Source organism: Blastococcus sp. SYSU D00868 (assembly GCF_054050575.1).
Genome location: NZ_JBJGZO010000025.1, coordinates 1 through 56,232 on the forward strand (window position 1 = coordinate 1; position 56,232 = coordinate 56,232).

Annotated in this window: 53 protein-coding genes; 28 read left to right on the plus strand and 25 right to left on the minus strand. The window is 77.4% G+C overall.

Going from position 1 to position 56,232, the window contains the following annotated elements:
• Nucleotides 1-687, minus strand: a 687-nt coding sequence (locus tag ACI79F_RS18310; protein ID WP_456578929.1) for a TIGR03619 family F420-dependent LLM class oxidoreductase, incomplete at its 3' end; no start/stop codon positions are given.
• A gap of 34 nt (nt 688-721) precedes the next feature.
• Here ACI79F_RS18310 and ACI79F_RS18315 point away from each other — a divergent pair.
• Nucleotides 722-1,762: a zinc-binding dehydrogenase gene (locus tag ACI79F_RS18315; protein ID WP_456547600.1), complete on the plus strand. Its 1,041-nt coding sequence runs from the start codon at nt 722-724 to the stop codon at nt 1,760-1,762.
• Nucleotides 1,763-1,765: 3 nt separating this feature from the next.
• On the opposite strand, the gene ACI79F_RS18320 is transcribed toward ACI79F_RS18315, so the two are convergent.
• The gene (locus tag ACI79F_RS18320; RefSeq protein ID WP_456547601.1) at nt 1,766-2,518 is read right to left on the minus strand and encodes an enoyl-CoA hydratase-related protein; all 753 of its coding nucleotides are present in this window, start codon (nt 2,516-2,518) and stop codon (nt 1,766-1,768) included.
• A gap of 114 nt (nt 2,519-2,632) precedes the next feature.
• On the opposite strand from ACI79F_RS18320, the gene ACI79F_RS18325 reads away from it, so the two are divergent.
• Genes ACI79F_RS18325 through ACI79F_RS18335 form a run of 3 tightly spaced genes read left to right on the plus strand, consistent with a single transcriptional unit; the run spans nt 2,633 to nt 6,390 of the window.
• Nucleotides 2,633-3,844 (plus strand): hypothetical protein, encoded by a 1,212-nt coding sequence (locus tag ACI79F_RS18325; protein WP_456547602.1) that lies wholly within the window; start codon nt 2,633-2,635, stop codon nt 3,842-3,844.
• A 32-nt stretch (nt 3,845-3,876) separates the two neighbouring features.
• Nucleotides 3,877-5,136, plus strand: a complete 1,260-nt coding sequence (locus ACI79F_RS18330) for a hypothetical protein (RefSeq protein ID WP_456547603.1) — start codon at nt 3,877-3,879, stop codon at nt 5,134-5,136.
• A 54-nt stretch (nt 5,137-5,190) separates the two neighbouring features.
• Nucleotides 5,191-6,390, plus strand: coding sequence for a hypothetical protein (locus tag ACI79F_RS18335; RefSeq protein ID WP_456547604.1), 1,200 nt, complete (start codon nt 5,191-5,193; stop codon nt 6,388-6,390).
• A gap of 6 nt (nt 6,391-6,396) precedes the next feature.
• Here ACI79F_RS18335 and ACI79F_RS18340 read toward each other — a convergent pair whose 3' ends face one another.
• The 3 genes from ACI79F_RS18340 to ACI79F_RS18350 form a co-directional block, all read right to left on the minus strand.
• Nucleotides 6,397-7,284: an SGNH/GDSL hydrolase family protein gene (locus ACI79F_RS18340; protein WP_456547605.1), complete on the minus strand. Its 888-nt coding sequence runs from the start codon at nt 7,282-7,284 to the stop codon at nt 6,397-6,399.
• Between the two features lie 107 nt (nt 7,285-7,391).
• A complete protein-coding gene (locus ACI79F_RS18345) occupies nt 7,392-7,976 on the minus strand; it encodes a TIGR03086 family metal-binding protein (protein WP_456547606.1) in 585 nt (194 codons plus the stop codon).
• A 29-nt stretch (nt 7,977-8,005) separates the two neighbouring features.
• Complete coding sequence (locus tag ACI79F_RS18350) at nt 8,006-8,227, minus strand: hypothetical protein (protein WP_456547607.1); 222 nt, start codon at nt 8,225-8,227, stop codon at nt 8,006-8,008.
• 369 nt (nt 8,228-8,596) lie between these two features.
• On the opposite strand from ACI79F_RS18350, the gene ACI79F_RS18355 reads away from it, so the two are divergent.
• From ACI79F_RS18355 to ACI79F_RS18365, 3 genes are all read left to right on the plus strand, one after another.
• A complete protein-coding gene (locus tag ACI79F_RS18355) occupies nt 8,597-9,529 on the plus strand; it encodes a hypothetical protein (protein ID WP_456547608.1) in 933 nt (310 codons plus the stop codon).
• Nucleotides 9,530-9,535: 6 nt separating this feature from the next.
• On the plus strand, nt 9,536-10,747 hold the full coding sequence (locus ACI79F_RS18360) for a hypothetical protein (protein ID WP_456547609.1): 1,212 nt from the start codon (nt 9,536-9,538) through the stop codon (nt 10,745-10,747).
• A 69-nt stretch (nt 10,748-10,816) separates the two neighbouring features.
• Nucleotides 10,817-11,581, plus strand: a complete 765-nt coding sequence (locus ACI79F_RS18365) for a DUF6308 family protein (RefSeq protein WP_456547610.1) — start codon at nt 10,817-10,819, stop codon at nt 11,579-11,581.
• A 3-nt stretch (nt 11,582-11,584) separates the two neighbouring features.
• Here the strand turns inward: ACI79F_RS18365 and ACI79F_RS18370 are convergent, their stop codons facing one another.
• Nucleotides 11,585-13,138, minus strand: a complete 1,554-nt coding sequence (locus tag ACI79F_RS18370; protein ID WP_456547611.1) for a class I adenylate-forming enzyme family protein — start codon at nt 13,136-13,138, stop codon at nt 11,585-11,587.
• A gap of 174 nt (nt 13,139-13,312) precedes the next feature.
• On the opposite strand from ACI79F_RS18370, the gene ACI79F_RS18375 reads away from it, so the two are divergent.
• From ACI79F_RS18375 to ACI79F_RS18385, 3 genes are all read left to right on the plus strand, one after another.
• Nucleotides 13,313-13,738, plus strand: a complete 426-nt coding sequence (locus ACI79F_RS18375; protein ID WP_456547612.1) for a DUF1810 domain-containing protein — start codon at nt 13,313-13,315, stop codon at nt 13,736-13,738.
• A gap of 51 nt (nt 13,739-13,789) precedes the next feature.
• Entirely contained in the window at nt 13,790-14,830 is a 1,041-nt protein-coding gene (locus tag ACI79F_RS18380) for a glutathione S-transferase family protein (RefSeq protein ID WP_456547613.1), read from the plus strand.
• A gap of 113 nt (nt 14,831-14,943) precedes the next feature.
• Entirely contained in the window at nt 14,944-15,384 is a 441-nt protein-coding gene (locus tag ACI79F_RS18385) for a hypothetical protein (RefSeq protein WP_456547614.1), read from the plus strand.
• A gap of 13 nt (nt 15,385-15,397) precedes the next feature.
• Here the strand turns inward: ACI79F_RS18385 and ACI79F_RS18390 are convergent, their stop codons facing one another.
• The 3 genes from ACI79F_RS18390 to ACI79F_RS18400 form a co-directional block, all read right to left on the minus strand.
• Nucleotides 15,398-15,655, minus strand: a complete 258-nt coding sequence (locus ACI79F_RS18390; RefSeq protein WP_456547615.1) for a hypothetical protein — start codon at nt 15,653-15,655, stop codon at nt 15,398-15,400.
• Between the two features lie 727 nt (nt 15,656-16,382).
• Nucleotides 16,383-18,980, minus strand: coding sequence for a hypothetical protein (locus tag ACI79F_RS18395; RefSeq protein ID WP_456578930.1), 2,598 nt, complete (start codon nt 18,978-18,980; stop codon nt 16,383-16,385).
• Nucleotides 18,981-19,052: 72 nt separating this feature from the next.
• A complete protein-coding gene (locus ACI79F_RS18400; protein WP_456547240.1) occupies nt 19,053-19,787 on the minus strand; it encodes an alanyl-tRNA editing protein in 735 nt (244 codons plus the stop codon).
• Nucleotides 19,788-19,805: 18 nt separating this feature from the next.
• Here ACI79F_RS18400 and ACI79F_RS18405 point away from each other — a divergent pair, with 18 nt between their 5' ends.
• Together ACI79F_RS18405 and ACI79F_RS18410 are read left to right on the plus strand one after the other, a co-directional pair.
• On the plus strand, nt 19,806-20,468 hold the full coding sequence (locus ACI79F_RS18405; RefSeq protein WP_456547241.1) for a nucleoside/nucleotide kinase family protein: 663 nt from the start codon (nt 19,806-19,808) through the stop codon (nt 20,466-20,468).
• 113 nt (nt 20,469-20,581) lie between these two features.
• Nucleotides 20,582-21,208, plus strand: coding sequence for an antibiotic biosynthesis monooxygenase (locus ACI79F_RS18410; protein WP_456547242.1), 627 nt, complete (start codon nt 20,582-20,584; stop codon nt 21,206-21,208).
• 60 nt (nt 21,209-21,268) lie between these two features.
• On the opposite strand, the gene ACI79F_RS18415 is transcribed toward ACI79F_RS18410, so the two are convergent.
• The 4 genes from ACI79F_RS18415 to ACI79F_RS18430 form a co-directional block, all read right to left on the minus strand.
• Nucleotides 21,269-22,345, minus strand: coding sequence for an acyl-CoA dehydrogenase family protein (locus tag ACI79F_RS18415; RefSeq protein WP_456547243.1), 1,077 nt, complete (start codon nt 22,343-22,345; stop codon nt 21,269-21,271).
• Complete coding sequence (locus ACI79F_RS18420; RefSeq protein ID WP_456547244.1) at nt 22,345-23,508, minus strand: acyl-CoA dehydrogenase family protein; 1,164 nt, start codon at nt 23,506-23,508, stop codon at nt 22,345-22,347. The genes ACI79F_RS18415 and ACI79F_RS18420 overlap by 1 nt, the downstream gene beginning before the upstream one ends.
• A gap of 85 nt (nt 23,509-23,593) precedes the next feature.
• The gene (locus tag ACI79F_RS18425; RefSeq protein WP_456547245.1) at nt 23,594-25,879 is read right to left on the minus strand and encodes a SpoIIE family protein phosphatase; all 2,286 of its coding nucleotides are present in this window, start codon (nt 25,877-25,879) and stop codon (nt 23,594-23,596) included.
• Entirely contained in the window at nt 25,876-26,688 is an 813-nt protein-coding gene (locus ACI79F_RS18430; protein ID WP_456547246.1) for an alpha/beta fold hydrolase, read from the minus strand. The genes ACI79F_RS18425 and ACI79F_RS18430 overlap by 4 nt, the downstream gene beginning before the upstream one ends.
• A 154-nt stretch (nt 26,689-26,842) precedes the next feature.
• Here ACI79F_RS18430 and ACI79F_RS18435 point away from each other — a divergent pair, with 154 nt between their 5' ends.
• The 3 genes from ACI79F_RS18435 (at nt 26,843) to ACI79F_RS18445 (ending at nt 30,957) form a co-directional block, all read left to right on the plus strand.
• On the plus strand, nt 26,843-27,592 hold the full coding sequence (locus ACI79F_RS18435) for a hemerythrin domain-containing protein (RefSeq protein WP_456547247.1): 750 nt from the start codon (nt 26,843-26,845) through the stop codon (nt 27,590-27,592).
• 355 nt (nt 27,593-27,947) lie between these two features.
• Entirely contained in the window at nt 27,948-28,580 is a 633-nt protein-coding gene (locus ACI79F_RS18440; protein WP_456547248.1) for an alpha/beta fold hydrolase, read from the plus strand.
• Nucleotides 28,581-28,653: 73 nt separating this feature from the next.
• Complete coding sequence (locus ACI79F_RS18445; protein WP_456547249.1) at nt 28,654-30,957, plus strand: HelD family protein; 2,304 nt, start codon at nt 28,654-28,656, stop codon at nt 30,955-30,957.
• Between the two features lie 115 nt (nt 30,958-31,072).
• Here ACI79F_RS18445 and ACI79F_RS18450 read toward each other — a convergent pair whose 3' ends face one another.
• Together ACI79F_RS18450 and ACI79F_RS18455 are read right to left on the minus strand one after the other, a co-directional pair.
• On the minus strand, nt 31,073-31,783 hold the full coding sequence (locus ACI79F_RS18450) for a hypothetical protein (protein ID WP_456547250.1): 711 nt from the start codon (nt 31,781-31,783) through the stop codon (nt 31,073-31,075).
• 201 nt (nt 31,784-31,984) lie between these two features.
• Complete coding sequence (locus ACI79F_RS18455) at nt 31,985-32,716, minus strand: hypothetical protein (protein ID WP_456547251.1); 732 nt, start codon at nt 32,714-32,716, stop codon at nt 31,985-31,987.
• 196 nt (nt 32,717-32,912) lie between these two features.
• Here ACI79F_RS18455 and ACI79F_RS18460 point away from each other — a divergent pair, with 196 nt between their 5' ends.
• Nucleotides 32,913-34,976, plus strand: coding sequence for a sensor histidine kinase (locus ACI79F_RS18460; protein WP_456547252.1), 2,064 nt, complete (start codon nt 32,913-32,915; stop codon nt 34,974-34,976).
• On the plus strand, nt 34,973-35,635 hold the full coding sequence (locus ACI79F_RS18465; protein ID WP_456547253.1) for a response regulator: 663 nt from the start codon (nt 34,973-34,975) through the stop codon (nt 35,633-35,635). The genes ACI79F_RS18460 and ACI79F_RS18465 overlap by 4 nt, the downstream gene beginning before the upstream one ends.
• A 12-nt stretch (nt 35,636-35,647) precedes the next feature.
• Here ACI79F_RS18465 and ACI79F_RS18470 read toward each other — a convergent pair whose 3' ends face one another.
• On the minus strand, nt 35,648-35,908 hold the full coding sequence (locus ACI79F_RS18470) for a hypothetical protein (RefSeq protein WP_456547254.1): 261 nt from the start codon (nt 35,906-35,908) through the stop codon (nt 35,648-35,650).
• Nucleotides 35,909-36,079: 171 nt separating this feature from the next.
• Here ACI79F_RS18470 and ACI79F_RS18475 point away from each other — a divergent pair, with 171 nt between their 5' ends.
• Entirely contained in the window at nt 36,080-37,273 is a 1,194-nt protein-coding gene (locus ACI79F_RS18475; protein WP_456547255.1) for a hypothetical protein, read from the plus strand.
• Between the two features lie 4 nt (nt 37,274-37,277).
• On the opposite strand, the gene ACI79F_RS18480 is transcribed toward ACI79F_RS18475, so the two are convergent.
• Entirely contained in the window at nt 37,278-38,507 is a 1,230-nt protein-coding gene (locus ACI79F_RS18480) for a cytochrome P450 (protein ID WP_456547256.1), read from the minus strand.
• Nucleotides 38,508-38,689: 182 nt separating this feature from the next.
• Between ACI79F_RS18480 and ACI79F_RS18485 the strand changes: the two genes are divergently transcribed.
• Complete coding sequence (locus ACI79F_RS18485; protein ID WP_456547257.1) at nt 38,690-39,019, plus strand: hypothetical protein; 330 nt, start codon at nt 38,690-38,692, stop codon at nt 39,017-39,019.
• A 331-nt stretch (nt 39,020-39,350) separates the two neighbouring features.
• On the opposite strand, the gene ACI79F_RS18490 is transcribed toward ACI79F_RS18485, so the two are convergent.
• Nucleotides 39,351-40,169 carry a bestrophin-like domain gene (locus ACI79F_RS18490; RefSeq protein ID WP_456547258.1) on the minus strand — a complete coding sequence of 273 codons (819 nt, stop codon included), beginning with the start codon at nt 40,167-40,169 and terminating at the stop codon, nt 39,351-39,353.
• 160 nt (nt 40,170-40,329) lie between these two features.
• Here ACI79F_RS18490 and ACI79F_RS18495 point away from each other — a divergent pair, with 160 nt between their 5' ends.
• Nucleotides 40,330-40,488 carry a hypothetical protein gene (locus ACI79F_RS18495; RefSeq protein WP_456547259.1) on the plus strand — a complete coding sequence of 53 codons (159 nt, stop codon included), beginning with the start codon at nt 40,330-40,332 and terminating at the stop codon, nt 40,486-40,488.
• A 196-nt stretch (nt 40,489-40,684) separates the two neighbouring features.
• Nucleotides 40,685-41,266: a hypothetical protein gene (locus tag ACI79F_RS18500; RefSeq protein WP_456547260.1), complete on the plus strand. Its 582-nt coding sequence runs from the start codon at nt 40,685-40,687 to the stop codon at nt 41,264-41,266.
• 54 nt (nt 41,267-41,320) lie between these two features.
• Here ACI79F_RS18500 and ACI79F_RS18505 read toward each other — a convergent pair whose 3' ends face one another.
• A complete protein-coding gene (locus ACI79F_RS18505) occupies nt 41,321-42,931 on the minus strand; it encodes an SIR2 family protein (protein ID WP_456547261.1) in 1,611 nt (536 codons plus the stop codon).
• 94 nt (nt 42,932-43,025) lie between these two features.
• Between ACI79F_RS18505 and ACI79F_RS18510 the strand changes: the two genes are divergently transcribed.
• Complete coding sequence (locus tag ACI79F_RS18510) at nt 43,026-44,246, plus strand: hypothetical protein (RefSeq protein WP_456547262.1); 1,221 nt, start codon at nt 43,026-43,028, stop codon at nt 44,244-44,246.
• 1 nt (nt 44,247) lies between these two features.
• A complete protein-coding gene (locus ACI79F_RS18515; protein ID WP_456547263.1) occupies nt 44,248-45,357 on the plus strand; it encodes a hypothetical protein in 1,110 nt (369 codons plus the stop codon).
• Nucleotides 45,358-45,416: 59 nt separating this feature from the next.
• On the opposite strand, the gene ACI79F_RS18520 is transcribed toward ACI79F_RS18515, so the two are convergent.
• The gene (locus ACI79F_RS18520; protein WP_456547264.1) at nt 45,417-46,058 is read right to left on the minus strand and encodes a hypothetical protein; all 642 of its coding nucleotides are present in this window, start codon (nt 46,056-46,058) and stop codon (nt 45,417-45,419) included.
• Nucleotides 46,059-46,211: 153 nt separating this feature from the next.
• Between ACI79F_RS18520 and ACI79F_RS18525 the strand changes: the two genes are divergently transcribed.
• Nucleotides 46,212-47,051, plus strand: a complete 840-nt coding sequence (locus tag ACI79F_RS18525; protein WP_456547265.1) for a DUF1206 domain-containing protein — start codon at nt 46,212-46,214, stop codon at nt 47,049-47,051.
• Nucleotides 47,052-47,106: 55 nt separating this feature from the next.
• Nucleotides 47,107-47,973 (plus strand): DUF1206 domain-containing protein, encoded by an 867-nt coding sequence (locus ACI79F_RS18530; RefSeq protein WP_456547266.1) that lies wholly within the window; start codon nt 47,107-47,109, stop codon nt 47,971-47,973.
• On the opposite strand, the gene fabG is transcribed toward ACI79F_RS18530, so the two are convergent.
• The 3 genes from fabG to ACI79F_RS18545 form a co-directional block, all read right to left on the minus strand.
• Nucleotides 47,970-48,731 (minus strand): 3-oxoacyl-ACP reductase FabG, encoded by a 762-nt coding sequence (gene fabG, locus ACI79F_RS18535; protein WP_456547267.1) that lies wholly within the window; start codon nt 48,729-48,731, stop codon nt 47,970-47,972. The genes ACI79F_RS18530 and fabG overlap by 4 nt on opposite strands.
• A 30-nt stretch (nt 48,732-48,761) precedes the next feature.
• The gene (locus ACI79F_RS18540) at nt 48,762-49,973 is read right to left on the minus strand and encodes an acetyl-CoA C-acetyltransferase (protein ID WP_456547268.1); all 1,212 of its coding nucleotides are present in this window, start codon (nt 49,971-49,973) and stop codon (nt 48,762-48,764) included.
• 90 nt (nt 49,974-50,063) lie between these two features.
• Nucleotides 50,064-50,432, minus strand: coding sequence for an STAS domain-containing protein (locus ACI79F_RS18545; protein WP_456547269.1), 369 nt, complete (start codon nt 50,430-50,432; stop codon nt 50,064-50,066).
• Nucleotides 50,433-50,640: 208 nt separating this feature from the next.
• On the opposite strand from ACI79F_RS18545, the gene ACI79F_RS18550 reads away from it, so the two are divergent.
• Both ACI79F_RS18550 and ACI79F_RS18555 read left to right on the plus strand, forming a co-directional pair.
• Nucleotides 50,641-50,943 carry a hypothetical protein gene (locus ACI79F_RS18550; RefSeq protein WP_456547270.1) on the plus strand — a complete coding sequence of 101 codons (303 nt, stop codon included), beginning with the start codon at nt 50,641-50,643 and terminating at the stop codon, nt 50,941-50,943.
• Nucleotides 50,944-51,139: 196 nt separating this feature from the next.
• Complete coding sequence (locus tag ACI79F_RS18555) at nt 51,140-51,508, plus strand: hypothetical protein (protein ID WP_456547271.1); 369 nt, start codon at nt 51,140-51,142, stop codon at nt 51,506-51,508.
• A 69-nt stretch (nt 51,509-51,577) separates the two neighbouring features.
• Here the strand turns inward: ACI79F_RS18555 and ACI79F_RS18560 are convergent, their stop codons facing one another.
• Nucleotides 51,578-54,577 carry a sacsin N-terminal ATP-binding-like domain-containing protein gene (locus tag ACI79F_RS18560; RefSeq protein WP_456547272.1) on the minus strand — a complete coding sequence of 1,000 codons (3,000 nt, stop codon included), beginning with the start codon at nt 54,575-54,577 and terminating at the stop codon, nt 51,578-51,580.
• A gap of 58 nt (nt 54,578-54,635) precedes the next feature.
• Between ACI79F_RS18560 and ppk2 the strand changes: the two genes are divergently transcribed.
• On the plus strand, nt 54,636-55,574 hold the full coding sequence (gene ppk2, locus ACI79F_RS18565) for a polyphosphate kinase 2 (RefSeq protein WP_456547273.1): 939 nt from the start codon (nt 54,636-54,638) through the stop codon (nt 55,572-55,574).
• A gap of 27 nt (nt 55,575-55,601) precedes the next feature.
• On the opposite strand, the gene ACI79F_RS18570 is transcribed toward ppk2, so the two are convergent.
• On the minus strand, nt 55,602-56,213 hold the full coding sequence (locus tag ACI79F_RS18570) for a GNAT family N-acetyltransferase (protein WP_456547274.1): 612 nt from the start codon (nt 56,211-56,213) through the stop codon (nt 55,602-55,604).
• Between the last annotated feature and the right edge of the window lie 19 nt (nt 56,214-56,232).

Genomic DNA, 56,232 nt, shown 5'->3' on the forward strand with positions numbered 1-56,232 from the left:
GAGCGTGGTCTTGTGCCTGCCCACCCCCCCCGCCCCCCCCCAGCCCCCCCCCCCCCCGCCCCCCCCCCCCCCCCCCCCCCCCCCCCCCGCCCCCCCCCGCGACGCCAGCGACCGCCCGCCGAACCACAGCGGCGGGTGCGGCCGCTGCACCGGCCGTGGCTCGAACACCACGTCGGAGAACCGCACCCACTCGCCGTCGAAGGACGGCTGCTCCGCCGTCCACAACTCCTTGAGCACCGCCACGTACTCGTCCATCACCGCGCCGCGCCGCTCGAACGGCACCCCGAGCGCCGCGAACTCCCCCGGCGCCATGCCGACGCCGAACGTCAGCGTCACCCGCCCGCCGGAGAGGACGTCGAGCGTCGCCACGGCCTTCGCCAGGGCGACCGGGTGGTGGTAGGGCAGCACGATGACGGCGGAGTTCACCCGGATCCGCGTCGTGGCGCCGGCCAGGAACGCCATCGCGGTGAACGCGTGCGGCCAGTGGGCGCCCATGTTCGCCGTCAGGGGCGTGGGGACGACGAGGTGCTCGCTGACCGAGACGGCGTCGAAGCCGAGGTCGTCGGCGGTGCGGGCGATCCGCTGGAAGTCCGCGGAGGTCAGCTGCGCCTGCCAGGCGTCGCCGCCGGGCGGGTACCGGCCGGGCGGGTAGCGGTCCAGCCCGGGCAGCCCGGTCGAGAACCTCACTGCGGCGACCTCCCGGTGTGGTCTGCTCCGCGCCGTGCTGACGACCAGCCTCGACGCCGCCCGCACCGTAGCGGTGCGCGAGGTGCCCGACCCGGCCGTGCAGCGGCCCACCGACGCCGTCGTCCGGGTGACCGCGACCTGCATCTGCGGCTCGGACCTGCACTCCTACCGCGGCGCCGGCGCCGGCCTGCCGCTGCTCATGGGGCACGAGTTCCTCGGCGTCGTGGAGGAGGTCGGCTCCGCGGTCGCCACGGTGGCCCCCGGCGACCTGGTGGTGCCGCACTTCGCGGTGGTCGACGGCACCTGCGGCAGCTGCCGCCGCGGCGTGCCGGGGTCGTGCGCACGGCTGTCCTTCTACGGGCTGCCGGACGCCGAGGGGCTGCCCACGGTCGGCGGCCAGTCCGAGCGGGTGCGGGTGCCGCTGGCCGACGGCACCCTCGTGCGGGCCGCCGACCGCCCCGACGACGTCGCCGACGCCGACCTGCTCGCGCTCTCCGACGTGATGGGCACCGGCCACCACGCCGCGGTCAGCTCCGGCGTCGGGCCCGGGTCCACGGTGGTCGTCGTCGGCGACGGCGCGGTGGGGCTGTCTGCGGTCCTCGCCGCCCGCCGGCTGGGCGCCGAGCGGGTGGTGGCGATGTCCCGGCACGCCGACCGCGCGGCGCTGGCCCGCGAGCTCGGCGCCACCGACGTCGTCGCCGAGCGGGGCCGGGACGGGGTCGCCGCCGTCCGGGAGCTGCTCGGCCGGGACGGCGCCGACGCGGTCTGCGAGTGCGTGGGCGGCCAGGACGCCGTCGACACCGCCGTCGCCGTCGCCCGCCCCGGCGGCGCGGTCGGCTTCGTCGGCGCGCCGCAGGCGGTCCTGCCGTTCCGCCGCCTGTTCATGAGGAACGTGCGGGCCGGCGGCGGGGTCGCGCCGGTGCGCGCCTACCTGCCCGAGCTGCTCGACGCCGTGCTGACCGGCGGCCTGCGGCCCGGCCGGGTGTTCGACCGGGAGCTGCCGCTGGCGCAGGCCGCCGAGGGCTACCGGGCGATGGACGCCCGGGAGGCGGTCAAGGTGCTGCTGCGGCCCTGACCGCTACTTCTGCGCCTGGCGGCGCATCGACCACATCTGCGCCGGCCGCTCGAACTGGGTGGCGACCTCCCAGGAGACCGCCGTCGCCGTCTCCTTGCGGAAGTTGCCCACGGTCACCCGGGCCAGCTCCGGGTCGGCGGCGACGCGGGCGGCCAGCTCGCGGGCGCGGGACTCGACGGCGTCGGCGTCCACGGCCTCCCAGGCCAGGCCGAGCTCGACGGCCTTGGCGCCGTTGATCTCCTCGCCGAACAGCACCATCGCCGCGGCGGCCTCGCGGCCGATCAGCCGGGACAGGATGACGAAGTGCCCGCCGCCGGGGTGCATGCCGCGCTTGAGGAAGCCGGCCAGCAGCCGCGCGTCGGAGGCGACCACCCGCAGATCGGTGGCCAGCAGCATGTTCATGCCGGCGCCGACCGCCGAGCCGCGGACGGCCGCGATCGTCGGCACCTTGACCTGGCCCAGCCGGTAGAAGGAGTCGTAGATCGACGACATGCCGTCGTAGAGGTCGGGGCGGGCCGGGTCCTCCCCGGCTGCGGTCAGGGTGGCGACGTCGCCGCCGGCGCAGAACGACCTGCCGACCGCGGTGACGACCAGCGCGCCGACCTCGGGCCGGGCGTCGACCTCGTCGAACACCCCGATCAGCTCCCGGGCCATCGCCGGGGTCAGGGCGTTGCGCCGGTCGGGGGCGTTGAGCGTGACCACGGCGACGCCGCCGTCCACCTCGAGCAGGACCTCACCGGAGCCGGACTCGGACACGCGCGCACCTCTTCTGCCTCGGGAACCCTTCGCAGGCATCAGACCACGCCCCCCGGGACACGGGCCAAGCCGGGCACCAGCGCGGCACAAGCCGGCCGCCCGACGCTGCCTGCCGTGAAGCGATCCGCCCCCGTCCGCGCCCTGGTCCCCGCCCTGCTCGCCGCCGCCCTCGCCGGCTGCACCAGCGCAGTCGCCGGAACCGCCGAGCCCGACCTCGGCACGGCGTTCACCCAGCGCGCCGGCGAGGTGTCGCTGACCGACGCCATCGGCGACGAGCGCCACTACCTCAACCACCTGGTCGCCCTCGACGACGGCACCTACCTCGCGCTCATGGCCGGCACCAGCGAGGACGACGCGTTCCTCGTCCGGCTGGCACCGGGCCAGGACGGTCTCGAGGTGGACGGCACGGTCCCGCTCCCGCCGATGGACAGGGAGACCGGCCTGCACGTCGCCGCCGACGGGACCGTCGCGGTCTTCGGCACCGTCGACGCCGAGACCGGGGAGGACCTCGTCTTCGCCACCGTCGCCCCGGACGCGGACTCGGCCGAGGTGGTCGACCTGGAGCACGGGTACGGCGACTTCCCGCCCACCGTGGGCGGCACCGCCCTCAGCCGGGACGGCGCGGTCCTCTTCGTCTCGTTCGGCCACGACGGCGACGTCCCGGGCCGGGTCGTCGCCTTCGACACGGGCACCGGCGAGGTCGTGGACGACGTCGACGTCGACCCGGGCAGCGGCCCCGGCGAGCACTACGCCGGGCACCTCGCCCTCCGCCTCGACGGCGGCGTGGCCGTGCTGGTGAGCGCCTACGACGAGCGGGCCGCGAGCGGGGGCGACGACGACACCCCGCGCGCCGTCCTCGTGGAGTACGACGCCGACCTCGAGCCGGTCGGCGAGCCGGTGACCCTGCTCCCCGACGCCGTGGAGAGCATCAGCCGGGAGCTGTTCGTCCTGCCCGGCGGCGGCTACGCCGCGGTCGCCGTCGACGGGGTCTACCAGTCCTCGGAGATCCGGCTGGTCGTCGTCCGCGACGGTGCGGTCGAGCAGGTCCACGAGCTCGACGAGGTGGTCGACCTGGACGTCGTCCCCGACGACGTCGACCTCGGCCCCGGCGGCCACCACCTGTACGTGCCGTGGAGCGGGAGCGGCGGGACCCAGGGCGTCACCACGATCGACCTGACCACCGGCGAGGCCGTCGCCGAGGTCGCGCTGTGCGACGGCCCGGGCTTCGCCGCGACCGTGGCCGTCGGCGCCGACGGGACCGAGCTGGTCGCCGGCGGCGGCTGCGGCGAGGGCGACCCCGAGGAGCTCGCCGTCCTGCTCCGCTGACCCCTTCCCCGCGCACGCCCCCCGGAGGAGCCATGTCCCGCCGCACCGTCCGCGCCGTCCCCGTCGCCGCGCTCGTGGCCGCCGTGCTGTTCACCGCCGGCTGCTCGACGGCCGACACCTTCCGGGAGCCGCCGATCGTCGACTCCCCCGGCGTCGGCGGGCTGCCCGAGAGCTTCGAGCCGGCCGGCCCGCCGGCCGACGCGTCGGGCTCCGACCAGTACGTGGGCGACGTGGACGCCGGCGCGCTGGCCGGGCCGGACGGCGACGTGTACGCGATCGCGGCCGCCCCCGGCGGCTCGGTGGTCGTCCTGGCCGGCACGCGGCTGGACCCCGCCCGGCCCGCCGTCCTGGCCGAGCTGGTGCCCGGTCCCGCCGGCCCCGCCGTCCGCCGCGTGGTCGCGATCCGGCCGGTCGACCCGCTCGCCGACCTGCACGTGGCGCCGGACGGGACGGTGCTCGTCCTCGGCGAGCCGGCGGACGGCGGCGGCACCCTCCTCGTCCGGCTGGCCCCCGGCGCGACGCAGGCGGAGACCGCCCCCGTCGACACGGGTGCCCGGACGCCGTACGGACCGGCTCCGGTCGAGGGCTCGGCGCTCACCCCCGACGGCGCGACGCTGGTCCTCACCGTGCTCGACCTCGCCGGCGGCGCCCCCGAGGCCCGGCTGGTCACCGTCGACGCCGCCACCGGCGCAGCCACCGGCAGCCGGGTGATCGACGTGGGCACGCCGGAGCACGTGGTGGCCACCGAGGTCGCGGTCCGGCCCGACGGCGGCATCGCGGTGCTCCTGCTCGCCGCGCTGCACGGCGACGGCGCCGTCGACGACCCGGTGCTCGCCGGGTTCGGCCCCGACCTGCGGCCCACCGGGGACCTCGAGCACCTGGCCCAGCACGCCGACGCCGCGCGCGGCACGAGCCTGCAGCTGCTGCCCGACGGCGGCGCCGCGGTCGTCGTCGACGTGGTCGGCCTCGGGTACCCGCTGGTGTGGCTGGTCGTCGTCCGGGACGGCGACGCCGAGGTCACCAACCTCGAGCCCCTCGGCGCGCACCGCCCCGCGGCGGCCGTCGCGGTGGCGGCCGACGGGCGCACCGCCGCGGTCCCCTACTCCGGCGACGACGGCCGGGCCGGACTGGCCACCGTGGACCTCGGCACCGGCGCCGTCCGCGCCGACCTGACCACGTGCGCCACCGAGGGGACCAGCCCCCAGGCGGTGGCCGTGCCGGCCGGGGTCGCGGTCGTCGTGCAGTGCCGCGAGGACACCGGCGTCCGCGCCGCCGTCGCGCTGGTCGCCTGAGCGCGCAAGCGGCGCACCAGCTGCCCGCAAGCCCGCCGCCGCAGGGTCCTCCCCGTGACCAGGACCCCCATGCCCGCGCCGCTGTTCGTCGCGGCCGCCGCTCTCGCCCTCGCCGCCGGCTGCAGCACCTCCGTCGACGGCACCCCCTCGTCGTCCGGCCCCGGGACGGCGAGCGCGCCCGCCCCGGCCGCCGCGCCGGACGAGCTGCTCGGCCGGGTGGACCTGCAGGCGCTGTTCCCCGGCGTGGCCGTGCGCGAGTTCGAGGTGGCCGCGCGGCCGGACGGCAGCTACCTGGCGCTCGTCCTGCCCGACGACAGCGAGGTCGGCGGCGGCTGGCTGGTCGAGCTGCGGCCGGGCGGCGACGGGCTGGCGGCCGGGCAGGTGACCGACCTGCCGCGGTTCGACGCCGTTCCCGGCCTGCACGTCGCGCCCGACGGCACCGCCGTCCTGGTGGACCCGCTGGCCGAGGACCCGTCGGTGATCGGCGTCGCCGCGCTGCCGGTGGGCGCCACGGAGGTCGAGCTGCGGCAGGTGGACAGCGGCTTCGACGTCCCGGCCGACACGGTCGCCTCCGCGCTGTCCCCCGACGGCGGCACCGTCTACCTGGCGGCCACCTGGCGGGAGCCGGGGTACCGGCAGGAGCTGCTCGCCGTGGACGTCGACGCGGGCGCCGTCACCGCGGCGGAGCCGGTCGACGTCGCGGACCCCACCGCCGTGCCCACCACCCGCGTCGAGGCCACCGCCGACGGCGTCGTGCTGCTGACCACCGACCGCAGCGACGGCGAGGCCACCGCCACCGTCGCCTGGTACGGCACCGACCTGCGCCCGGACGGCGACCCCGTCCCGCTGGCCGAGGAGGGCGGGCAGTCCGACGGCTACGCGCTGGCGGTCACGCCGGACGGCGCGGCGGTGGTGAGCGTGTTCGAGCCGGAGGCCGAGACGTCCCGGCTGCTCGTGGTCGACGCCGACGGGATCCGCACCTCGATCGACCTCGACGAGGCGCGCGAGGCGCCCTACGACGTCACCGTGGACGCGAGCGGCCGGCGGGCGTACCTGCCGGTGAACGACCGGGACGTCCGCACCCAGCTGGTCACCGTCGACCTCACCACCGGCGAGCGGACCGGGACCGTGCTGTGCGAGCTGGCGACGCTGAGCCGGGTCGCCGGCGCCGCCGACGGGAGCACTGCCGTCGTCACCGGCCTGTGCCCCGACGACGGGGACGACGCCGGCAGGTCGGCCTACCTGATCGGCTGACCCGGCTCAGGAGCCGAGGACCTGCTCGACGGCGTCGGCCAGCAGCCGCTGCCCCTCCGGGGTCGGGTGGACGTCGCCCGGGTACACCAGGCCGGCGTCGACCGCGCTGCCGCCGGCGGCCTCGGCGACCGGGCGGAAGGCCTCGAACCCGCTGGCCACCTCGGCGTCGTGCGCCGCGGCGGCCGCGGCGAGGGCCTCGTTGACCCGGGTGATGCCGAACGTCGTCAGCGCGTCGCCGTAGTCGAGCGTGTAGTAGCCCACGACGACGATCCGCCCGTCGTAGCCGCCCTCGTCCCGCAGGGCCGCGAGGATCGAGTCGACGTTGCCCCGGACCTGCTCGGCGAGCGCGGCCACGCCCTCGGCGGTGCCGCACGCGCCGGTCGACCGGCAGATGAAGGCGTCGTTGGCGCCGATCTGCAAGGTGACCAGCTCGACGCCGTCGTCCTCCTGCAGCGCCTGCACCGCGAAGTCGAGCTGCGGCCCCTCGTAGTCGGTGTGCAGCGGGTAGGCGTCGCGGAAGCCCGGCTCCTGCCCGCGGACGTTGGTGCAGCCGTTGCTCTGCGCCGCGACGTCGCCGAAGCTCGCCGTCGTCTCGCCCGGGCAGGTGGCGTCGACCAGCTCCAGGTCCCGGTCCTCGGCGACCAGCTGCGGATAGCCGACGAAGGCGTCCTCGTCCGCGTAGCCGCCCGGGGCGTTGCCGACGTAGCCGAAGGGCACCGAGTCCCCGAGCGCCAGGTAGCCGCCGCCCTCCTCCGGCTCGGCGCTGCTCTCCGCCGCCCCGCCGGAGGGGGCGTCGTCCGGGGCGTCGTCCGGGGCGTCGTCGCCGGAGCCGCAGGCGGCGACCGCCGTCGCGGTGAGGACGGCGAGCAGGGTGCAGCGGAGCCGCGTGCGCATGGGTCTCCTCGTCGAGACGCCGCCGCGGGCGGGGACCCCCGTGGCCGACCGGATGTCAGGCGGCCACCGTAGGGCGCGCCCCTGGGTCGTGCAGCGTGCGACGCGACTCAGCCCGCGGGCGGGCACCAGGCCGGGTCGCGGCCGGTGCGGCCCAGCAGGCGGTCGAACTCCGGCGCGTCGTCGGGCACCGGCACCGGCGGCCCGAACAGGCCCTCCGGCGCCGGGCCGTCGGCGGTGACCGAGGAGACGAAGCCGAAGGCGGCCTCGGCCGCGCCGGGGTCGGGCCGGTAGTCCTGGCCGGTGGCGACCGCGAGGTCCCAGCCGTGCACCAGCACCTCGTCGACCGCCACGGCCGCCATCGCCGGCGCCGGCATCGTCACCCCGCCGGCCTCGGCGTCGCCCTCCCAGGCGGCCGGGTCGCGCCAGGCGGCGGCCAGCGCGTCGAGCCGCTGCGGGATGCGGGTGCGCCAGTCGGGGGTCAGCGCCGCGGCGTCCGCGCTCGCCGTCCCGCCCGGCTGCTTCTCCGCGCCCAGCCGGAAGGCCAGGGTGAGGCCGTCGAGGTGGTCGAGGAGGGCGGCCACCGACGTCCCGGCGCACGGGGTGGGGCCGGCCAGCTGGTCGTCCCGGACGGCGGTCACCACCCGGGCCGTCTCGGCGGCCGCCGCGGCGAGGGCCCGCTGCATGCTCTCCATGCGGGTCCGACCGCCCCGGCCGGCGGAACTCATCGCCGGTCGATCATCCCCGGCACGGGCGGGGCCGCCGGCCGGCCGCGGCCCCGCACGCGGCGCACGACCAGCAGGACGGCGACGGTGTCGAGCAGCGCGCCGGCGACGACCAGCGCCCAGCCGACCGCCGTCGGCCCGGTGACGAGCAGCACCACGCCCGCGGCCAGCACGGCCATCGCGACGGCGGCCAGCAGGAACTCCCGGGGGGCGGCACCCATGGCCCCGGATCCTGGCACGCAAGGCGGTTGCGAGTGGCGCCCAAGCGCGGCGGGCGAGCCTGGCGGGGTCCCATCCCTCCCCCTCCGGAGCTCCGCGATGACCGCCCGACCCCCGCTGCCCCTCCTGCTCGGTGCCGCCGGCCTGCTGCTGGTCGCCGGCTGCTCGACCGGCGTGGCCGGGGCCGCGACGCCGCAACGGCCGCCGGCGGTGAGCGCCGGTCCCCTCACCGAGGAGCTGGGCGGCGAGCTCGACCTGGGCGGGGCCGTCGGCGACCCGGAGGCCCGGCTCTACGACCTCGCCGCGCACCCCGACGGCTCCACCGTCGCCCTGCTCGGCGTCCCGACGGGTACGGGTCCACCGGCTGGCTGGTGCGCCTGGTGCCGGGCCCGGACGGCCCGCGGGCGGACGCGGTCACCGAGGTGCCGGGCTTCGTCGAGTACTCGCAGGTGCTCGCCGCCGACGACGGCACGGTCGTCGTGGTCGGCGTCGCTCCCGGCACGGAGGGCTACGGGCTGGTCGTCGCCGCGGTGCAGGACGGGGAGGTCACCGAGCACACGGTCGACACCGGCGTCGACGGCACGCCGGACACCACGGCCGCGGCCGTCACGCCCGACGGCGGGACGGTGTACGTCGCCGGGTACTGGCGCGAGGACGGCGAGGGCAGTCGGCTGCTCGCCGTCGACGTGGCCAGCGGCGAGGTGCGGGAGAGCGCGCCGCTGGGGCTGGAGACGCCGGGCGAGGCGGTCCTCTACGACCTCGCGACGGGCCCCGACGGCGACCTGCTCGCGCTGGCGGCGCTCGACCGGGACGCCGACGGCGAGGAGTCCGGCGCCGTCCTGGTCCGCTACGGCGCCGACCTGGAGCTCGCCGCCGAGCCGGTCGAGCTGGTCGCCGACGACCCGGACAGCACCACCGGCGGCCTGCAGGTGCTGCCCGACGGCACGGTCCTGGCCACCGTCACCGCCGGCCACTTCAGCACCGGCGACCCGCGGCTGGTCGTCGTCCGCGACGGCGCGGTCGAGGAGTCGATCGAGCTGGCGGACACCTCCGACGCGCCGCACCACCTCGCGGTGGACCCCGACGGCCGCTACGTGTACCTGCCGTACAACACCACCGGGTACGAGCCCGCGCTGGTCACGCTCGACCTGACCACCGGCGAGGTGGTCGCGTCGGTGCCGGTGTGCGGGGAGAGCGGCGGCGGGGTCGGCTACGTCGTCCTGGCCGCGGACGCCCAGACCGTCACGGCCGGCTCCGTCTGCATCGCCGGCGGCGGCACGTCGACCGTCTCCGTGATCGGCTGAACGGCCGTGCCCGGACACCTCCGCCGCACCGCCCGCGGGGCCGCCCTCGGCGCCGCGCTGCTCGTCGCGGCCGCCGGCTGCTCCGCCGCCGGATCCGGCCCCGGCGACGCCGCCGGGTCCACCGCGGCGCCGGCGGTCGGCGACGGCGGCGCCCTGGACACCGTCGCCGCCTCGCTGGCGGTCCGGGAGCTGGGCGGGGTCACGATCGCGCAGGACGCCGCCGTGGGCCCCGACGGGGAGCCGGTCCTGCTGTTCGCCGTCGACGCCGACGAGGACGGCCCGCTGGCCGTCGTCCGTCCCACCGCGACGTCCGGCTGGGGGCAGGTGGTCCTCGACGCCTCCGACGGCCCGATCTGGGGCTCCGGCCTGGACGTCGCCCCCGACGGCACCGTGGTGGTGGCCGGCTACGGCGGGGACGCCGTGGCCGTCTCCCGGATCGCCCCGGACGGCACGGTGTCCACCGTCCCCGTCGCCTACGACCTGCGCCCGGACCGCGGCTCGGTGACGAGCACCGCCCTGTCCCCGGACGGGGCCGTGCTGTACCTGGCCGCGCACCGGGTCGGCGAGGACGCGGTGCGGCTGCTCGCCGTCGACGTGGCCACCGGGCGGGTGTCCGCCGAGCGGGTCGTGCCCTCGACCGGGCGCAGCTGGAACCACGCCGAGGCGATCGCGGTGTCGGCCGACGGCACGGTGCTCGTCGGGCTGGACACCCAGTCGGTGCCCGACGGGCCGCAGACCGCCGAGCTCGCCCGCTTCACCGCCGCCCTGGAGCCGGCGGGCGCGGTGCCGCTGCTGCCCGGCGCGCCCGCCTACGACATCCGCGAGCTGGCCGTGGCCCCGGACGGCGCCGCGGTGCTGGCCGTGCACGAGGGCGCGATCTCCGACGCGGCCGGCGTGCTGGCGCTGGTGCTGGTCGGCCCGGGCGCGACGACGGCGGTCCGCGTCGCGACCGTCTCCGAGGAGCCGGCGGTCGACGTCCTCGCGGTGGACCCGGCGGCCGGGCACGCCTACCTCGGCGGGCTGCGGCAGCCCGGCGGGGTGGACGCCGTCACGGTCACCCCGGTCGACCTGGCCACCGGCGCGGTCGGCGTGGCGGTGCCGCTGTGTGACGGCTGGAGCGTCGACGCATTGGTGGTCGCCGCCCCCGAGGGTCCGGCCCACGCCGCGGCGACCTGCGATGTCGACGTCAGCGAGACCACGCTCGTGACGTTGGTCTGAGGCCCGCGCGGCCGGACCGGCCGGGCGTCGGTACCGTCGGCTGGGACGCCGACGTCGGAGGGGGAGCCGATGGACGCCGCACTCATGCTGCCCAGCGCCGGCCCCGACCCGATCGGGCTGGACGACGCGCTGGCCGCCGTCGTCGGCTACGCGGTGGGCCGCCGGCCGCTGCGCTTCCGCGCGCCCAACGCCCGCGAGGGCCGCTGGGTGCGGGTGCGCGCCTTCGCCTTCGACCGGTTCGACCGGCAGCCGGCGGAGACCGCGCCGCGGATGACCGACCGGGACGTGCTGCTCGCCGAGGGGCTGCACGGCCGGCTCGACCCGATCGGCTGGACCGCGGTGCGCGCCGCCCTCGACGCGGCGCTGCCGGTTGCCGGGGAGGCGGTGCACCGCGCCGCGGGGCGGGCGTTCTGGGAGCTGCCCGAGGAGCAGACCAGCGTGCTGGCCGAACCGGGCACGGTCGGCGCGGCGCTGCGGTCCCTGGCGGAGGGGCCGCACGGGCCGTACGTGCTGGCGGCGCTGCACCACCGGTGGCCCGAGCTGTTCCCGCTGCTCGACGGGATCACCCGCCGGCAGCTGTGGCCGCACACCGCCGAGGGCGACAGCGGCGTGCACGCGGTGGTGCTGCGCGAGCTGCGGGCCAACGCGGCCGGGTTCTCGCTGCTCGAGGCGCGGGCCGGGGCGGCGCTGGGGCAGCGGGTGACGCGGCTGCGGCTGCACGACGTGCTGCTGTGGCTGTCCGGGTCGCTGCGGATGGAGACCGCGGTCGCGCTGGGCCGGACCGCCGAGGAGTGGACCGGGGTGCGGGAGCCGGCCGCCGCCGGCGCCCGCTGAGCGCTACCGGCGCGGGACCTCGATCCACTCGCCGGCCTCGCGCAGCGGCGCCTTGAGCACCTTGCCGCCGGCGTTGCGCGGGAGCGGGCCGGCGAGCACGCGGACGAACTGCGGCACCTTGAAGTCGGCCAGCCGCCGCCGCGCGAACGCGGCCACGTCGGGCACCAGGTCCGCGGCGGCCACGCCGGGCCGGGGCAGGACGACGGCACCGACCTTCTCCCCCATCACCGGGTCCGGGACGCCGACGACGGCCACCTCCACCACGTCCGGGTGCTCGACCAGGACGTTCTCCACCTCGACCGAGTACACGTTCTCACCGCCGCGGTTGATCATGTCCTTCGCCCGGTCGACGATCCGCACCACCGGGCCGGCCGGCAGCTCGTCGATCCGCGCGACGTCGCCGGTGTGCAGCCAGCCGTCGACGAACGTCTCCGCCGTCCGCCCCGGGTCGCCCCAGTAGCCGGCGACCACGTTGGGCCCGCGGACCAGCAGCTCTCCCACGCCCGCCGGGTCGGGCCGGTCGATCCGCACGTCGTTCACCGGCGTCGGGAAACCGACGGCGTCGGCGTGCTCGGCGGCGTACTCGTGCGGCAGGAAGGTGGCCAGCGCGGTGGTCTCGCTGAGTCCGAAGCCGTTGCCCACGCGGGCCCTGGGGAAGGCGGCGACCAGGCGGCGGACGAGCTCCGGCGCGATGGGCGCGCCGCCGTAGCTGACCGTCCGCACCGAGGAGACGTCGGTCGCGGCGAAGTCCGGGTGGCGCAGAACCAGCTCGTAGATGGTCGGCACGCTGGTGATCAGCGTGATCCGGTGCTCGGGCACGGCGGCGAGGAACTCAGCCGGCCGGAACTGCGGCATGACGACCGCGACGCCGCCGAGCTCGACCTGGGTCATCAGCTGCGAGCAGCAGCCGGTGACGTGGAACAGCGGCACCGAGATCAGCGTCGCGTTGTGCAGCGCGGGGTCGCGGTCGAGCTTCCGGCAGCGGACGACGTTCTCGATCGTGGTCAGGAAGTTCTCGTGGGTGACCATCGCGCCCTTGGGCCGGCCGGTGGTGCCGCTGGTGTAGAAGAGCGCGGCGACGTCGCCGGGAGCGGGGTCGGGGTCCGCCGCCTCGCCGGTGCCGCCGGGGTCGGCGTCGGGCAGCGGCTCGCCGGGCCGGACGACGTAGGCCGCGCCGCAGTCGGCCAGCACGTACTCGGCTTCGGCCTCGGCCAGCCGGGTGTTCAGCGGGACGACGACGGCGCCGGCCAGGTGCGTCCCCCAGAAGGCCAGCACCCAGTCGAGGCCGTTGCCGATCCGCAGCGCCACCCGGTCACCGGGGCCGACGCCGGCCGCGCGCAGCCCGGCGGCCACCCGCCGCCCGCGCTCGAGCAGCTGCGCGTAGGTCACGCTGCCGCCGCCGAGCTCGACGACCGCCGTCCGCCCGGGGTGCCGCCCGGCGACGTCGCGCAGCAACTCGACGACGTTGCGGCGCAGGCCCGTGTAGCGGCGGATCCCGTCGGGTCCGGCCGCGATGCCGCTGGTGTCGAAGGGCCGGCGCCCCCGGTCGTCCTGCACGTCGTCCTCCCCGCTGTGCGGTTGCTCGCGGCAACCATCTTGCGCCCGTGAGCGCCGCCACCCGGAGGCGGAGTCGAGGGTCCGGCGTCGTCGTGCCCTGCTCGCCGGGGTGGGCAGAGCACACCGAGTGTGGGAGGCAGGTTGCCCTCCCCGGCGGCGGGCATGGAGCGGCGGGTGAACGACCCCTTCGACCTGCAGCGGTTCGTCGACGCCCAGGAGGACGGCGGCACCTACGGGCACGCGCTGGCCGAGCTGCGCGCCGGCGCCAAGCGCAGCCACTGGATGTGGTTCGTCTTCCCGCAGCTCGCCGGGCTGGGCCGCAGCCCGACGGCGCAGCTGTACGCGGTCTCCGGGCTGCCCGAGGCACAGGCCTACCTCGACCACCCGGTGCTCGGGCCGCGGCTGGTCGAGTGCGCGCAGGCGCTGCTGGACCTGGCCACCACCGACCCGGTGCGGGTCCTCGGCCCGGTCGACGCGGTCAAGCTGCGCTCGTCGATGACGCTGTTCGAGCGCGCCGAGCCCGAGGCGGCGGTGTTCGGCGCGGTGCTGGACCGGTTCTTCGCCGGCGAGCGGGACCCGGCGACCACCGCCCGGCTCTGACCGGCCGGGGTACGGCGCGCGGGCGGACCCGGTCTCGGCCAGGGTGGACCCGTGAGCGAGGACAGCAACGGATCGGGCTACGTCGAGCAGGGCCGGGAGTACTCCCGCGACACGAACTACATCACCGACCGGATCACCGCCGACGGCTCGAGTGGTTGGCCGGTGGAGCCGGGCCGTTACCGACTGGTCGTCGCGCGCGCGTGCCCGTGGGCGAACCGCTCGACGATCGTGCGGCGGCTGCTGGGTCTGGAGCCGGTGCTGTCGATGGGCATCTGCGGCCCGGTGCACGACGAGCGCAGCTGGACGTTCGACCTCGACCCGGGCGGCCGGGACCCGGTGCTGGGCTACGAGCGGCTGCAGGAGGCGTTCTTCGCCCGGGACCCGCAGTACTCCCGTGGCATCACGGTGCCGGCGATGGTCGACGTCCCCACCAAGGCGGTGGTCACCAACGACTTCGCGCAGATCACCCTGGACCTGTCCACCGAGTGGACGAAGTACCACCGGGACGGCGCCCCCGACCTCTACCCCGAGCACCTGCGCGACGAGATGACCGACGTCATGCAGCGGATCTACACCGAGGTCAACAACGGCGTGTACCGCTGCGGCTTCGCCGGGTCCCAGCGGGCCTACGACAAGGCGTACTCGCGGCTGTTCACCGCGCTGGACTGGCTGTCGGAGCGGCTGGCGGACCGGCGCTACCTGATGGGCGACACGATCACCGAGGCCGACGTCCGGCTGTTCACCACGCTGGCCCGGTTCGACGCCGTCTACCACGGCCACTTCAAGTGCAACCGGCAGAAGCTGTCGGAGATGCCGGTGCTGTGGGCCTACGCGCGCGACCTGTTCCAGACGCCCGGGTTCGGGGACACCACGGACTTCCCGCAGATCAAGGAGCACTACTACGTCGTCCACGCGGACATCAACCCGACCAAGGTCGTCCCGATGGGGCCGGACACGTCGAACTGGCTGACCCCGCACGGGCGCGAGGACCTGGGCGGGTCCCCGTTCGGCGACGGGACGCCGCCGGGCCCGGTCGCGGCGGGCGAGGAGGTCCCGGCCGACCACGGGCCGGGGGGCATCGGTCACCGCTGAAGCCTCGAGGCGCGGAACGGCCCGCGCGGCGGCGAACCGTCCGCTGTGGACGGCGGCATCGCCTGTGGACGACGGAGGGGTTCCTGTCGCGCCCCGCTGCGAGGGTGCCCGGCATGACCGCGATCCCCCGCCCTGACGTCCCCGTCCGCTCGACGCCCGCGCTGCCCCGCCGGTGGCGGGAGCTGCTCGGCCCGCCGCTGTTCCCCGTCCGCAGCCTGTGGCTCGTCTGGCTCGGGCCCGACGGGCGCATGCTCGACCTCGTCATGCCGCTCGACGACGTGCCGGCGGTGCCGGATCGGCGGGTGACGGCGGGGATCGTGGCGCTGCACGACGCCGTCGCCGCGACCCGGCCGGGCCGGGCCGCGCACCTGGCGTTGTGCCTGTGCCGGCCCGGCGGTCCGGCGGCCACCGGCGCCGACGACGGGTGGAGCGCAGAGCTGCGGGACGTGCTGGACGAGCAGCTGGACGCCACCTGGAGCCTCCACCTGGCCGCCGACGGCGAGGCGCGCCCGCTGGTGCAGCCGCCGGACCGGATGTGGGCGGAGGCGTCGTGACCGGGGGGCGGGGTCAGTCCCCGCCGCCTCCCCCGCCGCCGTCACCGCCGCCGGCACCCGAGTCGGCGCCCGAGTCGGCGCCGCCGTCGTAGCCGTCGTGGTGCCGCGAGGGGCCGGAGTCGTAGCTGCTGCCCCAGTAGCCGCCCGAGTCCCCGCTGCCGCGGTCGATCCGGCGCCCGCGGGGGCGCCGGGACGCGTTGACGTTGCGGGTCGTGGCCAGGACGACCCCGGCCAGGACGGCGAGCAGCACGACGAGGAGCAGCCACTTCATGCCCGTCACTCTCGTGGAGACGGGTCGCCCGCGGCGAGTCCTGCGGCTCCGGGCACGTCAGTCGCCGCCGCCTCCACCGCGGTCGGCCGCCACCTCCCTCGGGAAGAACTGCTGTCCGAGGAGCTGCCGGAGTCCGACGGCCGCCCGAGTCCCACGAGCTGCCGCCGTCCCAGGACCCGCCACCGTCGCCGCTCCGGGCGGCGGTCCGGAGCGGGCTCGTCCAGGTCCCGGCCTCCGGGTCGTGGCCGGCGCCGGTGCGCCGCGGCCCCCACGCGCCCGCCAGACGCGCGCCGAGCAGGACGAGTGCGACCACGAGCGCGACGAAGACGACGGTGAACGGCACGGCGGTCACCGTGCCGCCCGGGGCGGCGCCTGCCCAGGGCGCGCGCCCGCTCGAGATGGGGTGAATCCGGCCGGGGCGGAGAGGTCGGGAGTCACTGGGACGCCGCATCGTCCGTGGTGCGTGACTCCAGCCCCCGTTACCTCCCCGCCTCGTGCCGCCAGCCCGCCCCGGGGGACCGACTGAGGGCACGACCGGTGTCAGCGGCCGGCCGGTGCGTCGCTCGCGGAGGAGAGCCGACGTCCCGGACCGGTCGGTTACGGACAGCCGGTCAGGCGGGCAGCGTCATGAGGACCTCCTCCGGGAGCGCGCAGTCCGCGCTCCTCCGGCCGTGTCGCTGGCGGGCCCGCGGTCGGCGGGCGGGGCCGGGCACGGCCGGGAGGAGGGTCAGTCGGGCGAGGTGCCCGGGCCATCGAGCAGCCCGCCGGCCGTTCCGGCCGGGGAGGAGTCGACGGGCAGGGTCCCGCTCCCCGGCATGGGGAGGACGGGCACGGGAGCCGCGTCGGGAGACGCGTGCGAGGAGCCGGACGACGAGGAGGAGCTCGTCGAGGACGACGACGTGGGCGCCGGTGCCGGCGGCCGCGGGGCTGCCGGGGAGCTCGGCGTGGTGGTCTGCTGCGGCCGGGAGGCGTTGCCCGAGGCGACGGTGCGCGCTCCGCCCGTCGCCGCCGGCCGGGGGGCCGCGGCGGCGATCAGATCCGGCACGGCGGCGGCGGAGGCGCTTCCCGCCGCGAGGGCCGAGACGTCGCCGGCCCCGGTGTCTGCGGTCGGCGGGACCGGAGGCGCCGCCGCGGGCACGCCGTCCGATCCGGGCTGCAGGACCGGGGACAGCGGCGGGACGACCGGCGCGACCGCGTCGACGACCGGCTGCAGCACCGGCGCGAGGACCTCGGTGACCGGCGCCAGCGGTGCGATGACCGGGATGAGGACCGGGGCGAGCACGCCGGCGACGGGAGCGACGACGTTCACCACCGGGGCGACGACCGGAGCGACCGCGTCGACGACGGGGGCGACGGCCTCGACCACCGGCGCCAGGACCTCGACCACCGGAGTCACGACCGGGACGACCACCTCGACCACCGGCTCGAGCACCGGGACGACCGGCGTGGCGACGGGAACGACCGTCTCCACCACCGGCTCGAGCACCGAGACGACCGGCGTGACGACCGGCGCGAGCACGTCGACCGGGGCCACGACCTGAGTCACGGGCGTCAGGGCGGGCGGCAGGACCTCCACGACAGGCGCCACGACATCCACCACGGGGGCCTCAACTGGAGGCACGGCGTCAACCACAGGTGCGAGGGTCTCGGCCACCGGCGCCAGGACCTCGACCACGGGAGGCGCGATCACCTCGACCACCGGCGTCACCAAGTCGACAACCGGCTGGAGCACCGGCGCGGCCACCTCGGCCACCGGCTCGACGACCGGCACGACCGCGTCCACCACCGGCGCCCCGACCTCCGCCACCGGCGCCACGACCGGCTCCAGCACCGGCGCGGCCACCTCGGCCACCGTCTCCACGACCGGCGGCACCACGGCGACGACCGGCTCGAGAACAGGCGCGGCCACCTCGGCCACCGACTCGACGACCGGCAGGACCCCGTCGACCACCGGCGCCCCGACCTCCGCCACCGGCGCCACGACCGGCTCCAGCACCGGCGCGGCCACCTCGGCCACCGTCTCCACGACCGGCGGCACCACGGCGACGACCGGCTCGAGAACAGGCGCGGCCACCTCGGCCACCGACTCGACAACCGGCAGGACCCCGTCGACCACCGGCGCCACGACCTCCGCCACCGGCACCACGACCGGCTCGAGCACCTCGGCCACCGTGTCCACGACCGGCGGCACCACATCGACTACCGGCTCGAGAACCGGCGCGGCCACCTCGGCCACCGGCTCGACCACCGGCGGCACCACGGCGACGACCGGCTCCACCACCGGAGCGGCCACCGGCTCGACGACCGGCACGACCGCGTCGACCACCGGCGGCACCACGGCGACGACCGGCTCCACCACCGGAGCGGCCACCGGCTCGACGACCGGCACGACCGCGTCGACCACCGGCGCCACGACCTCCCCCACCGGCGCCACGACCGGCTCCAGCACCGGCGCGGCCACCTCGGCCACCGTCTCCACGACCGGCGTCACCACGGCGACGACCGGCTCGACCACCGGAGCGGCGACCTCCGATACCGGCTCGACGGCGGGCTCGACGACCTCCGCCACGGGCGCCGTCACCGGGGTGAGCGTGTCCACCGCGGGCTCCACGACCGAGGCGACCGGCTCGACCGCCGGTGCCACGACAGGTTCCACGACCTCCATCACCGGCTCGGCCGCGGGGGTCACCGACGACTCGACCACCGTCGTGGCGACCTCGGCCGCCGGCGCGATGGCCGGCTCTACGGCCTCGGTCAGCGGCTCGACGGTCTCGTCGACCGGAGCCACCGTCTCGGCCACGGGCTCCGCCGCCGCGACCACCGGCGCCAGGACCTGCGTCACCGGGGCGGGGGCGGGCTCCGGCTCGGGAACGACGACCGGCTCCGATTCCGGAGCCACGACCGGTTCCGGCGCCGGGACGGGGTCCGGCTCCGGGAGGACCACGGGCGCCGGCTCGGGGGCGGGCGCCGGCTCGGGGGCGAGCGCCGGCTCGGGGACGGGCTCGGGAGCGGGCTGCAGCACCAATTCCGCCACCGGCTCGACCGGCTCCGCCGCCGGCTCCACCACCGGCGCCGCGGCCTGCACCGGAGCGGCCAGTTCGTCACCCGTGGCGGCGACCGGTCCCAGCAGCCCGCCGTCGTCCGCGCGAGCGGTGGAGGACAGCCCCACTCCCGCGACCACCAGCGCTCCGAGGAAGCCGACGAGCAGCAGCAGCCGGACCACCCACGGCTCCAGGGCGCTCGCCGGCGCGGCGCCGTCCGGGTCGCAGGCGGGCGCGGCGGACGGGCGCTGCCGTCCTGCGCGCGCGACCTGACCCCGGCTCATCGGCGCGGGTATGCCCGGGATGCGGTCGCGCGATACGCGTTCGGCCGGGCGAATTACACGGCCCCCGGCGTGTCAGACGATCCGCACGCGCAGCCGCCGGAACCCGCGACCCTTGTTCTCCATCTTCGTCACCTCGACCCGGCCCACCATCGCCGTCGACGCGACGTGCGTGCCGCCGTCGGCCTGGGTGTCCAGCCCGACAATGTCGACGATGCGCACCACCTCGATGTCGGGCGGCAGCAGGTTGGTCGCCGTCCGGATGATGTCCGGGATGGCGAACGCCTCCTCGCGCGGCAGGCTGCGCACCTCGATCGGGCGGTCGGCCGCGATCTCGGCGTTGACCGCCTCGGCGACCCGCTCCTTGAAGTCGCCCGGGACCTCGGCCAGGTCGAAGTCCATCCGCGCCGTCAGCGGTTCCATGTTGCCGCCGGTGACCAGCGCGCCGTAGTCGCGGAACACCACGCCGGTGAGCACGTGCAGCCCCGAGTGGGTGCGCATCAGGGCGGTCCGCCGCTCGTCGTCCAGCGCACCCCGGACGGCCGTCCCGACGGGCGGCACCGGGTCGCCCTCGGCCGGCACCAGGTACAGCTCGTCGCCGGTCCGTGTGCCGACGATCCGGGTCCGCACGCCGCCCCAGAGCAGCACCCCCTCGTCCGGCGGCTGCCCGCCCCCGCCCGGGTAGAACGCCGACCGGTCCAGCACGACGCCGCGCTCGGGGTCGACGCCGACGACGGTCGCCTCCCACTCGCGCACCGTGGCGTCGGCGAGGTCGAGGCGGTGGGTGTGGCCGTGCCGGTCTGCGCTCACGCCTGCATGCTGCCCTGCGTGCCGCCTCCTCCGCCGCCCCCCGATCTCGACGCCCTGGTCGCCCGCGCCGCCGCCCTGACCAAGCGGCGGCCGCGGGTGCTGCTGGGCATCGCCGGGGCGCCGGCCGCCGGCAAGTCCACGCTCGCCGCCTGGCTCGTCGACCGGCTGAACGCCCGCAAGCTCCCGGCCGTCGGCGTCCCGATGGACGGCTTCCACCTGGCCGACGCCGCCCTCGACGCGCTCGGCCGCCGCGACCGCAAGGGCGCCGTCGACACCTTCGACGGGTACGGCTACCTCGCCCTGCTCCGCCGCCTGCGGGCCGAGCAGGAGACGACGGTCTACGCGCCGGCCTTCGAGCGCGACCTCGAGCAGCCCGTCGCCGGCAGCATCGCCGTGCCGCCGGGCACCCGCGTCGTCGTCTCCGAGGGGAACTACCTGCTCCTCGAGGAGCCCCCGTGGCCCGAGGTGTGGGCCGCGTTCGACGAGGTCTGGTACGTCGGCCTGGACGACGCCCCCCGCCGGGAGCGGCTGCTCGACCGGCACGTGCGCTTCGGCAAGTCCCCGGACGCCGCTCGCGCGTGGGTGGACGCCGTCGACGAGCCCAACGCCCGCCTCATCGAGGCCGCCGCCGGCCGCGCCGACCTGTCCGTCGACGTCAGCGGCTGCGACCTCCGCACCTGATCGGCGCGCCCGGCAACAGGGACCGACGTCCCTGTCCGCCCCTGGACCGCGCGAGGACGGTGGGCCGCGCGGCGGTGCCGCCCGGGCGCTGCCGGCTCGAGGGGAGGCGCGGCATGTACGCACGGACCACGACGGTGACGGGCGACCCGAGCAAGGTGGACCAGGCGATCGGCCACATCAAGGACACCGTGATGCCGGCGGTCCTGGACATGACCGGCTGCGTGGGCCTGTCGATGCTGGTCGACCGCGAGTCCGGCCGGGGCATCGTCACCACGGCCTGGGAGGACGAGGCGGCCATGGCGGCCAGCCGCGAGAGCGTGATGGCCATGCGCGAGCGGGCCCGCGAGGTCATGGGCGGCGACGGCCCGATGGACGTGCAGGAGTGGGAGATCGCCGTCATGCACCGCAGGCACGAGGCCCCCGAGGGCGCCTGTACCCGCGTGGTGTGGAGCAAGGCCGACCCCGGGCACGTCGAGCAGGTCCTGGACGCCTACCGGATGACCCTCGTACCGCAGCTCGAGGACCTGCCCGGCTTCTGCAGCGTCAGCCTGATGATCGACCGCGAGCGGGGACGCGCGGCCTCGGCGGTCACCTTCGACGACCGCGCCTCGATGGAGGCCAGCCGCGAGGACGCCAAGCGGATGCGCGACACGTTCGTCTCCGCGATGGAGGTCAGCATCACCGACATGGCGGAGTTCGAGCTCGCCGTCGCCCACCTGCGCGTGCCCGAGATGGCCTGACCCGCGGCCGCGGCCGGCGTCTCCCCGAGACGCCGGCCGGACCACGCCGCCCGGCCCGGCTCAGCCCAACCGGGTGAGCGCCGGCCACAACCCGTCGCCGCCGCCGGCCACCAGACCCGCGCCAAGGAACCGCGACCAGGTCGCCTCCCCGCCGGCCTCGTCGCGCCACGACCAGCAGCGCCGGGTGAGGTGGTGCAGCCGGTGCTCCTGGGTGAAGCCGATCGCGCCGTGCACCTGGTGCGCCAGCCGCGCCACCACCTCCACGGCCGCCCCGGCCCGGACCTTCGCCGCCGCCGCGAGCAGCGGCAGCTCGGCCGCCCCGCGGTCCAGGCCCTGCACCGCCGCGTCCACGATCGCCGTCACCGCGGTCACCTCGCCGGCCATCTCCGCCAGCTCCATCTGGATCGCCTGGAACTTCGCCAGCGGGCGGCCGAACTGGACCCGCTCGCCGGCGTACTGCACCGTCCAGGCCAGCACCTGCTCCAGCGCCGCGGCCAGCTGCACCGACCGGGCCAGCGCGTAGCGGGCGCGGAACGCGTCGGCCTGCTCCGGGCGCAGCAGCGCGCCCGACGCGGCCACGCCGTCCAGCACCAGCGACCCGCGCGGCTCGCCGGCCAGGTTCACCGCCTGCGTCGCCGCCAGCCCGGACACGTCGACCAGCGCGAGCACCGCCCCCTCGATCCCCGCGGGCGCGGCGGCCAGCACGGCGAGGTGCCCGGCGACCCCGGCCCAGGGGACGTCGGTGGCCGTGCCGGTGAGCGTCCACCGGCCGGGGCCGTCGCCGTCGTCGGACGGCTCGGCCGTGACCGCGGGCGCCACCGCGACCGTGAGCGGCCGGTCCGGGGCGGGCAGGTCCAGGTCCGCGGCGAGCACCGCCGGCGCGGCGACGAGCAGCTGCTCGGCGACCGGGACGGCGGCGGCGCCGGCGGCCAGCGTGCGCACGATGGCCACCGCGTCGGCCAGCTCGCCACCCGACCCGCCGGCCTCCTCCGGGATGCCGACCCCGGTCAGCCCGGCCTCGGCCAGCGCGCTCCACAGCCCGGCGTCCCAGGGCCGGTCGGCGGTGAGCACGAAGGGCTCGAACGAGCCGAGGATGTCCCGGACGGTCTCGACCACCAGGTCCTGGTCCGATGCCATCAGCGCAGCCCCAATCCGCGAGCGACGATCCCACGCAGGATCTCGTTGGTGCCCCCGCGCAGCGTGTAGCCCGGCGCGTGCAGCTGCGCCTCGGCCAGCGCCCGGCCCAGCGGATCCGGCGAGTCCAGCGACGCCGGCACGTCGACCACCCGGCGCACCTCGTCCACCACGTCGGCCTCGAACGTCGTGCCCACGTCCTTCACCAGCGCCGCGGGGATGTTCGGCAGCTCGCCGCGGTCCAGCGCCGCCGCGATCCGCAGCGACAGCTGCCGCAGCGCCAGCAGCCGCGCCGACAACCGGCCCAACGTCGCCAACTGCGCCGGATCCTGCGACTGCGCCGCCCGGCGGGCGAACTCGGCCAGCAGCGGATAGGTGGACAGGAACCGCTCCGGGCCGGACCGCTCGAACGCCAGCTCGGCGGTCACCTGGTGCCAGCCCGCCCCTTCCTCGCCCAGCAACATGTCGCCGGGCACCACCACGTCGTCGAACACCACCTCGTTGAAGTGGTGCCCGCCGTCCAGGATCCGGATCGGGTTGATGCTGATCCCCGGCAGCGACAGGTCCACCAGCAGCTGGCTGAGCCCCGCGTGCCGGTTCGCCGGATCCGCCGGCGACGTCCGGACCAGCACGATCCCGTAGTGCGAGTGGTGGGCGTTCGACGTCCACACCTTCGCCCCCGACACCACCCAGTCCCCGTTGGCGTCCCGCGTGGCCTTCGTGCGGATCGAGGCCAGGTCCGAACCCGAGTCCGGCTCGGACATGCCGATCACGAAGAAGCACTCCCCCGCCGCGATCTTCGGCAGGATCGCCTGCCGCTGCGCCTCGGTGCCATACCGCAGCAGGTTCGGCCCGGACTGCCGGTCGGCGATCCAGTGCGCCGCCACCGGCGCCCCCGCGGCCAGCAGCTCCTCGGTCACCGCGTACCGCTCCATCGCCGACCGCTCGTGCCCGCCGTACTCCTTCGGCCAGGTCATCCCCAGCCAGCCCCGCTCCCCCAGCTTCTTCGAGAACGCCGGGTCCACCCCCGACAGCCAGGTGTCCACGTGCGTGCTGAAGGTGCCGGCGGCGAGCTCCGCGGCCAGGAACTCCCGCACCTCCGCCCGCACCCGCTCGGCCGCCTCGGACGGCGGCGCGGGCGCCAGGGTCAGTGCACTGCTCGTCATCGTCGCCGGCTCCCCACCTCGCTGTGGCCTGTCGGTCCCGGTTCTACCTGCCCGCGGCGCGCGGCACCCGCCGAGGGGGTCGGCCTCACACCCGGGCGATCGCCAGCAGCGCGACGTCGTCCGCCCGGTGCTCCCCGGTGAGCTCGGCCAGCAGCCGGTCGCACAGCTCGTCGGGCCCGGCGGCGCGGGCGGCGGCGGCGACCCGCAGCAGCGCGGCCAGGCCCTCGTCGATGTCGGCGCTGCGGCTCTCCACCAGGCCGTCGGTGAACAGCACCAGGGTGGCGCCCACCGGTAGCACCCCCGACCACTCCGCGGCGGGCGCGGGCGGGGCGCCGAGCATCCGGCTGGGGCGGACGTCGAGGTACTCCGCGCCGGCCGCGGTCACCACCAGCGGGCTGAGGTGCCCGGCCGACGCCAGCCGCAGCCGGCCGGTGGCCGGGTCCAGCGAGCCGAACAGCGCCGTCGCCATCCGCGTCAGCCCGAGCAGCGACCACCCGGCCTGGAACCGGTCGATGACCGCGCTGGGGCCCGGCCGGTCGGCCAGCAGCACCCGGTGGACGCTGCGCAGCTGACCCATCACCGCCGCGGCGGTGATGTCGTGCCCGACGACGTCGCCGACCGCCAGCGCCACCCCGCCGCCGGTCGCCAGCGGCACGACGTCGTAGAAGTCGCCGCCGACGTCGGCGCCGCGGCTGGCCGCCACGTACCGGACCGCCACCGACAGCCCGGGCACCGGCGGGGGCGCCGGCGGCAGCAGGTTGGCCTGCAGCGTGTGCGAGGTCCGGGTCTCCATCTCCAGCCGCTGCGCCTTGTCCACCACCTGCGAGACCTGCAGCGCCAGCTGCTCGGCCACCTCCACGTCGGCGGCGGTGAAGGCCCGCCGTCCCCCCGCCGACAGCGTCAGCACGCCGAGCAGGCGCCCCCCGACCACCAGCGGGACGGCGACCAGGCTGGTCGTGCGCAGTTCCCGCATCACCGCCAGGTGCCGCTCGTCGCGGGCGACCTGCTGCATCCACGCGTCGTCGGCGTCGCGCACCCACACCGTCCGCATCCGCTCGGCGGCCCGGACGGTCGGGTGCGGCGCCCCCGCCATCGGCAGGTGGACCTCCCGCAGCCGGTCGGCCAGGTGCTGGCGCTGCGGGTCGGCGTGCCGCGCCGCCGGGCGGGCGAAGCCGTGCTCGGTGACCAGGTCGATGACGCACAGGTCGGCCAGCCGGGGGACGGCGAGCTCGACCAGCCGCTCCACGGTCTCGGTGACGCCGCCTGCGGCCGACATGAGCCGGGCCGCGTCCAGCAGGAAGGCCGAGCGGGCCGCCTGCCGCGCCGTCTCCTCGTGCAGCCACACCCGCTCCAGCGCCTGCCCGGCCTGGCGGCCCACGGTGCGCAGCAGGTCGGCGTCGGCCGGCGCGAGGTCCGCGGGCACCCCGGGCTCGGTGAGGCTGATCAGCTCGCCGTCGCCCGCGACCCCCTGGACCAGCACCAGGGCGCCGCGCTGGCGGCCGTCGGCGGTCACCGGCACGAGGACCAGCGCGTCCGCCCGGTCGGCGGCCATGGCGGCGGCCAGCTCGGGCTCGGCCTCCTCCATCTCCGGCCCCAGCGGCACCACGCGGACCCCGCCGGGTCGCAGCAGCCGCGGCCCCCACGAGCCGGCGCTCTCCAGCGCGGCCCGCAGCCGGGGCGAGAGGCCCGACTCGGCGACGAGCTGCAGCGGCAGCCGGCCGGCGCCTCCGCCGGTCCCCGCCGCCCCGGCGCCGGCGGCTCCCGGCTCGCCGGACACCAGCCAGACCGCGCCGGCGGCCGCGCGCACCGCCGCCCGGCCGCGCTCGACCAGCACCTCGGCGACGTCCGGCACCGACACCGCCGCCGCCAGGTCGGAGACCACCTGGTGCAGCGTCCGCGACCGCGTCTCCGACTCCGCCGCGGTGCGCTGGGCGGTCAGCAGCGCCCGCTCGTAGCGGCGCCGCGAGGTCGCCTCGAACAGCGTGGCCCGGACCAGCAGCGGCGCCCCGGCGTCGTCCCGCAGCTCGACGGCGTTGACCAGGCAGGGCAGCAGCGTGCCGTCGGGCAGCGCCAGGTCCAGCGCCACCTCCCGCACCGCGCCCTGCATGTGCAGCAGCGGCGCCATGTGGGTCTCGTAGAAGACCCGCCCGCCGATGCTGAGCAGGTCGGGGAAGGAGGCGCCGAGCAGCTCGTCGGACTTGCGGCCGCACCACTGCGCGAAGGTCCGGTTCACCTTGACGATGCGCCCGTCGGGCAACGTCGAGAGGTACCCGCAGGGCGCGTTCTCGTACAGGTCGGCAGGGTCGTCCTCCAGCAGCCGGGCCAGCTCGGCCCGGTCGCCGGAGGTGTCGTCCACGGCCGAGGCCGTCATCGGCGCTCCGCGGGCACCGGCAGCCAGGCCCGGATCGCGGCGACCGTCTCGGCCGGGGCGCTCAGGTGCGGGCAGTGCCCGGTCGCGGCCAGCAGGACGAGGGTGCTGCCGGGCACGGCCGCGTGCACGAAGCGGCCCACCGGCTCCGGGGCGATCACGTCCTCGGCGCACTGCAGCACCAGCGTGGGGACGGCGACGGCGGGCAGGTCGGCCCGGTTGTCGGACAGGAAGGTGACCCGCGCGAACTGCCGGGCGATGGCGGGGTCGGTGCGGCAGAAGCTGTTCGCGAGCTCCTCGGTCAGCTCCGGCCGGTCGGGATTGCCCATGACCACCGGCGCCAGGGCCGCCGACCAGCCCAGGTGGTTGGCGTCCAGCGAGTCCAGCAGCGCGGCGACGTCGGCCCGGCTGAAGCCGCCGGTGTAGTCGCCGTCGTCGACGTAGCGCGGGTTGGGGCCGATCATCACCAGCGCCCCGAACAGCTCGGGGGCCTGCCGCGCCGCCAGGACGCCGATCATCGCGCTCACCGAGTGGCCGACGAGCACCACGTCGGTCAGCCCGAGCTCCCGGCAGATCGCCACCACGTCGTCGGCGTAGCCGCGCAGCGACCCGTACCGCACCGGGTCGTAGGCCGACAGGTCCGAGCCCCCGGCGCCCACGTGGTCGAACAGCACGACCCGGTGGTCGTCCTCGAACGCCGGCGCGACGTCCCGCCACATCGCCTGGTCGCAGCCGAACCCGTGCGCGAAGACCATCGGGCGCCCGCCGGGCGCCCCGCTCACACGCACGCGGTTGCGGGCGAGGACCGACACGGGCGCGAACCTACGTGACGCGGGCGCTCTTGTGGACATCCCGCCCGGCGCCGTTTCCCGGTCGAGACGGGACGCAGAGCCCTGTTCCCCGGGACACCGGCCGCCCTACCGTCCTCTGCGTCCTCAGTCGTTCCGGAACACATCGAGGTGTGCCATGACCGCCGCCGCGGTCCTCCCCCGCTCCCTGCCGCAGACCGCTGCCCAGCCCCCGGCCGCCCTCTCCGTTCCGTCCTCCGCGCCCGGCCGCGCCGTCGCCTCGCAGCAGGTCCTGCACCGGCTGGTGCGCCGCGAGCTGCGGCTGCTCGCCGAGCTCTCCACCTGGGCCACGGCCGACGACGCCGACCGCACCGCCGCGCTCACCGCGCACGCCGACCTGGTGGGCCGGGTGCTCCTGCAGCACCACACCACCGAGCGCGAGCTGATCTGGCCGGCCCTGCTCCGGTCGCTGCCCGCGGCCGACGCCGAGGACGCCCGGCAGCGGGTCGCCGCGTGGACCGCACGCTGCGCCCGCCTGGACCACCTGCTGCGCGACATCTCCACCGCCGCGCGGCAGTGGGCGGTCGCCGGCACCGCGCCGGCGCGGGACGCCTTCGCCATGGCCTGCCTGGTGCTCGCCGACGCCGTCGACGCGCAGATCGCCGAGGAGGAGCGGGAGCTGCTCCCGCTGCTGGCCGAGCTGCCCGCCGCGGAGTGGACGGCGATCACCGCGGCCGCCGGCTGCAGCCTGTCCCCCGGCGAGCAGCTGTACGTGCTCGGCCTGGCGCTGGAGGACGCCTGCCCCGACGAGCGGGCCCGGCTGCTCGCCGCCCTGTCGCCGGCCACCCGCCTGGCCTGGCGGCTGACCGGCCGGCGGCGGTACCGGGCGGCCGTCGTCCGGCTGCGCGGCGAGCCGCCCGCGAGGTGAGGGACGGCCTCGCTGCAGGGGCCCGCCGCGAGCCTGCGAGCGGTGGGGGGCAGGGAGGTCCTTCCTCAGTGGCGGGACGTGCCGCACTCCGAGCAGCGCTTGCGGTCCGCGCGCGTCCGGCTGGCGCAGTTCGGGCACGTCCAGGTGGCCTGCTCGACGGTGGTCGTGGTGCTCTGGAGGCTCATGGCCCCCTCCTCTCGTGCGGAGAACGGGCGCGGGTCTCGCGACCGTCACGTTCGACGCTAGGGACGCCGCGTGACGCGGAGGTGTCGTACGGGTTGCGGTCCTGGACGGGCTCGGTGAGACGGCTCACCGGCGGCCGATGAGTTCGGCCGCCGCGGCCGGTCGGACCGGCGTGACCCCCACCTTCGTGCTCGTGCCCGGCGCCGGCGGGCAGGCCTGGTACTGGCACCGGCTGGTGCCCGAGCTCGAGCGGCGCGGCGCCCCCGCGGTGGCCGTGGACCTGCCGGCCGACGACGACGCCGCCGGGCTGGCCGCCTACGCCGACGCCGTGGTCGCCGCGGCCGGGGACGCCCGGGACGTCGTCCTGGTGGCGCAGTCGATGGGCGGGCTGACCGCCCCGCTGGTGTGCGGCCGGCTGCCGGTGCGGCGCCTGGTGCTGCTCAACGCGATGGTGCCGCGGCCCGGGGAGACCGGCGGCGACTGGTGGACGGCGACCGGGCACGACGTGCCGGCCTCCGACGAGGTGTTCGTGCACGACGTGCCGGCCGAGGTGCTGGCGACGGCGCCGCCGCCGCGCGCCCAGTCCGGCCGGCCGTTCGCCGACCCGTGGCCGCTGCCCGCGTGGCCCGACGTCCCGACAGTCGCGCTGGCCGGCCGCGACGACCGCTTCTTCCCGCCGGGGTTCCAGCGGCGGGTGGCCGCCGACCGGCTGGGGCTGCCGGTGACGGAGGTGCCCGGCGGCCACCTGGCGGCGCTGTCCTACCCGGCCGAGCTCGCCGACCGCCTGGTGGCGCTCGACGGGTGAGCCGGTCCCGCGACGGGCGGCTGAGCGCGCACAATGGCGGGTCCGTCCCGAGCGAGCGACAGAGAGAAGCGCGTTGCCGTCCACCCCGTCCGACGTCGTCCCCGACCCCGAGCTGGCCACCGAGCAGGAGTACGTCACCGACCTCTACGCGCGGCTGGACGCCGCGCGCGACCTGGCCGCCCGCCGGCTGCGCCAGGCGATCACCTCGCCGGCGGTGTCCCCGCAGGACCTGCAGGAGCGCGACGCCACGGTGCGGTTCCAGTCCGAGCGCGTCACCGCGCTGGACGCGGCCGAGGCCGGCCTGGTCGTCGGCCGGATCGACCGGGCCGAGGACGGCGCCCTCTACGTCGGCCGGATCGGGCTGGCCGCCGACGACGCCGCCACCGACCCGGCGCTGGTCGACTGGCGGGCGCCGGCGGCGCGGCCGTTCTACACCGCCACCCCGGTGCACCCGCTCGGCGTCGTCCGGCGGCGGCACATCCGCACCCGGGGGCGCACCGTCGTCCGGCTGGACGACGAGGTGATCGACGTCGCCACCGCGGCCGGCACCGACGGCCTGCAGCTCACGGGGGAGGCGGCGCTGCTGGCCGCGGTCGGCGCGTCGCGCACCGGGCGGATGACCGACATCGTCCGCACGATCCAGGCCGAGCAGGACCGGATCATCCGCGCCGACGCGACCGGCGTGCTCGTCGTCCAGGGCGGGCCCGGCACCGGCAAGACCGCGGTCGCGCTGCACCGCGCGGCCTACCTGCTCTACACCCACCGGGAGCGGCTGGCCCGCCGCGGGCTGCTCGTCGTCGGGCCCACCCCGACGTTCCTGCGCTACATCGCCGACGTGCTGCCCGCCCTCGGCGAGACCGGCGTCCTGCTGTCCGGGCTCGGCCAGCTGCGGCCCGGGATCGACGCCCGCGCGGCCGAGTCGCCGGAGGCCGCCGCGGTGAAGGGCCGGCTGGAGATGGTCGAGGTGCTCGAGCGGGCGGTCGCCGGCCGCCGGATCGTGCCCGACCGGCCGCTGGAGGTCGTCGTGGACGGGACGCCGCTGCGGCTGCGCCCGGTCGACGTCGCCCGCACCGGCCGGTCGGCCCTGCGCGCCGCCCCGCTGCACAACCTGGCCCGGCCGGAGTTCGCCCGCCGCCTGGTCGACCTGCTGGCCAAGCGGTACGCCGAGCGGCTCGGCCAGGGCATCGAGGGCGGCCGCGACCTGTTCGGCCGCGAGGACCTGGCGGCGCTGCGCCGCGAGGTCGCCGAGGACGCCGGCGTGCAGGCCCTCGTGCAGCGGCTGTGGCCGCGGCTGACCCCGGAGCGGTTCCTGCGCGAGTTCTACGCCGACCAGGCCGCGATCGCCGCCGCCACCCCGGACTGGAGCGAGGCCGACCGCGCGCTGCTGCACCGCCCCGACGGGGACTGGACGCCGGCCGACGTGCCGCTGCTGGAGGAGGCCGACGAGCTGCTCGGCACCGACGACTCGGCCGAGCGCGGCCGCGCCGGCCGGGACCGACGGCGGCGGCTGGCCGAGGCCCAGGCGACGCTGGACCTGCTGCACGGCTCCCGCTCCACCGACCTGGAGGAGGGCGAGGAGGCCGAGGTGCTCAGCGCCGGCGACCTGCTCACCGCCGAGCAGCTGGCCGACCGGCAGCGCGAGCTGGACCTGCGCACCACGGCCGAGCGGGCCGCCGCCGACCGCACCTGGACCTTCGGCCACGTCGTCGTCGACGAGGCGCAGGAGCTCTCCCCCATGGCCTGGCGGCTGCTGGTGCGCCGCTGCCCGACCCGGTCGATGACCGTCGTCGGCGACGTCGCCCAGACCGGCTCGCTGGCCGGCGCCGACCGCTGGGCCGAGGTGCTCGACCCGCACGCCCGCGGGCTGTGGCGGCTGGAGGAGCTGACCGTCAACTACCGGACGCCGGCCGAGATCATGGCCGTGGCCGCCGACGTGCTGGCCGCCGGCGGCACCGGGCTCACCCCGCCGCGGTCGGTGCGCGAGGGCGGCGAGCCGCCGTGGGCGGTGCGCGTCGGCGAGGACGAGCTGCCGGACAAGGCGGCGGCCTGCGCGGCCGACCTCGCCGGGCTCGAGGGCACGCTGGCGGTGATCGCGCCGCCCAGCCGGGTGCCCGCCGTGGCCGCGGCACTGACCGCGGTGCTGCCCGGCGTCTCCTCCGGGCCGGCCGCGGACTCCGCGCTCGGGCCGGTGGTCCTCACCCCGACCGAGGCCAAGGGGCTGGAGTTCGACTCGGTGCTGGTCGTCGACCCGCAGGGCGTCCTCGACGAGGGGGTGCGCGGCGGCAACGACCTCTACGTGGCGCTGACCCGCGCCACCCAGCGGCTCGGCGTCCTCACCCCCGACGAGCTGCCCGAGGTGCTGGCCCGCCTCCGCTGAGCGCCGCCGTCCCGCGACGATCAGCCCACCTGATCGGGGAGCGTCCTCCCTCACCGTCTGCGGTGAGGGAGGACGCCGCACGATCAGGGGACCTGATCCGAGCCGGGGCCCGGGGTCAGGCGCGGGCCCAGGCCTCGTCGCGCATCCGCAGCACGATGACGCCGCACCAGGCCAGCGAGACCGCGATCAGCGCGGTGCTCAGCGAGGGCAGCCACGCGTCGCCGGCGAAGAAGACGAACACCACCCAGCCGACCAGGCCGAGCGCCACCGGCGCGAACGGGATCGCCCTGGCCCGCCACGCGGCGAACACCGCCAGGTTGGTGCCCAGGACCACGCCGAGCACGGCCGGCAGTGTGATCAGGGCGACCTGGCCGTAGCCGTCGGCCGCCTGCAGCACCCGCAGCGCGGCCTCGGTCGGCAGCTCCTCCGCCGCCGCGACGGCGTAGAAGTCGACGGCCACGATGCCGGAGAGGCCGGCGCCCAGGCCGGCGACGACCATCGCCGCGAGCGCCGTCCGCGGCACCCGGCGGCGGGCCAGGCGCACCAGCGTCAGCGCCGCCGGCAGGAGCAGCAGGTAGCCGTAGTGCAGGACGACGGCGGCCCAGAGGACGTTCGCCGTGTGCTCCACGCCGGTCCGCAGGTACGCCTCGTCGGTCTGGCTGTCGTACGGGATCATCACCAGGCTCAGGCAGACCAGCGTGCCCGACGCGACGAGCGACAGCGCCCCGCCGATCCGGCGGAACCGGCTGCCCGGCGGCACCTCGCTGAGCGGCGCCCCGGCGGGGACGTCCCGGCCGGCGGCGGCCGGGTCGGTGGAGGCGGTCATGGGCGGGTCCTCTCGGTGCGGGTGCGGGGGGCGGACCGAACCTCCCCCGCCCCGCGTCCCCGGCCCCAGGGCTCGCTGTCCCGTCCTCCCGGGCGCCGCACGCGCGAGGGCCCAGCAGCTCCGCGGCTGCCGGGCCCCCCGTGGCCCCGTCCGGAGGCTCGCCCCGAGCGTGCGAGGGGGTGAGGGGGACGGGGTCCTTCGTCAGATGCGGTCCCAGGCCTCGTCGCGCATCTTCAGCACGATCACGCCGGCCCAGGCGAGGGAGACGGCGACCAGACCGGTGCCGACCGTGGGCAGCCACGCGTCGCCCGAGAAGGCGGTGAACACCGCCCAGCCGACGACGCCGAGCACGACCGGGTAGACGGGCACCACCCGGGCCCACCAGGCCGCGACCATGGCCAGGTTGGTGCCGACCGCCAGGCCGAGGATCGCCGGCACCACGATCAGGGCGCCCTGCCCGTAGCCGCTGGCCACGTCCCAGATGTGCAGCGCCTGGTCGGCGGGCAGCTCGTTGGCCAGCGCGACGTCGTAGAAGTCGACCACGATCACCCCGGAGAGCCCGGCGCCGAGTCCGGCCAGCAGCAGCGCGGCCGTGGACAGCTTGCGCGCGCCGCGGCGGGCGACGTGCACCAGCGTCAGCGCCGCCGGCAGCAGGAGCAGGTAGCCGTAGTGCAGGACGACGGCGGCCCACAGGATGTTGCTCTGGTGGTCGACGCCGGTCTGCAGGTACTCGGCGTCGGTGTCGTTCTCGTACGGGATCATCGCCAGGCTCGCGCAGACCACCGTGCCGGAGGCCAGCAGCGACAGCCCGCCGCCGATCCGGCGGAAGCGGGTGCCCGGGCGCAGCTCCGCGCGGGAGGCGGGCGGCACGGGCGGGACGCCGGGCTGCGGCGTGCCGGTGGGCGCGGCGGGGACGGCGGGCGAGCGGGTCATCGGGGTCTCCTGAGCGGGGAGGGTGGTCGGCCGGGGTGGCCGTCCGGTTCGGCGCAGACGCTCCTGCGCCCCGCGTCCCGGCCCCCAGGGCAGCGCGTCCCCGTCCTCCGGGCGGGGGCGAGCCGCCGCGGCGTCCCCACCCGAGGGGGTGCGTGTCCCTGCCGTCCGGGACCGCTCGCCGTGCAGGATGTCGCCCGTGCCGGGCCCGACCGCCGTCCGCACCCCCGCCGCCGGCGTCCGTGCCTGGCTGCCGGGGGTCCTCGCGCTGACCGGCGTCGTGTGCACGCTAGTCGCCATCGCGATCGGGGCGTGGGCCGGCGGCGTCCCGGTCTACGGGGCCGACGCCGTGATGGGCCTGCTGTACCCGCCGGTGGCCGCGCTCGTGCTGCGCCGGGAGCCGGGCAACCGGGTGGGCTGGCTGCTGCTCACCACCGCCGTCTTCGGGCCCTACCTGCTCGCCGGGCAGTACGTGCAGGGGCCGGTGGTCGACTCCGGGTGGTCCGGGCCGCTGGGCGGGTTCGCCGTGTGGCTGACCGCGTGGGGCTTCACGCCGTACTTCGTCGTCCTCGCGCTGGTCCCCCTGTTCTTCCCGACCGGCACGCTGCCCTCGCCGCGCTGGCGGCCCTTCGCCCGGGTCCTGGTCGGCGCGGTCGCGGTCACGGTGCTGGCCACGATGCTGCGGCGCTACTCCGACTTCACCGAGGCGGTCGAGAGCCCGCTGTCGATCACCGACTCGATGGTGCCCGAGTACGTGCTGCGCTTCGGCTCGCAGATCACCTTCCTGCTCGGCGCCCCGGCCGGGGTGCTCGCCCTGGTGCTGCGGATGCGCCGGTCGCGGGACAAGGAGCGCACCCAGCTGCAGTGGCTGGTGCTGGGCACCACCGTGCTGGTGCTGTGCACGCTGGGCTCCTTCGTCGTCGAGGCGACGCCGCTCACCGACGTCGTCTTCGCCGTCGGGTTCGCGGCCGTCCCGGTCAGCGTGGCCATCGCCGTGCTGCGGCACGGCCTGTTCGACGTGGGGCTGGTCGTCAGCCGCGCGGTCGTGTTCACGGTGCTGTCGGTGCTGCTGCTCGTCGCCTACGCCGTCTTCGTCGGCATGGTCGGCGAGATCAGCGCCGGGGAACGCCGGATCGCGGTCGCGGCCGCCGCGGGCGCGGCGCTGGCCGCGGCCGCCGTCTGGGAGCGGGCGCAGCGGGCGGTCGAGCGGCTGCTGTACGGCGAGCGCCGCGACCCGCTGGCGGTCGCGCACCGGGTCGGCGGCAGCCTCGACCTCGCCGCCGCACCGGCCGAGGCGCTCGACGCGCTCGCCGAGGAGGTGTGCCGCGCCCTGCGGCTGCCCCGGGTGCAGCTCGTCCCGGCCGACCCGCGGCTGCCCACCGCGACCGCGACGGCGCCCGGCCGGGACGACGGCGACGTCACCGTGCTGCCGCTGACCTCGCTGGGCACCGCCGTCGGCGAGCTGCGGGTCACCCACCGCTACCCCGGCGAGCGCTGGCGGCGGACCGAGCGGGCCGCGTTCGCCGACGTCGCCCGCCGCGCCGCCACCCTCGTGTGGGCCGCGGGCCTCGTCGTCGACCTGCAGGCCAGCCGCGAGCGGATCGTCACCGGCCGCGAGGAGGAACGCCGCCGGCTGCGCCACGACCTGCACGACGGCGTCGGCCCCGAGCTGGCCGGCATGGCGCTGCAGCTGGAGCGGCTGGCCGGCAAGCTGGCCGGGCACGAGGACGCGGCGGCCCTGGCCGGGCGGCTGCGCGACCAGATGCGCCGCACCGTCGCCGCCGTCCGCCGCGCCGTCGACGACCTGCGCCCGCCGGCGCTGGACGAGCTCGGCCTGGTCGGCGCGCTGCGCGAGCACGTCGCGGCCTACCGGCTGACCGCAGCCGCCACCGGCCCCGGCCGGCCCGCGGACGACGCCGGTGCCGACGTCACCGTGCTGGCCGAGCAGGAGCTGCCCCCGCTGCGGGCCGCCGTCGAGGTGGCGGCCTACCGGATCGCGACCGAGGCCGTGGCCAACGCCGTCCGGCACGCCGGCGCCACCGACTGCCGGGTGTGCCTGGCCGTCGACGGCGACGACCTGCTCGTCGTGGTCACCGACGACGGCCGCGGCATCGACCCCGGCGCGGTGCCCGGCGTCGGGTCGACCAGCATGCGTGAACGCGCCGCCGAGCTCGGCGGCACCCTGGAGATCGAGACCGCCCCCGGCGAAGGGACGACCGTGCGCACCCGCCTGCCGCTGACCACCACCGAGGCGGCGTCGTGACCGCACGCATCCGGGTGCTGGTCGTCGACGACCACCCCGTCTACCGCGACGGCGTCGCCGACGCCCTCGGCGACGAGACCGACCTCGAGGTGGTCGGCACCGCCGCCGACGGCGACGCCGCGGTCGAGGAGGCGGCGCGGCTCCGGCCGGACGTCGTCCTGATGGACCTGCGGATGCCCGGCACGGGCGGCGTCCCCGCGACAGCGCGGATCGCCGCCGCCCAGCCGGACACCTCGGTGGTCGTGCTGACCATGAGCGACGACGACGACTCGGTCTTCGCCGCCCTCCGCGCCGGCGCCCGCGGCTACCTGCTCAAGGAGTCCGAGGCCGGGGACATCGCCCGCGCGGTGCGCGCCGCCGCCCGCTCCGAGGCGGTGTTCGGGCCGCGGATCGCCGACCGGGTGCTGGCCTTCTTCGCGTCCTCGCGGGCCCGGTCGACCGCCGTCCCGTTCCCCGAGCTGACCGACCGCGAGCGCGAGGTGCTCGACCTCGTGGCGCACGGGCTGTCCAACGCCGCGATCGCCTCCCGGCTGTTCCTGTCGGAGAAGACGGTGCGCAACCGCGTCTCCGACGTGCTGGCCAAGCTGCACGCGGCCAGCCGGGCCGAGGCGGTGGCGCTGGCCCGCGACGCCGGCCTGGGCCCCGCGCCGCAGGGCTGACGGGGGCGGTCGCTACCGGCGGGCCGCCGGCGGGCGGGCGCCCGGCGCCGGGGGGCCGGCCGCCCGGGGACCGGCCGCGCGGGGGTGCGCGGCCCGCCGGGCGGAGAGCTCGGCGACGCCCGCCCCCGCGCCGGCGAGCACGAGCCCGGCCAGACCCCAGAAGACCAGGGACACCCCGGCGGTCGTCGCCGCCACGGTCTCCGCGCGGATCAGGCCGGCGAGCATCACGAGCAGGGACAGCCCCCCGATCGCGGGCGCGAGCCAGCGGCTCATCGCGGCACCTCCTCGCCTCCTGACCCGGTCCCCCGTGCTCGGGGTCCCCGTCCGGGTCCGGCCCCCACGGTGCCCCAGCCGTCCCCGCCCGTCCAACCCGCGTGCAGGCGTTCCCCAAGCGCCCTCGCCCACCGTGAGCGGGTCCGCACCGATCGACACGAAGGCACCCCGATGCCCACCCGTCTGCCCCGCCGGCGCACCACGGCCGGCCGCGCCGTCCCGCTGCTGGCGGTCCCGTTGCTGGCGCTGGCCGCCTGCGGGGCGGACCCCCCGGAGGTGGACGTCACGGCCGGCGTCGTCGTCACCGTCCCCGGCGACCCCGCGACCGGCGACCTGTACCAGCCGACGGCGGTGACCGTGGCCGAGGACGGCACCCGCACGGTCCTCCTGCGCGGCACCGACCGGGTCGGCCTGACGGCGGTCTCGGCCGACGGCGAGGTCGTCGGGGCGGTGACCCTGCCCGGCCTCGGCGAGCTGTACACCGTCGTCCGGACGGCGGCGGGCGAGGTGGCGGTCGGCTGGGTGGACGGCGATCCCGGGGGCTCCGTCGTCCTGGTGCCGGTCGACCCGGCGGCCGGGACGGCCGGGCCCGCCGTGCCGGTGGAGACGCCGGCCCAGGGGCAGGTCCTGCCCGACCTCGTGCAGGCGGTGGCGCTGCCCGACAGCCGGGTGGTCGTGGCCCTCTCCCGGGTGGGCGACGGGCCGCAGGCTCCGCTGCTGATGCTGGTCGACGTCGCCACCGCGGCCGTGGTCGCCACCGCCGAGCTGGACCTCGGGGAGGCCGCCGACGGTGCCCAGCTGCTCGACCTCGCCGACCTCGCCGTGGACGCCGACGGGACGCGGATCGCGGTCGGCGTCGTCGCGTTCTCGCCGGAGTGGGAGGGCATCGCCGGCGGCTTCCGCGCCGTCCTCGCCACGGTCGGCCCGGACCTGCGCCCGGACGGCCCGGCCGTCGACCTGGTGCCGGACGCCGGCTCCGCGCAGGTCGAGGCGGTGGCGGTCGACGCGGACGGCACCGTCTACGCGGTCGCCGCGGCCGGCACCGACCTGGATGCCCGCCTGGTCGCCGTCGAGCCGGGGGCGACCGGGGCCGAGGTGCGCGCCGATCCGGACGAGGACCGGCTGGAGGGCCAGGCCGCCGACCTGGTGATCGCCGGCGGCGCCGCCTGGGTGCTGCACGCCGCGCCCGGCGACGGGGACGACACGTCGCTCAGCCGCGTCGGTCTCGCCGACGGCGAGGCGACCGCCCCGCTCGGGCTCTGCGACGGGTCGGCCGGCGCGCTCGCCGTGGCGCCGGGCGGGGGGCTGGTCGCGGTCGGCGAGTGCGGGTCCGAGGCCGAGCTGTGGGTGCTCGAGCCCCGCTGAGCGCTCAGCCCCGCACGCGCAGCACCACGCCGCTGGCCGGCCGGGCGGGGATCCGCCGCAGGGAGATCGAGAGGTCCTGCTCCGGCACCTCGGCGTCGAGCCGGGCCAGCCGGACGGCGAGCGCGGACAGCAGGCCGACGGTGACCTGCTCGCCCGGGCAGCGGTGGTTGGTCCGCGGGTCGCCGCCGCCCTGCGGCACCAGCTCGAAGGCGCCGATCTCGCGGTCGAGGAAGCGCTCGGGACGGAAGGCGTAGGGCTCGGGCCACAGCTCGGGGTCGTGGTTGGTGCCCCACAGGTCGAGCAGGACCATCGAGTTCTTCGGGATCCGCACGCCGTCCCACTCGACCTCGTGGGGTGCCCGGCCGCCGATGAACGGCGCGAACGGGTAGAAGCGGCGGACCTCGTGCGCCCACGCCTCGGCGAACGCCGGGTCGCCGCCGGCCAGCCGCTCCCGGTGGTGCGGCCAGCGGACCAGCGCGTGGCCGGAGTAGGCGAGGAACCAGGCGATCGCGGTCGTCGGCCGGATCACGTTGAGCAGCTCGACGGCGGCGGTGTGCGGGTCGAGGTGCTCCCCGTCGGCGTCGCGGTGGTGGACGACGACGTCGACCACCGAGCCCGTCGGCACCTCCCGCCGGCCGGCGCGCACGTCGTCGACCAGGGTGGCGAGCCAGGCCTCGCGCCGGCCGCGGGCGCGGCGGGCCCGCCAGTGCCGCGGTCCGCCGGTGGCGAAGCCGTCGACCATCGCCACCAGGTCGCGGGCGACCGCCGGGACCCCGTCGGCGGCGGCCGGGTCGTCGGACACCGGGACGCCCGCCCAGCGGCACACCGAGCCGGCGAGCACCTGCGCGGCCTCGTCGAACAGCACGATCTCCCGCCCGGCCCAGCCGGCGGCCGCGTCGTCCCAGGCGGCGGTGGCGCGCTCCACCAAGGACGCGACGCCGTCCCCCATGAGCAGCGCGACGAACATCGCCTTGCGCATCCGGTGCATGTCACCGTCGAGCGTGTGCACCGCGCCCTTGCCGAACAGCGTGCCCTGCACCGGCTCAGGGATGGCGTGCGCCCGGCGGACGTGGTCCTCGTCGTAGAGGAAGCGCCCCGCGTCCGGGCCCACGATGCCGGTCGCCGGAAGCCCGCCCAGGCGGACGCCGACGGTCCGGCGTCCCCGCGCGCGGCGCGCGTCGGGCAGCCAGCCGTAGCCCTTGGCGAACAGCAGCGGGGAGTTCTCCAGACGCATGCTCGTCCTGCTGCCCAGACCGTGGTGTTCCGACACGGGTACGGGCTCGCCGCGACGTATCCCGGCGTCCGTCAAGTGGCGCGCGCAATCTGTGGACAGCCGTCTGACCTGGGGATTCATCTCGTCGGGCTCCCCCGGGACCGCTAGAATCGAACACAGGTTCGAAGCGGTCGGGAGGCGGGATGGGCGAGCTGCAGTCGGTGCTCGACGAGCTCGCCGCCCTGGACCTGGACGACCTGTCCGACGGCGCGTTGCTGGACGTCCTGCGCGAGGCGATGACCGCCGTGCACCGCATCACCGCCCACGTCACCCGGGTGGCCCGCCGGGTGGACGTCCGCGGCGCCAGCGAGCACGACGGGATCCCGACCACCCAAGCGTGGCTGCGCGGACACCTGGGCCTGTCGGGCGCGTTGGCCGGGCGGCTGGTCGGCCACGGCCGGGTGCTGGAGCACCTGCCGCGGACCGCCGCGCCTTCACCGACGGCGAGCTGGGCGCCGACCACGTCGCGGTGATCGCCCCGATCGCCACCCCGGCCCACCAGGCCCGGGCCGCCGCGCAGGGCATCGACCTCGCGCAGGTGGAGGCCGCGCTGGTCACCGTCGCCGTGCACGGCACCCACCGGGATCTGCGGCTGACCGTGGCCGACTACCTGGCCCGGCTCGACCCCGACGGGCCCGAACCCGACCCCACCGAGGAGCGGGCGGTCACGCTCGTGCAGCATCCCGACGGCGGCTGGACCCTGCGCGGCACCCTGGACGCCGTCGGTGGGCAGAAGGTCGCCACCGCCCTGGAGGCCATCGCCGCGGCCTCCCGGGCGCGGGGCACCGGCGCGCGCCCACGGGCTCAGTCACCGGTGAGCGACTCACCCGACCGGTCACAGGGCGGGTCGGCCCCGGCGGGCAGGGTGCCGAGCTGCTCCTCGACGGAACGTATGGCCGTGGGGTCGATCCGGGCCACGCCTCCGAAGGGGCGGTCGAGGTCGAGGATCACGAGCAGGGACGCCGTGAAGATGAGCGCGGTGAGGCCCAGGAGCGCCCACCGCAGGCTCGGGCGGATCCGGCGGCCGGCGAAGGCGGCCGTGGACGCGACAGTGATGGCGACGCAGCCGACCAGCAGTGCCGTCACGATGGCCGGCACCGAGGGCGCGGCCTCGGCGAGACGGTCCCGCCGGGCCGCGACGCGGTCGCGCTCGGCGGTGACCACCTCGCCCACCAGGGTCTCGCTGATGCCGCCCTGCTGCGCCCGGGCGACGGCGGCCGCGACCCGCGCATCGGCGTCGCTGGAGATCGACGACGTCCGGCGGGTCTCCTCGAGCGAGGCCCACCCGGGGCCGGCGACGGCGCGGGCGTAGCAGCGCAGCAGGCCGACGAGTTCCGGTCCGGTCGGCGACGGGAGGAGCGCCGCGGCGACGGCCTCCGTCGCCACGGCGCCGGCCTCGTCCTCGGCGGCGTCGCTGGCGTCCTCGTACGAGGAGAACGTCTGGACGAGGACGAACGCCAGGACGAGCGCGACGAGGATGCGCACGGGAGCCAGCAGGTCGGTCAGCGGGATGCCCTCGGCGGCGTCCTGCCCGTCGGTCCGTTCACGCCGAGCGAGGCGGCACTGCGCCAGCAGCCCGAGCGCGCCCGACAGCACCACGACGGTGATGACCAGGGCCGCCATGCCGGGACGGTACTGCCGGGCCGCCGGTCACCGGCACCCACGCGGCCGGACCACGACCCGCGGCACACCGACCGGCGTGAGGGCGTCTGCGCTGGTCGGTGGGGGTAGTGCTGCGCTCCAGTCGTCCGACCCGGTCGGCGACCCGCGACCGGAGGTGGGCATGGCCGAGAAGAGCGGCAAGGGCAGCAGCACGGCGAAGAAGGCGAACGCCAAGGCGGAGAAGGAGGGCAAGGAGAACCCGCGCACCAGCTCGGCCGCCCAGAGCGAGCTGGGCAAGAAGGGCGGGAAGAAGAGCGGCAAGAAGAACACGAAGTCGTGACCGTGGCCCCCTGGGGAGCCGCAGCAGCCCTCCGGCTGGATGCCGAGCGGGTCCGAGGGCGGTGGGCACCACGGTGAGCGACAGACCTCCCGGCCCGGAGCACCCGCACTTCGGTCGGCCTCAGCGGGCCTTCGGAGGCCCCGGCCGGAACGGCCTCGGCATGGGGCGGGGGCACAGCAGGGGGCTCGCGGACGAGGTGTTCGCAGACCAGCCGGACCGTGGTGGAGGCGCCGGCTGGCACCCGCCGGACTGGAGGCCGGTCGATCGATCCGACCTGGAGTGGTCCGTCGCCGCCGAACTCGTCCGCACCGCGCCGGCACGGCGGATCGGCGACGACCACCACCCGCGGGACGTCCGCGCCGGCCGGATCGACGACGGCGGAGCGCTGGCCTTCGAGATCGCCGTCTCGGCGTCCACGGGGTGGATCGTCGAGTGGGCGGTGACCGCGCTCTCCTGGCCGAGCGGGGCGCCGAGGATCCGGTGGACGCCCGCCCGGCTGTGGGCGCACGACCACGACGGGCTGGTCGACCTCCCGAGCGGCGACACCCGCTTCGACGCCCGGTGGCGGGTGCTCGGTGCCGCCGACGACCCGCGGGCGCGGCGGCTGGCCACCGCCCCCGCCGTCCAGCGCGCCCTACTGGCGACGGATGACGGCGACGAGATCTGGACGGCGGCCGGGCACGTCGCCGCGTTGCGTCCGGACGGGCACCGTGCAGCGCTGCTGAGCCACCACGTCCGGCTCCTGGCCGTCCTCCGCGCCGCCCTCGCCGAGCCTTGACGCACGGGGTGCCGCCCCGGGCGGATGCGTCCGTCGCCGGTGAGACGAGTCCGCTCAGCCGGGGCGCTGCTCCTGGACCCGGTCGTCGCGGGGCTCGGTGCGCCCGTCCGCCGGTGTGCCGGCGGCCGGCTCGCCGGCGGAGGCGCCCGAGCCCAGCCGGCGCAGCAGGGCGGCCACCTCCTCGGCGGCCGACGACCGCCCGCCGCCGTCGGCGAGCGCGTCGGCGACGGGCTGCAGTGCCTCGGCCAGCCGCCGCTCCTCCTCGTCGAGCAGCCCGCGGTAGGAGGGGTCGAGCAGGTAGCCGGTGGGCGGCGTGGCCAGGCAGCCGATGAGGTCCAGCAGCACCTCGAGCCGGCGGGCGGCCTCGGCCGGGGAGGCGTCGGCAGTGGCCATGGCCACGGTGGTGACGTCCTGCTCCCACAGCCGGCTGCGCGCCGGGTCCTCCATCAGCGCCAGCACCGTCCCCGCCCGCCGGCCGGGCGAGGACCCCGGCAGCTGCACGGCGCGGCGCACCTGGTGGGCGATCCGGATGAGGTCGTCGTCCAGCATCGAGGTGCCGACGAACAGCACGTGCCGGGTGAGCAGCAGCGAGTGCAGCACCCCGGCCAGCGCCGTCCGGGTGTCGCCGGACTCCAGGTACTCCTCCCGGGTCAGCACGACGCTGTCGGGGTGCGCGGCGTCGCCGTGCAGCTTGAGCAGCCAGGGCGCGCCGGGCCGCGGCTCGTCGAACGGCAGCACGGTGAGCGCGCGGCCGATGTCGCCGGCGGCCAGCTCCACCAGCGGGTCGTAGTTGGTCGTCACGAACTCCTGCACCGGCAGGTCGGCGACCAGCGCGTGCGCCAGCGCGTACCGGCCGGGCCCGAACCGCTCCTTGACGAACGCCTCCAGCCGGTCGCGGCCGAGCTCCCGCGCCAGCAGCGCGGCCGAGTCCTGCGCCGGCAGCCGCGAGAGGCCGGCGCGCAGCCGGTCGTCGAGGCCGGAGCGGGTCGCCAGCTCGTCGAGCAGCTGCTCCCAGGTGGGCAGGCCCGCGGCCGCGCTCACGCCCGCGCCCACGAACAGCGCCAGCTGCCCGCGGCGGGCCATCCGGCCCAGCTCGTGCGCGGTGTGCACCAGCGGCTCCGGCAGCGCCCAGGCACCGTCCTGACCGCGGCGGACCCGCTGGGCGGCGGCCAGGTCGCTGGGCCCGCGCAGCACCAGGGCGACGTCGAACCCGTGCTCGCCGGCGGCCTCGCGCAGCACCGGCAGCAGCTGCCGGAGCAGCTCCCCGCGGGCCCCGGCGGCACCGCCCCAGCCGGTGCCCAGCGCCGGGAGGCCGACCAGCCGCCGCGCCCGCCCGTGCCGCGGCCGGTCCACCGGGCGGGCGGCGACCGCGGCCAGCGCCTCGCGGGCGCCGTCGAGCAGCCAGGACAGCCCGCGCCCGTCGTCGTCCACCGAGTCGACCAGCCAGACGCACGGGTCGCCGTCCGGCAGCCGCAGCACCCGCTCGTCGCCGGCCCACTCCAGTCCGAGGCACACGCCGTCGGCGTCCTCGGCGGTGACCAGCCCGGCGGGGACCAGCGGCCGCCAGCTCGGCGCGATCCGCAGCGCCCGGCCGGTGGGCACCAGGACGTCGTCGCAGGACAGCCGCGTCAGGTCCGCCCCGACGACGAAGACGTGTCCGCCCACGGGCCTGCCCTACCCCGCCCCGGTGATCGCGGAACGGCAACGGACACAAGTGCGGCGCCAGCGCTCCCCAAGCGCCGCCCCCGAGGGTGGCCGCATGAGATCGCGATCCCTGCCCGCCGCCGGCGCGCTGACGGCGGCGCTGCTGCTCGCCGGCTGCACCTCGAGCATCGACGGTTCGGCCGCGCCGCTCGCCGGCGCCGGGCCGGCCGGGGCCCCGGCACCCGCCGCCGCGCCGGACGTCCGGGTGGTCCCGCTGCTCGCGCCGGCCACCGCGGACCGCCGCGCGGCGCTGCTGGCGCCCGACGGGGACGACGGCGCCGTCGCGTTGCTGCGCGAGCTGTCCGACGAGGGCGGGGACCTCTCCACCTTCGTCGCCCTCGGTCTGATCACGCCCGAGGGGCCGGGCAGCGGACCCGACGAGCCCGGCGTCACCGCCGAGACCACCGTCCCGGCGGTCGACGACCCGGTCCTCGTCGCGCACAGCCCGGAGGGCGGGCTGACCGTGCTCGTCGGCTCGATCGGCGAGCCGGGCGCCGACGTCCGGTTCGGCTTCCTCGTGCTCACGGACTCCGTGCAGACGGTGCACGTCGACGACCCGCAGCTCGCCGACCCCGACACCGTCGCCGCCGCGCTCTCCGCCGACGGCGCCGTGCTGTACCTGCTGGCCCAGGACGACGGCGCCCCGGCGGTCCTGTTCGCCGTGGACACCGCCGACGGCGCGGTGCTCGCCCGGACCGACGTCGAGGTCCCCGGCGGCGGCGAGGTGACCGCCCGCGGGCTGGCTGCCGTCCCGGACGGCGGCGTGGTCGCCGGGGTCGACGTCGGCGTGATCGACGGCGGGGCCGCCACCTCCGCGACGCTCCTCCGCTGGGACGCCGACCTCGAGCCGGCCGGCGAGGAGCTGGCGCTGGCGCCCGACACCGGGACCAGCAGCGTCCACGAGGTCGCCGTCCTCGACGACGGCACCGCGGTCGCCGCGGTGTCCGCCGCCCGGCCCGGCGACGAGCAGCTGCGGCTGGTGGCCGTCGCGGGCGACGTCCTCACCACGGTCGCCGAGCTGCCGGACGACTTCGACCCGGGTGGGCTCGCCGTCGACCCGGACGGCGGATCGGCCTACCTGGCCGTCCGCGAGCGCGACACCTACGTGCCCACCCTCGTCGTCGCCGACCTGGCCGGCGGGCCCGCCACGACCGTCGATCTGTGCCGCGTCGGCTTCGTCGACGACGTCGCGGTGGCCGCCGACGGCGGGGTCGTCTGGGTCAGCGGCGTGTGTGACGAGGGCACCACGGGCCCCGTCGTCTGGGCGGTGGGCTGAGATGCGCCCACGTCTGCTCCCCCTCGCCGCGGCCGCAGCGTGCGCGCTGGCCGGCTGCACCGCCGGCGCCGGCCCCGACGGTCCCGACGGCCCCGGCGGCACCCCCGTGCTGCTCGACCGCACCGTCGCGCTCGCCGGGGACGTCGCCGACGCCGACCTGGCCGGCGGGGTGACGGTCTCCCCCGACGGCACCGCGCTGGTCTGGTCGCACGGCCCCGCCGGCCGGTCCGCGCTCACCACCGTGGACCTCGCCGCCGGCCGCGCGGCGCACGACACCGTCCGCTTCCAGGACCTCGAGCCCGACCTCGTCCTGCCGGCCGGGGACCGGGCGTACGTCGTCGGCCGGGTCGGCTCGTCCGTGTCCGGCGTCCACGCGGTGACCACGGTCGACCCGGTCACCGGCGAGGTGCTCGACACGCAGGAGCTCCCCGGCACGCAGCACGCCGCCGGCCTCGCGGCGGCGGCGCTGCCCGACGGCCGGGTGGTCGTCGCCGGCGACCGCACCGACGGGCCGCCCTTCCTGCTGCTGGTCGACCCGGCGGGCGACCCGGAACTCGGCACCGTCCCCTGGTCGGCCCGCGTCGACGTCTCCGCCGTCGCCGGCGAGGACGACCGGGTGCAGGTCGAGGCGCTCGCCACCAGCCCCGACGGCGGCCACACGGCGGTCGCGCTCTCCGTGCGCGCCGCCGGCGCCACGACGTGGACGCCCGCCGTGGTCGTCGTCGAGTCCGAGCGGTTCACCCCGGTCGACGACGCCCTCGCCCTCGACGGCCCGCCGGTGTCCGCGCTCGCCGTCGCCGACGACGGCCGCGTCTACGTCGCCGGCCGCGACACCGCCGGCGTCCGCGAGGTCGACGTCGACGCCCGCACCGCGGCGGAGCTGCCCGCCGGGCTCGGCGAGGTCACCGGGCTGGCGGTCGTCGGGGACGAGGTCGTCGCCGTGACCCGGGGGCTCGAGCTCGTCCGGGTCGACCGGGACGACGACCGGGTCACCGGCACCGTCGACCTGTGCGCCGACACCGGCGCGGCCGCCGGCATCGGCGTCGCGCCCGACGGCGCGCTCGTGGTGGCCGCCAACTGCGCCGGCGCCGGGCTGTGGGTGGTGCCGTGACCCAGGACGACGCGGCCGCGATCTCCCGCGGGTCGGACGCCGGGGCGGAGGGGAAGCCGCTAGGAGAGGACGCCGCAGCCGCCGCCGGCGCACGCGCAGCCCGCGCACCCGGCGGGCTGCTGCGGCGGCGCCGGGCGCGCGGCCGCGGCGCGCAGCCCCGCCGAGCCGGTCAGCAGGACCAGGCCGAGCGCGGCGACGCCGAACGCGGCGACCAGCGTGGCGCCACCCCGGGCCCGCGCCCAGTCGGTGGCCAGCCCGGTGCCGACCAGCAGCCCGGTCACGAGCACCGACCACACCAGGGCGACCAGCCCGCCGCGGCGGGCGACGGCGCCGCGGGAGAGCAGGACGACGGAGGTGGCCAGCAGCCCGAGCGGGGCGGCGACGAGGAGCACCCAGCCGGCGAGCGTGCCGGGGACGGCGGCGACGGCGAGGGCGGCTGCGCCGGCGACGGCCGTGGCCAGCCCGACGCCGCGCACCTGCCGGTCGAGCCCGTCCCGCCCGGCGCGGGCCACGAGCACCGCACCCCGGACGGCGCCGAACAGACCCAGCGCCGCCAGCAGCAGCCGCGCGCCGCCGCCGGTCCAGAACGCGGCGACCACCGCCACCGCGACCAGGGCGATCCCGAGCGCCAGCCACCGGGGCCAGGCCCGCCGGGCCACCGCCGGGTCCGCCTGCGCCGTCGTCATCGCCGTACTCGCCACGTCCGCCAGTGTCCCTCACCGGGCGCGGCCGCCGGCGCACCACCGGTCGCTGCCCGCCACCCGGTCGGCTGACCGGGGAGCGCTCGCCGGGCGCGGGGGTGCCCGCTGTGCCAGATTCGTCGCGCACGGGGGCAGGAGGAACGGGGTAGCGGGATGAGCGTCGGGTCTCAGACGAGCGCGGCGGGCCGGGCGGGTGCCGGGGACGGCCTGGAGAACCTGGCCCGGGTCGGGTTGCTCGCCTACGGGGTGGTGCACCTGCTGATCGCCTGGCTGGCGCTGCAGCTGGCGTGGGGCGGTGGCGGCGGCGAGTCGGCCGACCAGTCGGGCGCGATGGCCACCCTCGCCGACTCCGCGGTCGGCAAGCCGCTGCTGTGGGTCATCGCGGTCGGGCTGATCGCGCTGGCGGCCTGGCAGGCTGCGGAGGTGCTGCGCTGGCGGTGGGCGATGCGCGGCGGCGGCGACGCCCGCAAGAAGGCGGCCGGCAAGATCGTCAAGTCGATCGCCAAGGCCGTGGTCTACGTGGCCCTCGCCGTCCTGGCCATCCGGTACGCCACCGGGTCGGGCGGGTCCAGCTCGCAGCAGCAGCAGCAGACGACCGCCGGCGTCTTCGGCTGGCCCGGCGGCCGCTGGTGGGTCGGGCTGGCCGGTCTGGTGCTCGTCGGGGTCGGCGTCTACCACGTCTACAAGGGCGTCTCGCGGAAGTTCCTCAAGCAGATCGACCTCGCCTCCGCCTCCCCCGGCGCCCGCCGGCTGGTCGAGAAGGTGGGCCTGGTCGGCTTCCCCGGCAAGGGCATCGCGCTGGCGCTCGTCGGCGGGCTGCTCGTCTACGCCGCCGTCACGTTCGACCCGGAGAAGGCCAGCGGCCTCGACGGGGCGATGCGCACCGTGCTCGACGCCCCGTTCGGCCAGTTCCTGCTCACCCTGGTGGCGCTGGGCATCGCCGCGTTCGGCGTCTTCTGCCTGATCCGCGCCCGCTACCCCGAGCGCACGTGAGGCCGCCCCGCACCGGGGCGCGGCGCCACGGGGGGCGCGGCGGCACCGCACGCGGATGCCGCTGACCCGCGCCCTCCTGGCCCGCGTCTCCGGGGCGGTCGAGCGGGCCCGCGAGGTCACCGACCACCCCGTGCTGCAGGCCCTCGCCCGGGCCGGCCTGGTCGCCTACGGGCTGCTGCACCTGCTCATCGCGTGGCTGGCGGTGCAGCTGGCGCGCGGGGTCGGCGCCGCCGACGCCGACCAGACCGGCGCGCTGCAGACCGTCGCCGGCGGTCCGGGCGGCCGGGTGCTGCTGTGGGCGATCGGCCTCGGGCTGCTGTCGCTGGCGCTGTGGCAGGCCGGTGAGGTGCTGCTGTGGTGGCGCGGCCTGCTCGACGCCCGGCACCGGGTGCGCACCGCGGTGGTGTGCGCGAAGTGCCTGGCCAAGGCGCTGGTCTACGCCGTCCTGGGGGCGACCGGCCTGCTCTTCGCGGCCGGCGCCGGCTACCAGGCCGACGAGCGGCTGCGCGAGCTCACCGACGAGGCGCTCGAGGTGCCCGGCGGCGCGGTGGCGGTCGGCGCGGCCGCCGTCGCCGTCCTCGCCGTCGGCCTGTACACGCTCTCCCGGGGCGTCACCGGCGGGTTCATGCGCGACATCGACCTGCCCGCCGCCCCCGACCGGTGGGAGCCGGTCATCGAGGCGGCCGGGCGGGTGGGCTACCTGGCCAAGGGGGTCGCCTTCGGGCTGGTCGGCGTCCTGCTGTGGCGGGCGGCGACGTCGGCGGACGTCTCGACCGCCACCGGTCTGGACGGCGCGATGACCGCCATGGCCGGGGTGGAGGCCGGGCCGTGGCTGCTCGGCGCGGTCGCGGCCGGGTTCGCCGCGTTCGGGCTGTACGCCCTCGCCCGCGCGCGCTACCCCGACCGCGACCCGTCGAGCTAGGTGCGCGGGCCGCCCGCGACGTAGAGCACCTGGCCGGAGATGAAGCCCGCGCCCTCGCTGACGAAGTACGAGACGGCGTGCGCGATGTCCTCGGGCAGGCCCGCCCGGGCGACCGGGATGGCGGCGGCACGCTCGGCGACGTACTCCTCCCAGTCCCGGCCGATCCGCTCGGCGGTCGCCTTGGTCATCTCGGTCTGGATGAAGCCGGGGGCGATCGAGTTCGCGGTGACCCCGAACTTGCCCAGCTCGATGGCGATCGTCTTGGTGAAGCCCTGCAGCCCGGCCTTGGCCGCGGCGTAGTTGGCCTGGCCGCGGTTGCCCAGGGCCGAGGTCGACGACAGGTTGACGATCCGGCCCCACTTGGCGTCGATCATGTGCTTCTGCGCCGCGCGGGTCATCAGGAACGACCCGCGCAGGTGCACCGCCATGACCAGGTCCCAGTCGGACTCGGTCATCTTGAACAGCAGGTTGTCGCGGGTCACCCCGGCGTTGTTGACCAGCACCAGCGGCGGGCCGAGCTCGGCGGCGATCCGGTCGACCGCGGCCTGCACCTGCCCGGCGTCGCTCACGTCGGCGCCGACCGCGAGCCCGCGGCCGCCGGCGGCCTCGATCGCCTCGACGGTGCCCTTGGCCGCCGACTCCTCCAGGTCGACCACCGCGACGGCGAACCCGTCGGCGGCCAGCCGGACGGCGGTCGCGGCGCCGATGCCGCGGGCGGCGCCGGTGACGATCGCGACGCGCTGGGCGGACTCACTCATGCTGCTGTGCCTCTCTGTCGGGGGTGGTGGTCAGGCGCGCTCGAAGAGGGCGGCCAGGCCCTGCCCGCCGCCGATGCACATGGTCTCCAGCCCGTAGCGGGCCTCGCGGCGGGCCATCTCCCGGGTCAGCGTGGCCAGGATGCGCCCGCCGGTGGCGCCCACCGGGTGGCCGAGGGAGATGCCGGAGCCGTTGACGTTGACCCGCTCGAAGTCGGTCTCGGTGAAGCCCCACTCCCGGGTGCAGGCCAGCACCTGGGAGGCGAAGGCCTCGTTGAGCTCGATCAGGTCGACGTCGGCGAGCTTCACGTCCGCCAGCGCCAGCGCCTTGGCCGTCGCCGGCACCGGGCCGATGCCCATCGTCCTCGGCGGCACGCCGGCCACCGCCCAGGAGACCAGCTTCGCCAGCGGGCGCAGGCCGTACTCGGCGGCCTTCTCCGGGGTGGTCACCACGCAGACCGCGGCGCCGTCGTTCTGCCCGCTGGCGTTGCCGGCGGTGACGGTGGCCTCGGGGTCGGACTTCCCCATGATCGGGCGCAGCTTGGCCAGGGTCTCCACGTTCGCGTCGGGGCGGATGTGCTCGTCGCGGTCGACGACGGTGTCGCCCTTCCGGCCGCTGATGGTGACCGGCACGATCTCCTCGGCGAACCGGCCGGCCTCGGTGGCCGCGGCGGCCCGCTGGTGGGAGCGGACGGCGTACTCGTCCTGCTCCTCGCGGGGGATGTGGTACTCCGCGCGCAGGTTCTCCGCCGTCTCGATCATGCCGCCGGGCACCGGGTGGTTCACGCCGCCGGCGGTGACCCGGCCGCGGGCGAGCCCGTCCTGCAGCAGCACCCCGGGGCCGGCCTTGACCCCCCACCGCATCGCGGTCGAGTAGAACGGCGCGTTGCTCATCGACTCCGCGCCGCCGGCCAGCACCACGTCGGCCGCGCCGGTCTGCACCGACATGGCCGCGTACAGCACCGCCTGCAGCCCCGACCCGCAGCGCCGGTCGATCTGCAGCCCCGAGGCGGTCACCGGCAGCCCGGCGTCCAGCGCGGCGACCCGGCCGATCGCCGGGGCCTCCATCGTCGGGTAGCAGTTGCCCAGCAGCACGTCGTCCACCGACTCCGGCGGCAGGCCGGTGCGCTCCATCAGCGCCCGGATCACCGTGCTGGCCAGGTCCTGCACGGGGACGTCGCGCAACGACCCGCCGAACCCCCCGACGGGCGTCCGCAGGGGCTCACAGATCACGGCAGTGCGCACGGGGACCTCCTCGACGCGGCGACGCACCCGGTCGCCTGGACGACTGCGAGTCTGCCCCGCCCGGTCGGGAGTGCCGCGCCGGGCCCCGGGTCAGGCCGCGCCGGCGCCCGGCCGGACCATCTCGACGCCCAGGACCTCCTCCAGGCCGGTCACCTGGATGGGCCGCAGCACCGCGCGGGTGGCGGCCAGCACGCGCAGCCGCACGCCGAGCCGCGCCGCCCGGCCGCGGGCGGAGACGAGTGCGTGCAGCCCCGCGGAGTCGAGGAAGGTGACGGCGCAGAGGTCGACGACGAGCTCCTCCGGGCCGGCGGCGAGCAGCGAGTCGACGCACGCGCTCAGCCGGGGCGCGGTGGAGCAGTCGACCTCCCCGGAGACGGAGACGGCGGCGGTCGCGTCGGTGCGCGACGTCGTCACGGACATCAGGTCGGGGGGTGGGGGGCCGGTCCTGCTGGTGGTCACGAGACGCCTCTCGAGGGGCGGGCTCGTACGGAGTGCTGCGTCCGGAGCGGACCCAGCGCGGCGAGGAGCACGGTGGCGGTACAGCGGCTGACTGTTGAACCGCCCCCCGCACGCTACGGACGCCGCCGGGTGGTGACAAGGGAGGTGGACCGGCCGTTCCCGGTTCGACACCGGCCGGACACCTCCGCCGGCGCGGATACTGGTCGTCGTGCGCAGACGACTGGGGATCGGGATCACGGTGTGGGCGGTGGCCACGGCGGCCGCCTTCCTCCTGGATCCGGTGCTGGGCGCCGCGGTGGCGATCGCCGGCGGGGTCGTCGTGGCCCTGATCGCGGCCGCCGCCGACTGGGACCGGCACTCCACCTACGAGGAGCGCGAGATGGAGCGCGCCCGCCGCCGGCAGGAGAAGTGGGCCCGCGGCGCCGACGCGCGCGCCCGCGACCGGGCCCGGTGGGAGGCGCACCAGGCGCGGCGGGCGGACCGGGCCGGCCGGGGCGACGCCGGCGCCTGACCGCCGCCCGGAAATCCGCTGGCGCCCGCCGCGGGGCGCCCCCTACGGTCCTCGCCATGCGCTCCTGAGCAGCCCGGAAGGACCCCGCGGGTCGAGCACCGCTCCCCGCCGTCGCGCCGTCGCGCGCGTCTCCCACCGCCCGTACCCGGTCGCCGGCTGCCCTCGCACCGGCGCGCACCTCCCGCTGGAGGCTGTCTTGTCACGCCCTCTGCACGCCCTGCCCCCGGCCGCCGCGGTCGCCCGCGACGGCCTCCCCGCCGCCGACGTCGCCGACTTCGAGCGCCTGGTGCACGGGGTCGTGTCGGCCCCGTCGTCCGCCCTCGGGCCGGTGCTGCGCGCGCAGCTGCCCGGCGGCGCCGGGGTCCGCTGGCTGGCCTCGGCCGGCCTGCCGCCCTCCGCCCGGGTGACCGACCTCACCGCCGACCAGTGGCTGTCGCTGTTCCGCTGCCGGCGGTCCGCCGGGCGGGTGCCGTCCGGCGGCCCGGGCGGCGGCCGCCGCGGCGGGGGCCGGCCCGCGACGCACGGGCACGCCCCGGGCGCCATGGCCATCCCGCGCTGGATGTAGACCCGCTGCCGCGTCCCGTCCCATCCACCCCACGACCGCCGGCTCCACGAGCCGGCGGTCGTGCGCGTCTCAGACCCCGTCCTCCGCGGCGAGGACGTCGGCCCGGTCGGGGTGCGCGAACGCCTCGGCCAGCGCCTGCCGCAGCGGCCACGCGCCGGCCCGCCACGCCAGCGCCCGGCCGAGCGCGGCGGGGGTGCCGTCGACGTGGTCGCGCGCCCCGTCCGGCCACCACGGCACCGGCCGGCCGCCGGCGGTCAGCCGGGCGTGCACCGCCACCTGGCCGGTCAGCTCCGGCACCCCCAGGCGCGCCGCGGCCAGGGCCGCCCCCGGCACGTCGGCCCAGCGCAGCGTCCGGTCCGGCCGGCCGTCCACGGCCGCGGCGACCTCCTCGCTCGCCAGCGGGACGTCGAGCAGGTCGGCGACCGGCCCGGGCGCGCCGCCGGCCGGCACGAGGAGGCCGTCGACCAGCGGCAGCAGCCACGGCAGGTCCAGGACGAGCACGCGCTCGCGGTCGGGGTCGGCCACCCGGTCCGGCGCCACCCGCAGGCGGGCCGGCGGCGCGACGTCCAGCCCGTCGAGCGCGCCGGCCAGCCGCGCGTGGACGGTGCGCAGCACGTCGGCCCGCACCGTGCGCGCCGGGTCGCCGAGCCGGTCCAGCAGGTCGACGGCGGCGTCCGGGTCGGCCAGCACCTCGGCGAGCGTGGCCGCCGGCGCCAGCAGCTCCAGCACCTCCGGCGGGGCCTGCGCCGGCTCGTACAGCCCCTGCAGCTCCGCACCGTCGGGCGCCCGCAGCCGGTCCGGGCGCCGGCCGTCCAGCACCGGGCGGCCGCGCAGCCACCAGCGCAGGTAGCCGGGGACGGCGACGTCGCCCAGCCGGACGTCGTCGCGCGCCTGCGCCGGCAGGGCGGCCAGCATGGGCAGGGCGTGGGCCCAGTCGGTGACGAGCTCCAGGTCCCGGACCGCGGTCACCGGCGGCCACCGCGGCGGCTCGGCGTCCGGCGGCAGGCGGTCCACGACGGCGTCCACCCACTCCGCGGCGGCGTCGACGTCGAGCTCGTCGGGGTCGTCGGCGCGCACCAGGGCGAAGGAGTCCAGCACCCCGACGGCGCGCAGCACGGCCGGGTCGTGCGCGGCCGCCGTCGCCGCGTCCAGCACGCCGAGCGCGCCGGGCTCCACCACCTCGGCGAACGGCGAGCCGGGCAGCAGGAGCTCGCCCGCCGGCGCCCACCCGCCGGCCGCGTCGGGCAGCGCGAGGTCGGCCAGCCAGGGCAGCTCCCCCGGTGCCGGGGCGGCGGCCGCGACCAGGGCCAGGACGGCGTCGGCGAGCGCGGCGGGGTGGCCGGTCGGGTCCTCGGCCGTCTCCAGGGACGCCTCGACCGCGGCCCGCACGGCGGGGTCGGCCAGCACCTGCGCGGCGGTCGCCGGCCGGGCGCCGAGCCGCTCGAGCAGCCGCCGGGCGGCGGGCGGGCCGGCGGCCCCGGGATCGGCCAGCCGCAGGGGCAGCGGCCCGAGCTCGGCCGCCGGCAGCCCCGGCTCGGGCAGCAGCACCCCGGCCGGGCCCGGCGCGCGGCGGCCGTCGGCGAGCGGCACGGGCAGGGCGCCCAGCTCCTCGCGCGACGCCCCGTCCAGCGCGGCGTACAGCCGCGCCCACCACGCGGCCGGCCGGTCGACCCCGCTCACCGCCTCGGCCACCTCGGCCGTGCCCACCCGCCGGACGCCGAGCGCGGCCAGCGCCGGCGCGTGCGACCGGCGCGACCAGGCCTCGGGCAGCAGGCCGGGGACGACGTCGACGAGCGCGGCGACCCGCTCGGGGGTGGGCTCGGCCAGCACGGCGGCGCGGCCGGCCGCGAGGCGGCTGCCCGGGTGCCCGGCCGCCGGCAGCCACGCGGAGCTGCGCAGCCGGTCCAGCACGGCGGTGCCGAGCGCGGCGTCGAGCTCCGCGGCGGCCAGGCCGACCCGCGGCACCAGGGCCAGCGCGGCCGGGTCGTCCGGGTCGCCGGCGAGCGCCGCGACCAGGTCGGCGTAGGCGTCGGCGGCGACGTCGACCAGCGCGTCGGTGACCGGACCGGGCAGCACGTGCCGCCGGTCGGGGCCGAGCGGGAAGGGCGCCAGCAGCCGCGCCGGCAGCGACAGCGGCTCGTCGCTCGGCGTCGGCGCGTGCACCGCCTGCGGCACCGGCAGCGGCGCCGGGCGGCCGTCGTCGTCCAGCGGCACGGCCCAGGTCACCGTGTAGCCGCGGCGGGCGCGCTCCTCGACGGGGCGGTCGGCGAGCAGCTCCGCCGGCAGCTCGCCGGAGCGCTCGGCCAGCCGCCAGGTCGTCGTCCGCCCGCCGTCGGTGAGCAGGGCGGTGCCGCCCGACCGGGCGCAGCGCAGCACCCGGGTGCCGCCGGCGTCGACGACCTCGACCTCGGCCAGGCCGGGCAGCGCGAGGAGCAGCTCGGGGGTCAGCGCGCCGAGGGCGGCGTGCACCGCCGCGCGGCTGCCCGCCCGCAGCGGCAGCACGACCTCGGTGGCGTAGCCGGCCGGCGGCGCGCCGTCCGCGGGCCACGGCAGCCGCAGCACCGGCACCCCGCCGTCCCGCCGGGCCACCTCCGCGGCGAGCGCAGGGACGGCGGTGACCTCGGCGAGCGTGGCCGCGGCGCTGAACCGCACCCCGCCGGTCGTGGAGACGACGGCCGGCTCGTCGGACACGGCGAGCACCGCGGCGAAGCCGACGCCGAACCGGCCGACGCTGCCGGCCTCGTCCCGCTTCGCCGAGGCGCGCAGCGTCGCCAGCCCCTCGACCCCGGCGGCGTCCAGCGGCGCGCCGGTGTTCGCCGCCCGCAGCACGCCGTGCCCGCCGGCGCCGTCGGGACCGCCGGTCAGCTCCAGCCGCAGCCGGCCCGGCACGCCGGCCCGCGCCGCGGCGTCGGCGGCGTTCTGCGCCAGCTCGACCAGCAGCCGGTCCCGGTAGCCGCCGCGGACCAGGTCCTCCTCGGCGTTGGCGTCCTCGCGGAACCGGGCCGGCGAGGCGGACCAGGCGGTCAGGACGCGTTCGCGCAGCTCGGCCGTGGCGAAGGCGTCGGACACGCCGTCAGCATGGCAGCGGCGGCGTGCCGGGGGCGGCCGGAGCGGGTAGGAGGAGCCGGTGAGCACCGACGCCCCGCCCCTGGCCTCCGCGATCGACCTCTCCCGGTACCGGCTGAAGGCGCTGCCCGACGCCGACTCCGACGAGGACTGGGACGACGACGGCGAGCTGTACGGCCCCGACGACCGGCGGGTCGAGACGTGGCGCGAGGGCTACCCGTACGAGCAGCGGCTGCCGCGCAAGGAGTACGAGCTCGAGAAGCGCCGGCTGCAGATCCAGCTGCTGCGGTTCCAGGGCTGGGTCAAGGACACCGGCCAGCAGGTGGTGATCCTCTTCGAGGGCCGCGACGCCGCCGGCAAGGGCGGCACGATCAAGCGGTTCACCGAGCACCTCAACCCGCGCGGCGCCCGGGTGGTCGCGCTGGACAAGCCCTCGGAGCGCGAGCAGACCCAGTGGTACTTCCAGCGCTACGTGCAGCACCTGCCGGCCGCCGGCGAGATCGTGCTGTTCGACCGGTCCTGGTACAACCGCGCCGGCGTGGAGCGGGTGATGGGCTACGCCACCGACGAGCAGTACCAGCGCTTCGTGCGCCAGGCCCCGGACTTCGAGCGGATGCTCGTCGACAGCGGCATCTGCCTGGTCAAGTTCTGGTTCTCGGTCTCCCGGCGCGAGCAGCGCACCCGCTTCATCGTGCGGCAGCTGGACCCGGTGCGGCAGTGGAAGCTGTCCCCCACCGACCTGGCCTCGCTGGACCGGTGGGACGACTACACCGCCGCCAAGGAGGCGATGTTCGCCGCCACCGACACCCCGTGGGCGCCCTGGACGGTGATCAAGAGCAACGACAAGAAGCGGGCCCGCCTGGAGGCCATGCGGTTCCTGCTGTGCCGCTCGGACTACGAGGGCAAGGACGACGCCGTCGTCGGCCGGCCCGACCCGAACATCGTGGTCGCCGCCGCCGACGTCCTGGAGTCCGACCGGGAGGCGCTCGAGCCCGCCTGACCCCGCCGGGGGCGCCGGCGCCGCAGGTCAGCGGGGGTCCCGCCACATCGGGGTCATCGGTGGGCAGCCGGACGGCACGTCGAGCCTCCCGTGCTCGACGAACCCGCAGCGCCGGTAGAGCGGGACGCTCCGCTCGCAGGTGGCCTCGAGGTACGCGGGGACCCCCGCGGCGTCGCAGCGGTCCAGCACCGCGTGCAGCAGCGCGCCGCCGAGCCCCTGCCCCTGCCGCTCCGGGCGCGTGCCGACGTACAGCAGGTAGACGTGCGGCGGCAGGTCGCGGTGGTGGGCGTACAGCGCCGCGCGCACCTGCTGGAAGTACGGCATCCGCCGTCCACCCACCCGCAGCCAGGACGGCAGCTCCCGCAGGTCCTCCCGGGTGCTGCCCCGCCAGTGGCCGGGCGGGAACCAGACGGCGGCGGCGTCCCCGTCGGCCGTCGTCCACAGTCCGCCGTGAGCCAGGCTGCGGGCGCCGTCGATGGCGAACACCCGCCGGATCCGCTCGTCCCGGGCGCGCACCCCCGGCGGCAGGAGGTGGCCGAAGAGCGGGTCGTCGGCGAAGGCCGCCGCCAGCGTGCGGGTCAGCCGGTCGACGTCGCCGGACGTGGCCGGCCGGACGGAGTGCCGGACGTGCTCGCTCACGCCGGCGACCGTCCTCCCC

Excerpts from the sequence above, each read along its gene's own strand:
- ACI79F_RS18485 (WP_456547257.1), top strand. The coding sequence starts at position 38,690 with ATGGGCGAGCTGCAGTCGGTGCTCGACGAGCTCGCCGCCCTGGACCTG.
- ACI79F_RS18425 (WP_456547245.1), bottom strand. The coding sequence starts at position 25,879 with ATGACGGCCTCGGCCGTGGACGACACCTCCGGCGACCGGGCCGAGCTG.
- ACI79F_RS18450 (WP_456547250.1), bottom strand. The coding sequence starts at position 31,783 with ATGACCGCCTCCACCGACCCGGCCGCCGCCGGCCGGGACGTCCCCGCC.
- ACI79F_RS18475 (WP_456547255.1), top strand. The coding sequence starts at position 36,080 with ATGCCCACCCGTCTGCCCCGCCGGCGCACCACGGCCGGCCGCGCCGTC.
- ACI79F_RS18480 (WP_456547256.1), bottom strand. The coding sequence starts at position 38,507 with ATGCGTCTGGAGAACTCCCCGCTGCTGTTCGCCAAGGGCTACGGCTGG.
- ACI79F_RS18330 (WP_456547603.1), top strand. The coding sequence starts at position 3,877 with ATGTCCCGCCGCACCGTCCGCGCCGTCCCCGTCGCCGCGCTCGTGGCC.
- ACI79F_RS18345 (WP_456547606.1), bottom strand. The coding sequence starts at position 7,976 with ATGGAGAGCATGCAGCGGGCCCTCGCCGCGGCGGCCGCCGAGACGGCC.
- ACI79F_RS18365 (WP_456547610.1), top strand. The coding sequence starts at position 10,817 with ATGGACGCCGCACTCATGCTGCCCAGCGCCGGCCCCGACCCGATCGGG.
- ACI79F_RS18510 (WP_456547262.1), top strand. The coding sequence starts at position 43,026 with ATGAGATCGCGATCCCTGCCCGCCGCCGGCGCGCTGACGGCGGCGCTG.
- ACI79F_RS18420 (WP_456547244.1), bottom strand. The coding sequence starts at position 23,508 with ATGACGAGCAGTGCACTGACCCTGGCGCCCGCGCCGCCGTCCGAGGCG.
- ACI79F_RS18395 (WP_456578930.1), bottom strand. The coding sequence starts at position 18,980 with ATGAGCCGGGGTCAGGTCGCGCGCGCAGGACGGCAGCGCCCGTCCGCC.
- ACI79F_RS18490 (WP_456547258.1), bottom strand. The coding sequence starts at position 40,169 with ATGGCGGCCCTGGTCATCACCGTCGTGGTGCTGTCGGGCGCGCTCGGG.
- ACI79F_RS18530 (WP_456547266.1), top strand. The coding sequence starts at position 47,107 with ATGCCGCTGACCCGCGCCCTCCTGGCCCGCGTCTCCGGGGCGGTCGAG.
- ACI79F_RS18515 (WP_456547263.1), top strand. The coding sequence starts at position 44,248 with ATGCGCCCACGTCTGCTCCCCCTCGCCGCGGCCGCAGCGTGCGCGCTG.
- ACI79F_RS18435 (WP_456547247.1), top strand. The coding sequence starts at position 26,843 with ATGACCGCCGCCGCGGTCCTCCCCCGCTCCCTGCCGCAGACCGCTGCC.
- ACI79F_RS18385 (WP_456547614.1), top strand. The coding sequence starts at position 14,944 with ATGACCGCGATCCCCCGCCCTGACGTCCCCGTCCGCTCGACGCCCGCG.
- ACI79F_RS18470 (WP_456547254.1), bottom strand. The coding sequence starts at position 35,908 with ATGAGCCGCTGGCTCGCGCCCGCGATCGGGGGGCTGTCCCTGCTCGTG.
- ACI79F_RS18410 (WP_456547242.1), top strand. The coding sequence starts at position 20,582 with ATGTACGCACGGACCACGACGGTGACGGGCGACCCGAGCAAGGTGGAC.
- ACI79F_RS18390 (WP_456547615.1), bottom strand. The coding sequence starts at position 15,655 with ATGAAGTGGCTGCTCCTCGTCGTGCTGCTCGCCGTCCTGGCCGGGGTC.
- ACI79F_RS18495 (WP_456547259.1), top strand. The coding sequence starts at position 40,330 with ATGGCCGAGAAGAGCGGCAAGGGCAGCAGCACGGCGAAGAAGGCGAAC.
- ACI79F_RS18525 (WP_456547265.1), top strand. The coding sequence starts at position 46,212 with ATGAGCGTCGGGTCTCAGACGAGCGCGGCGGGCCGGGCGGGTGCCGGG.
- ACI79F_RS18415 (WP_456547243.1), bottom strand. The coding sequence starts at position 22,345 with ATGGCATCGGACCAGGACCTGGTGGTCGAGACCGTCCGGGACATCCTC.
- ACI79F_RS18340 (WP_456547605.1), bottom strand. The coding sequence starts at position 7,284 with ATGCGCACGCGGCTCCGCTGCACCCTGCTCGCCGTCCTCACCGCGACG.
- ACI79F_RS18350 (WP_456547607.1), bottom strand. The coding sequence starts at position 8,227 with ATGGGTGCCGCCCCCCGGGAGTTCCTGCTGGCCGCCGTCGCGATGGCC.
- ACI79F_RS18455 (WP_456547251.1), bottom strand. The coding sequence starts at position 32,716 with ATGACCCGCTCGCCCGCCGTCCCCGCCGCGCCCACCGGCACGCCGCAG.
- fabG (WP_456547267.1), bottom strand. The coding sequence starts at position 48,731 with ATGAGTGAGTCCGCCCAGCGCGTCGCGATCGTCACCGGCGCCGCCCGC.